This window comes from Parasphingopyxis sp. CP4 (genome assembly GCF_013378055.1).
Lineage (GTDB): Bacteria > Pseudomonadota > Alphaproteobacteria > Sphingomonadales > Sphingomonadaceae > Parasphingopyxis.
The window spans coordinates 736,089-793,759 of the sequence record NZ_CP051130.1 but is presented as its reverse complement, the minus strand read 5'-3'; the positions used below and the strand labels follow the sequence as shown (position 1 = coordinate 793,759).

Below are 57,671 nucleotides of genomic sequence, written 5' to 3'. Positions count from 1 at the left end.
CTGAAAGATATTCACCGGGTGCGTCGACATAATTATGCGGCATGGCCTGTACAGCATCGCCATAGGCTTCTCTGACCGCAGCCGCACTATCGCCCACTGTTAAGCCTTCGGACGTCCGCACTTCCGTGCCCTCGCCAAGCGAAATGCGCGCCAATCGCCCCTGTTCAATCATCACATAGAGACCAGCAGGTGTTTCAGCGGGTTCATATTCGTCGCAAAATTCAGGTTCTGGCCCACCCATGGCGTTGGGATCCGCTTTATCGCCGACCGCAGCAGTCACTTCATCGCGTGTCATGCCTATCAGCAACGGCCCCCAGCCTTCAGCTGTAACCGGCTGTTGGGATGCGTCATCGATGACCGGATCATCAGCAGCAACTGGTTCCTCAGGCGGCGCCTCCTCGGCGGGCGCACACCCTGCCAACACGCCAATTATTGCTACCGAAGTAATGAACCTGCGCATTGCCATCCCCTTTGCATTGCCTGCTTTTCGCAGAGCGCGACTAAGCTATCTACAGATGTGATTGCGAATGCAATCACCATCGATAGCCGCGCTATCCACGAGCCAAGCTTGGTTCGCTTGCCGTATCCCTGCGATTGGGCCTAGACGCGGTTCATGGCCGATGCCCCGCATCCTTTTAGGATCCATAATTTCCGCGCTTACTGGACATCGCGCCTGGCAATGACGCTTGGCCAATATGCGATGATGCTGATTATCGGATGGCAGGCCTATAACATCGCGCGCGACGGCGGGATGAGCGTCGGCGGCGCGGCAGGTCAGCTCGCCATTATCGGGTTGTTGCAGTTTGTACCGTTATTCCTGCTCACGCCTTTTGCCGGGCTAGCAGCCGATCGTTTTGATCGAAAAACAGTCGCCCGGGCGATGGTTGCGCTGCAGATTTTGTGTGCTGCCGCGCTCGGCTGGGCGACCTGGGCCGCAATCCTCAGCTTGCCGATCTTGTTTGGCGTGGCAATCCTATTGGGAATTGCGCGCGCTTTCGCAGGTCCGGCGCTCAGCGCTTTGGCCCCCAATCTTGTTCCCAAAGAAGTCCTGCCAAACGCAATCGCGCTTAGCTCAATCGCATGGCAATCGGGCATGATTATTGGTCCGGCAATTGGCGGATATCTATATGTCGTCGATCCGGCCGCACCCTATCTAGCCGTCGTTATCCTGCTCAGCATATCATTTGCCGCGCTCAGTCTAATCGGAACTGTGCCGCGACCCGCGATCAAGGGCACACAGCATCCGGTCGGCCAAGTGATCGACGGTCTGCGGTACGTCCGGCAGAACAAGATGGTTCTCGGGACGATTACATTGGATCTGTTTGCGGTTTTCCTCGCTGGCGCAACCGCGCTCTTCCCAGTCTATGCACGCGATATATTGGAAGTCGGCGCGACGGGGCTTAGTCAGTTGGCGGCAGCACCGGCCGTGGGCGCGGCCCTCACTGCACTCTGGTTCTCATTCAAACCGCTCAAGAATAATGTTGGGCCCAAGATGCTATGGGCAGTGGGGATATTTGGACTGGCGACTATCGTATTCGGACTTTCCACTTCTATGCCCTTGTCATTGGCGGCCCTGTTCGTCGTCGGCGCGGCGGACATGTTCTCCGTCTATATTCGCCAGTCATTGATTCAGTTGCATACGCCCGATGAAAAACGGGGCCGGGTTTCGTCGGTATCATTGCTGACCATTTCCGCCTCTAACGAGTTTGGCGACTTTTTCAGCGGCAGCCTCGCTTGGATTATCGGTCCGGTTGCCGCTGTGGTCGGTGGCGGTATCGGTGCGATTGCGACAGTGCTACTATGGACCGCATGGTTTCCGACGTTACGTAAGACCAAGACATTCGATGTTCCCGAAGAGCTTGATACGCCTGACGGACAGACATTGCAGGAGAATACGACATGAAGGCGGGTAATACTCTCGAAACAATCGGCAATACGCCGCACATCCGGATGCAGCGCCTGTTCGGAGATGCCGAAGTCTGGATCAAATCGGAACGCGCCAATCCGGGCGGATCGATCAAGGATCGCATCGCGCTCGCTATGATCGAAGACGCGGAACAATCCGGCGCCCTCAAACCGGGCGGGAAGATCATCGAGCCAACCTCCGGTAACACCGGGATCGGACTGGCAATGGTTGCAGCCGTAAAAGGCTATGATTTAGTACTGGTAATGCCGGAAAGCATGTCGATTGAACGCCGGCGCCTGATGCTGGCCTATGGTGCAGATTTTGATCTGACGCCGAAGGAAAAAGGCATGAAGGGCGCGATCGAGCGTGCCCAGGAGCTGGTCGCCGCTGATGACAATGCCTGGATGCCGCAACAGTTCGACAATCCGGCGAATGTTGCCGTCCATGTCAAAACCACAGCCGAAGAGATTCTCGCAGACTTTGCCGATTCTCCGGTCGATGTGATGATCACGGGCGTCGGTACTGGTGGCCATATTACCGGCTGTGCCGAAGTACTGAAACAGCATTGGCCGGAAATGAAGGCATTCGCAGTGGAACCCGTTGGATCGCCAGTAATCTCGGGCGGGCAACCCGGGCCCCATCCGATCCAGGGAATTGGTGCAGGCTTCATACCCAACAATCTTCATACCCAATCGATTGATGGCGCGATCCAGGTTGATCCGGACGACGCCAAGGCGATGGCAACGCGCGCGGCACGCGAAGAAGGCATGCTGGTCGGGATCAGTTCGGGTGCAACGCTCCAGGCCATCAAACAGAAGATCGAGGAAATCGGGACAGGCGCCCGCATCCTTGGTTTCAACTATGATACCGGCGAACGATACCTATCCGTCCCGGATTTCTTGCCGGAGCAGTAGAGCGATACCGCAATGTGCGTCCTAGCCTGCGCTTGGCAGGCCCATCCCGATTGGCAACTCGTCATGATCGGCAATCGTGATGAGTTGCATGCACGGTCCGCGGCGCCTTTGGCGCGCTGGGAACCGCCAAGTGACGTTATTGCCGGGCGCGACCTGGAAGCGGGTGGCACCTGGCTCGGCATTTCTGACAAGGGGCGTTTCGCGGTTGTCACCAACGTTGCCAATCCCGATGGGCCGCAGCCAGGAATGGCGTCGCGCGGCCAATTGGTCGCCGATCTGATCGATGGTTCGGGGATATTTGGTCAGCCCTCGGAAGCGCAACTCGATGCCTTCAATCCGTTCAACGTCATTGCCATTGGTGATGGCATCGCGAACCTACTGACCAATCGGCCGCAGCCAAAGATCAGCCCATTGAATCCGGGACTATATGGGCTGTCCAACAGCCTCGCCGAAGAGAATTGGCCGAAGACGGATCGGATAAAATCACAATTGCAAGTCTGGCTTGAGGCTGGATCCGGGGACCATAGTGCACTGCTCGATGGCCTTCGCGCTGATGACGAACCGCAGGTCGAACCAAGGCGCGCCCGCCATAGCCCGATTTTCATTCGCAATCCCATTTATGGAACGCGCTGTAGCACGGTGGTTGCAGTGGATAGACATGGTGAAGGTCAGATCATTGAGCGGCGCTACGATCCGGATGGCAACGCGCTAGGCGATACGCATATCGGATTTAATTGGCGCTAGTCTCTTCGGGATCCACAACTGCTTCGCCCATACCTGGTGGGAGCAAGTCCTCCGGCGGCGGTGGAAGGTCGGCATCTTCAAAACCCGGGTCTCCCGGAGCGGGTTCGTCGAACCCGGGTTCGAACTCATCCTTCTCGTCATCAATCGTAATGTCGAGCGGTTTGTCTTCAAATTCTGGGGCTTCCCGACGCGTTACGAGGTCCGCATCAGCCAATCGATCGATCATGTCGTCGGCACCGCTCATGCGATAGATGCGACCGCGTCCGTCAGATGCGGGTTGAGCGATATATTCAAGGCTTGCATTCAAACGGCGGCTATAATTGAATGCCGGTTCCGTCCCGCGGGGCAGCTCGAGCACCAACCGCCCTTCGCACCGCGCTTGTTCCAGTCCTTCATCAAAATCGAGCAGCCGGGGGTTTTCCATTCTGGCGACGGTGCCGGTTTCCAACCGACTGAGCAGCGCGCCATCATCTGAACTGGCAGTCCGTGCGCGCGCAAATATTCGCTGGCGGATCGAGTCCGTTGTCGTCTGGTCAGCGCATAGCCGCTCGCCCGGCGTCATTTCTGCCAGGTCGGTTTCGCCATCGTCATCGGATGCGATTTCCGGCGTTTCAATCTGATTGAGGCCGAGCTCCATCGTCCCGAAATAGCCAAGGACCGCTGCGCCGATAATGCCCAGAAAACCAAGAACGAGTTTAAGCCGCAGCGACAAACGCATTTCTCCTCAATCGAGCGATTGTCTTTAAGGCGAGACGCGCGGTTCCGTCCAGTCCAGCAAGATCTCTCTCCCTGCACCGAACAACACCGTGCCTCGCTTCGTCGATAATCTTCCGGCTTAGGCGGCGACAAATTGATCCGGCTCAAGCGCCATCAGACTGTCCGAGCCACCTTCAACCTTGGCGCGCAGCCCGGCAGCATCCGGCATAATCTTTTCAGCAAAGAAACGCGCCGTGACGAGCTTGGTCTCGTGGAACGCCTTGTCTTCTGCGCCTGCCTCAACTGCCGCGGCGCTCACCTTGGCCATACGTAGCCACATCAGGCCAAGCGTCACCACACCCATCAGCTGCATATAATTATACGCAGCGGCGCCGGCATTGTTGAGATTGGCAAAAGCATTCTGCATCAACCACATTGTTGCGCCGCGCAGTTCGCCATTGGCTTTTTCCAGTCCCGAGGCGACGGCATTGACGCTTTCATCTTCTGCCAGTTCGGCGACTTCTTCGCCCACCATGGCGAGGAAAGCCTGGATGGCGCGGCCACCGTCTTTGGCGAGTTTACGACCGACAAGATCCATCGCCTGGACACCGTTGGTTCCTTCATAGATCTGCGCGATACGTGCGTCGCGGACATATTGCTCCATGCCCCATTCGCGAATGTAGCCATGGCCGCCATAGACCTGTTGGGACTGAGTCGCGATCTGATAGCCGAGATCCGTGACATAGCCTTTGATCACCGGCGTCAGCAGCGAGATCATGTCATCTGCAACCTGCCGCTCTTCTTCGGTCTGTGCCTTGTGAGCGAGATCAACCTGCAGGCCGCCCCAGATACACAGTGCCCGCGCACCTTCGAGATAGGCTTTGGATTCCATCAGCATCCGCCGCACGTCCGGATGCACGAACAGCGTATCGGCTTTTTCTTCAGGCTCTGCCGGTCCAGTAAGCGCCCGGCCCTGACGGCGATCCTGCGCATAGGCAACGGCGTTCTGGAAGGCGACTTCGCCAATCGCGAGGCCCTGCGTTCCGACGCCAAGGCGCGCGGCATTCATCATGATGAACATGGCGGCGAGGCCCTTATTCTCTTCGCCAACCATCCAACCAGTCGCGCCATCATAGTTCATGACGCATGTCGAATTTCCGTGAATGCCCATCTTCTCTTCGAGCGAACCACAGGAGACCGCGTTGCGATCGCCGAGCGAACCATCATCATTGACGATGAACTTCGGCACGATGAACAGCGAAATGCCCTTCACGCTATCCGGTGCGTCCGGAGTCTTGGCGAGAACCAGATGAATGATATTTTCCGTCAGGTCATGTTCGCCCGACGAAATGAATATCTTGGTACCTGACACTTTGTAGCTACCATCTGCCTGGGGTTCTGCCTTGGTGCGAATAAGGCCAAGATCCGTGCCGCAATGCGGTTCGGTCAGGTTCATGGTGCCGCCCCATTCACCGGCGACCATCTTGGGAACATATTTTTCTTTCTGCTCCTGAGATCCTTTGGCCATGATCGATGCCGTCGCGCCCATGGTCAGGCCGTTATACATGGCAAAGGCCATGTTCGAGCTGATCATATATTCTTCGATCGCGGTGCCGATGACGTGCGGAAGGCCCTGGCCACCAAATTCCTCAGGACCGGTCAATGTTGTCCAACCGCCTTCAACCAGCTGGTTATAGGCTTCTTTAAAGCCTTCCGGCGTTGTCACAGACCCATCATCATGCCGGGTGCAGCCCTGCTCGTCGCCAACCTGGTTGAGCGGGAACAACACTTCACTGCAGAATTTTCCGCCTTCGGTGAGGATGGCATCGGCCATCTCCATCGTTGCGTTTTCGAAGCCCGGGAGATTGGAATAGCGATCCAGTCCAACGATATGATTGAGCACATACTGGCTGTCGCGAACGGGCGCGGTGTAAGTCGGCATAATGAATTCCTACAAAAAAGGCGTATTGTTTGTTTTAGCTCTCGACTTCGTCGAGCAGCTCGAGAAATCCTTCGAGCTCGGCAATTGAGGAATCGATGTCCTGACGCTGGCTTTGCAACGCATCAATTCGCTCACGACATTTCTCACGCGTCACCGCGCGTTGCTTTGTCCGGCCATCACCAAGATCGTAAAGATCAATCATCTCGCGGACATCAGCGAGGCTGAATCCGACGCGTTTAGCGCGCAAGATCCACGCAAGCCGTGCACGATCCCGTTTCGCATAAACGCGCGTCAGGCCGTGACGTTCCGGTGATATCAGACCTTCATCTTCATAGAAGCGAAGCGCCCGGGGCGTGACCCCGAATTCTTCGGACAGATCGGAGATGGAATAGGTTTCGCGATTTTTCTCATCGGGAGTATCGATACCCGCCTGTGGTAATGCTTTTGCCATATGCCCTCTTAGATAACGTTCACGTTAACGTCAAGCGATGACGCTACGTCAAGGTGGGTCATATTTCGGCTTTCACAAAATTTCTAGTCGATTGCCAACAGGCCGTCTGAAGTGACCCGCCGATAGAAACAACTCATTTCGCCGGTGTGGCATGCTGGGCCCGCTGCGTCCACGATCAGCCATACTGCATCCTGGTCACAGTCGATCCGGATATCTGCCACGCGCAGGATGTTCCCCGATGTCTCACCCTTTTTCCAAAGCGCCTGACGACTTCGTGACCAGAAATGCGCAATCTGGGTTTCAACAGTCAGATCGAGTGCCTCGCGGTTCATATGCGCGACCATCAGCACATCATTGGACGTCCAATCGCTCACTACAGCAGTGATCAATCCAGCGGCATCGAATTTGAGTTTGAGGGTTGAGCCGGTCTCTCGTGAATCGTCCATTTCTGGCGTCTTTCATTGTCCCAATTACGATTAATCGACATCGCCATATGACAAAGACAAGACAAACGCGATTCCTATGCCTATATGCTCGCCGGTGACACTCCCCTGCTCCGGAGCCGCCATGTTGACCACCGACCCATTTGATCACTCCGATGACGGAGACAAATTGCGCGAGGAATGCGGCGTCTTTGGTATCTGGGGTGCTGAGACAGCCTCTGCCGTCGTCGCACTGGGCCTTCACGCTCTCCAACATCGAGGTCAGGAAGCCGCTGGCATCACCAGCTATGACCGGCACTATTTCCATAGCCATCGTGCAGTCGGCCATATCGCCGGTAACTTCGATGAAGACCATATCATTCGGCAGTTGCCCGGTGACGCGGCATGCGGCCATGTCCGCTATTCAACCACCGGAGAAAGCGGCCTCAGAAACGTACAGCCGCTCTATGCCGAACTGTCCTCCGGTGGCTTCGCGGTTGCACATAACGGCAATATTTCCAACTCCTGGACCCTGAGAAAAGATCTTGTGCGGCACGGATCAATCTTCCAATCGACCTCCGATACCGAAACCATCATTCACTTGGTCGCAACATCGACCTTCAAGACGTTGCTCGATTGCTTCATCGACGCGCTGAAGCAGCTGGAAGGTGCCTATTCACTGGTCTGCATGACGCCGGAAGGCATGATTGGCTGTCGCGACCCGCTTGGTATCCGGCCGCTAGTAATGGGCAAGCTCGGTGATGCCATCATCTTCGCGTCCGAGAGCGTGGCGTTCGATGTCGTCGGCGCCGATTTCATTCGCGAAGTGGAACCCGGCGAACTGATCGTCGTGAATGACGAGGGTATCAAGACGCACCATCCGTTCGCCGAAGCCAAGGCGCGGCCTTGTATCTTCGAGCATGTCTATTTCTCGCGACCAGATTCAATCGTTGATGGCCAGTCGGTCTACACGGTGCGCAAGCAAATCGGTGCCGAACTCGCGATTGAGAATCCAGTTGAGGCGGATCTTGTGATCCCGGTACCCGATTCCGGCACGCCGGCGGCAATTGGCTATGCGCAACAGGCCGATATCCCGTTCGAGCTCGGTATCATTCGTTCGCATTATGTCGGCCGCACATTCATCCAGCCCGGGGACAAGGTTCGCCACCTCGGCGTGAAGCTCAAGCACAATGCCAATCGCGCGCTCATCAAGGGCCAGCGCGTGGTGCTGATCGATGATTCGATCGTACGCGGCACCACCAGCACCAAGATTGTAGACATGATGCGCGAAGCTGGCGCCTCTGAAGTCCATATGCGGATCGCCAGCCCGCCAACGCGCAATAGCTGTTTCTATGGCGTCGACACGCCGGAACGCGAAAAGCTGCTAGCGGCGCGCCATGATGTCGAAGGCATGCGCGAATATATCCGTGCAGACAGCCTGGCATTTATCTCGATCGACGGCCTTTACCGCGCGCTCGGCGAAGCCGGCCGCAATAATGAACAACCGCAACGGTGTGACGCCTGCTTCACCGGCGAATACCCAACACCGCTGACCGATCATGACGGCCTCGACAATGTAACTGAGCTTCCCCTTCTCGCCGAACGCGTCACCTGAGCACTCGGCCCCGCAGGACACACTCCCTGACATGACCCAAAGACTGACTGGAAAACTGGCTCTCGTGACCGGAGCAAGCCGCGGGATCGGTGCGGCAACGGCCAAGAAGCTCGCAGCAGAAGGCGCGCATGTCATTCTTGTTGCTCGCACGGCCGGTGGCCTTGAAGCGGTTGAGGATGCGATCCACGAAGCTGATGGAAATGCGACGATCGCACCGCTCGACCTGGTCGATGGCGATAGTATTCAGCGGCTTGCGACGGCAGTCAGCGAGCGCTGGGGCGCACTCGATATACTCGTTCTCAACGCCGCTATGCTCGGCTCGTTGACGCCGGTGGTCCAGATCGAGGCGAAAGAACTGTCCGCTGTCATGACGCTGAACTTTACGGCCCAACAGGCATTGATTGCGGCGTTCGATCCGATGCTCAAAAAGAGCGAGAATGGCCGAGTGATCGCCCTCACCTCCAGCGTCGGTGCGCGGCCGCGTGCCTATTGGGGGGCTTATGGCGCTTCCAAGGCCGCTCTCGACACTCTCATCACCGCCTATGGCGAGGAAGTGAAAAATCTCACAAAGATCCGGGTCGCGATCGTCGATCCCGGCGGAACGGCCACTGATATGCGGGCCCTCGCTTTTCCGGGAGAAGATCCGGCAACGCTCAAGTCACCCGAAGTCGTGGCGGAAGCCATTGCAGATCTTGTTACAGCTGAGTTCGAAACGGGCCATCGCATCACTGTCTGATCCCGACAGATTGTGTCCAATTCACAACGCCACCACATAATGTAAGGGTTATTCCCGGCACTCGAATTGACTCGCCCCCCCTTGGCATCAATTGTTGCCCAATCATTTTCTGAAGAAATGTATTTGCGTGCGCTTTTCACAGCTGCACCACATCGGGGGTCATATCATGCATCGTTCATCGAAACTTATTGCGTCTGCTGGAAGCATGGCGCTCGCCGCTGCTTTGGCAGTTCCGGCGGCCGCTCAGGTCACCAACCAACCGGCCGGCGCCGCAACCCAAACTGGCGTCGGTACGATCATCGTTACCGCGCAGCGCCGTGAAGAAGATATTCAGGATGTACCGATTTCCGTTACCGCAATTGACGAAGATTCACTGACCGCACTGAGCAGCAGCGGCCAGGATATTCGCGCCCTTTCTGGTCGGGTCCCTAGCTTGTTGGTGGAATCGTCTTTCGGTCGAACCTTTCCGCGCTTCTATATTCGTGGTTTGGGCAACACCGATTTTGATTTCAACGCGGCCCAACCTGTCAGCCTCGTTTATGACGATGTCGTCCTCGAGAATCCCATCCTCAAGGGTTTTCCGATTTTCGACATGCAGCAGGTCGAAGTATTGCGAGGCCCACAGGGCACGCTTTTTGGTCGCAACACGCCGGCCGGTATTGTGAAGTTCGATTCCGTCGAACCGCGCAGTGACGCTGATGGATATGCGCGTTTCACCTATGGCCGGTTCAACAATCTGACTGCCGAGGCAGCGGTTGGTGGACCGATTGGAGATCGGGTCAGGGTTCGGCTTTCTGGACTGTACCAGCGCCAGGATGATTATGTGGACAATGTGCTTCCCGGCGGCACGGCAAATAACGCCTTGGGCGGTTACGACGAATTCGCCGTGCGCCTTCAGGCTGCATTTGACGTCACCGAAGATTTCGAAATCCTGTTGGCGGGCCAATTGCGCGATCTCGACGGCACGGCACGTCTGTTCCGCGCCAATAATTTCACCCGCGGTACCGCTGGACTCAACGGTAATTTTGATCGCGACACCATCTCGGTCGATGGCCAGAACGAACAAGAAGTTGAAACAGAAAATATTTCTGCACGACTGACCTGGGATGTCGGTCCCGTTTCGATCATCTCGGTCACCAGTTATTGGCACGGCACATCTTCATCGGTCGGTGATGTGGATGGCGGTTTCGGCGCAAACTTTCTGCCGCCCAACCTGACCGGTCCGGGCAATATTCCTTTCACGGCAGAAACCCGGGATTCAATCCCTGACCTTGATCAGTTTACGCAAGAGCTGCGCATTGCCAGCAATGGCGGCGGACCGCTCAGCTACCAGTTCGGCATTTTCTACTTCGATGAATCACTCGATATTGTCAGTGAAAACTATTCAACCTTGGGCGATCCGCTCAATGCGGCAGGTGGCATAAATATCCTGGTCAGCCAGCGCCAAGAAAGCGAAGCCTTGGGAATATTCGGATCGCTGACCTATGACATCAGTGATCGGTTCAGTGTAACGGGCGGCCTTCGCTATAATGACGATCAGCGCGATTTTGTCGTGGTGCGGAGTCAGGACACCCAGTTCCCAGCATTCCTGCAAAACCCTCTTGGCACGGTCACTCGGAGTGTCAGCGATGATACTATCACCTGGGATGGCAGCCTCACCTATGAAGCGAGCGATGACGTCAATCTCTATGCGCGGATTGCACGCGGCTATCGCGCGCCCAGCATCCAGGGTCGTATTCTGTTTCCACCCGCTACGGCAACGCCGCTAGAAGACGGTGTTTCGGTGGCCAATTCGGAGACCATCACATCCTATGAAGCGGGGATCAAATCGACACTGTGGAATGGCCGGGCCCGATTGAATCTTTCCGGCTATATTTACGATCTCAATAATGCCCAGCTGACGGCGGTGGGCGGCAATGTGAATGCCAACCGGCTGATCAATGCTGATAATGTCCGCGGCTATGGCTTTGAGCTCGATGCGCAGGCCGCAATAACCGATAACTTCTTCGTTACAGCGGGCCTCAGCTACAACCACACGGAGATCCAGGATAATGGCCTGACAACGGCTGCGTGTGGCGGCGTGCGGGTTGATACCTTCCCGAACGTATCATTGTGCACGATCCTGGATCCGATCGTCACTCCGGCTGCACCATTCTCGGCCGCAATCGTCAATATTGATGGCAATCGCCTACCGCAGTCGCCGCGCTGGATTGCAAATTGGACGGCGCGCTATGAGATTCCTGTTGGCGATGGCGATGTCTATTTCTTCACCGACTGGGCTTATCGCTCACGGATCAACTTCTTCCTCTATGAGTCGATCGAGTTCCAGGATTCTAGTCAGCTCGAAGGCGGCATCCGTGTTGGTTATCAGACAGATAGCTACGAATTCGCAGCCTTTGTCCGGAACATCACCAATGACACATCAGCGGTGAGCGGTATCGATTTCAACAACCTCACGGCAATGGTCAATGAACCAAGAGTCTGGGGAATCGCGGCCGGGTTCAACTTCTAGGCAAGATACAGCGGCAGTTTCGGTAGCTGGCGGCCACCGGAATAGGCAACTGTAAGGAATTGACGCAAATCAATGCGCGCCGTTCGGCTGCCGCTAGCCTTCTCCTGTTGCGAAGACAGAGCGAGCTTCATTGTGCAGGCTAACGATCATCCCAATGTAGCAATTATTCAGCGGTTTAATCCGGCTGATCCTGCAGCTGCTGAAGAGGTGATGTCGCCAAATATCGTCTGGCACTATTACAATCCGCGCCTACCTGATGTGCATGGTGACTATGTCGGGATTGATGGAATTCGGAAGTTTTTCGAAAAGATCGTCCGACAATCAACGGGCACGTTCAAGGTGGAACCGGTCTCAATTACCCCGGTCGGTAACGAACTCGTTGTTGTGCAAACACGCAACACGATGACGTTGCAGGATCAGTCGATCGCCGTCGATGTCGTTGTCGTTTGGCGCATTGTCGACGGCCTCATCACCGAAGTTTGGGACATTCCATCCCTCCACACCATGGCTTCGACAGACTGAACTTACTGCCCCTGTCGAAGCCCGTACCGCCCTACTCCGCGCTCTCCGCATCAATCGCTGCCTGGACGGCCCGCCAAAAGGCGATCCGGGGTTCGCTGTAACGCGGGTTGCTGGCAAGCGGCCAGTTGCCGTTGCTGGCGATCACCAAGTTGCGGGCCGGGTCGATAAAGATACCCTGACCGAAAATGCCCTGCGCCGCGAACGCGCCATCATCAAAGGTCCACCATTGATAGCCATAACCGCGGCCTGGTATTCCAATATCCGCCTGGCGTGATCCGGCGGCCTCATACCAACCTTCGGGGACAATGCGTTCATCGCCGACCATTCCGCCTTCCATGACGAACAGGCCAAAGCGTGCATAATCGCGTACCGTCGCCGAAATACAGCAGCCGGCAATCTCGCCACCACCCGCATTGACGATCCATTCGCCATCGCGCGCCATGCCGATACGGGACCAGACCCGTTGAGAGAGATAATCCGCGAGCGGCATGCCGACAGCATTCGCAACGACGACACCGATCAGATTGGTCTCACCTGTGTTGTAGAGCCAGCGCGTGCCCGGTTCAGCTTCGCTTTCCAGGGTCCGCATATAGGTGACGACGGGATCGACACCTGGTTCTGGAGTGACAAGATTGAACAAGGACACATCGGATTGAGGGTCGGTATAATCTTCGTTCCAGCGAACGCCGGATGTCATCGTCAGGAGCTGGCGCACCGTGACGCCATCGTAACCGCTGCCCTCAAGCTGTGGGATATAGGCGGTCACGAGCGCATCGAGCGATTCGATATGACCATCGACAATCGCCGCACCAACCAAAGTCGATGTGAAGGATTTCGCGACCGAAAAGCTGGTCCAGCGTGTGTCGATATCAGCCCCCATGCGATATCGCTCCAGTCGCACTTCGCCATTATGGATGACGACCACGCCCGCGGCACGTTGATCCTCGAGATACTCATCGAGCGTCCATGTCTCGCCATCCATGGTCACGGAGACCTCGAGATCCGGGCCGCTTGGCAGGTCCCGGAAGGTCTCGCCATTGGCAATCGTCCGCACAGGAGCCAAGTCTTCCATCCGCGGAAAAGCGAAATCGCGCTGCGGATCGGTCCACATCAGAATATTGAGATCCGTCGGGATATCGCTTTCAGCCGCAGCGTCATCCTGCGCGGTGGCAGGCGCTGCAATGGCAGCCCCCATCATTGCCGTGGCTATTCCCAGCGCACGGACGCCTATCCCGAATCGCATCTTATTTTCCTTTAATCAGAGTAACTTGCGCTACATCAATACCACCCGCGCGAAAACCCCCCTCGCAATACATGAGATAGTAGCGCCAAAACTGGTGGAACGGCTCGTCAAAACCTTCCGGCAGGCTGTTGTCGGCCACCGCTGTGTCATATCGTTCCCGCCACTGGCGCAGTGTTTCAGCATAGTGAAGATTGTAGCCGGTGCGATCGGCCCAAGTCAGCCCAGCCTGTTTTCCAAGCTCTGCAAATCGTTTCTCTTCAATCAACATCCCGCCTGGGAAAACGTAGGTTTGAATGAAATCGGCGGTCGACGCATAGGCTTCAAACCCGTCTTCTTCGATCGAGATGAGCTGGATTGCTGCCTTGCCACCCGGTTTCAGCCGATCAGAAATCGCCTGCATGTAGGTCGCCCAATATTCCTGACCGACTGCTTCCACCATCTCGACACTGGCAACGGCATCAAATTCGCCCTCGACATCGCGATAGTCGATCAACTCGACACGGGCGCGATTCTCCAGGCCGGCATTGCGCATGCGCTGCTCAACGAAAGCCTTTTGCTCGGTAGACAGGGTTATGCCGGTAACATCGGCTCCATATTCCTTGGCTGCGATTTCCATCAGGCCGCCCCAGCCCGAGCCAATCTCGAGCAACCTATGGCCCGGTTTGAGATCGAGCCGGTCAAGAAGCATGCGCACCTTGCGGCGTTGCGCCTCTTCCAATGGTTCGGCGGGTGACAATGGATCGCCAAATACCGCGCTCGAATAGGTCATCGTTTCGTCGAGCCAGGCTTCGTAGAAATCATTGCCCAGATCATAATGTGCTTCGATATTCTTGCGGGCATTGCCGCGATCATTGCGGCGTTTCGTGTGCGCCAACAAATTGCGTATTCGGGCAGCACCCTTGGCGCGCGCGGCATTACCCAGCGTCTTTCTGTTGACCACAAACAGCTCAAACAGTTTTTCCGGCGCAGGACTGGTCCATTCGCCTTCGGCCCAACCGCGATACCAACCGATCGAACCTGATGTCATGAGCCGTATCAGTGGTCGCCAGCTTTTCAGCTCGATTTCAGCGGAAACGCCCGGTGCATGATCACCCAGCACACGTGTCTTGCCATCAGGCAATTTTGCCTCGAGCCTGCCCGAACCGAGCCCCGCATGAAGGCGATCCAGAAACTTGTGAAACCCGGGAGCGGACAGACGCGACAGCCAGCCCAAGCCGGTCGCGAAACCGCGATCGGCCCGCAGCAAATGTTGGCCCCGTGGTGATGGGCTGCTCGCCATAACCCCTCCTGCGCGCGCTTATGGCCCAAATTACACGGTTAGGGCAACGGCTTCGCCGCCATTGGTGCAGCTAATTTTTGACCGTTGCATATGCGTCCAAGGCGCGATGACGCGCTTCGCGATGGCCGATTATCTTTGCCGGATAGCTATCGGGTTTGCAGCCATGCTCTTCGGGGTCATGAATATAGGGATCATCCAACCCAGCCAGTTCAGGCACCCATTTACGGATATAATCTCCAGCATCGAATTTTTCGGATTGGCTAAGCGGCGCCATGATCCGGACAAACATGTTGGAGTCGACGCCGGTTCCAGACACCCATTGCCAGTTGGTCGCGTTCGAAGCGTAATCGGCATCGACCAGTGTATCCCAGAACCATTGTTCGCCCGCCCGCCAATCGATCAGCAGGTGCTTGATGAGAAAGCTCGCTGCAATCATCCGCACACGATTATGCATCCAGCCTGTCGCCCACAGCTCCCGCATCCCTGCATCGACTATCGGATAACCGGTCTGGCCACGGCACCAGAGATCGAAATCAGCCTTCACATCATCTGACGAAAGACCTCGCCAAGGGAAGGCTTCAAACTGCTGACGATAGCTTTCACTGCCATATGTCGGAAATTGGCGAATGACATTCTGCGCATAGTCCCGCCAGACTAGCTCCTTCTGGTACGTGGTCACATTGCGGCCAGAACAGGACACAGCATGCCAGACCTGCGCAGGCGAAATCTCACCGAAATGCAGATGTGGCGACAGGCGCGAAGAGCCTTTAATCGAAGGCAGGTTGCGGTCCGTGTCGTAGTCCTCGGCCTTGCTAATGAAGCGATCGACATTGGCATGGGCACCAGCTTCGCCTGGTTGCCAATAATCGCCAAATGCTTCGGCCCAATTGGGGTTTTTCGGAAGAAGCGCCCATTCATCCAGACGATCAGTGTCGGGCCAGTCTGGCGGCGCATCGATTGTATCCGGCGCCAACATTGGCAGCGCGGGCGGCATGTTTTCGCGCAAGGCTTTCCAAAATGGCGTGTAGATCTTGTAGGGATTTCCGCTGCCGGTCGTGATGGTACCGGGTGGAACGAGATAGTTGCCGTGATGCAGATGCAATGACACGGGATGCTCTAGCTTCGCCCTTACGTCGCGTTCGGCATTCAGCCACCAGGGCTCATAATGGTGCAGCGCGTGAATTTCAGTCGCGCCGGTTTGTGCCACCAGATCAGACAGAATCTGGGCGCTGTTGCCGCTCCTCAGGATCAGGCGAGAACCCATCTGTCGCAATCTCTGATCGAGATCAGCGAGCGAATGATGGAGCCACCACCGGGACGCCGCACCCATTTTGCGGTGTTTCGGCGTTTCGTCATCCAGAATGTAGACCGGGAGTACGGGACCACGTTCTGCCGCAGCTGTCAGCGCGGCTTGATCCGCGAGCCTGAGGTCACGACGAAACCAGACAATTGAAATGCTACTCATTCTTCCGGTGTTACATCAACCCGAAAGCGATCCCCAATACCGTCAAAGGTGAACCTTTGGTCCCGGAGCCAGATGCGCCCATCGACTTCTTCTACGAAAGGCATGCGCGCCCAGAACAGAAATGCGCGCGCATCGGCATCCTCGCTGGCAATAGACTCCCAATCAATCTCTGCCATGCCATCGGGCCGCGTATCGCCATTCAGCGAGACCCGATCATCGCCGCCAAACAGCGAGAAGTTTCCGCTGCCCATCTCCCCTTGCCCGCGCCAACGCATGTCGCGTGCCCAGAAGGCAATCGGGAGAGTATTGGCAACGACAAGTTCGGGATGCTCGCCGCGAGCTTCAGTCACCAACTCAGCGGTCATCTTCTCTGCGCGGTTCGAGATCAGGCCATTTGCGGCAATATAAACGAGGACGATTGCGCATGCGGAAATGGCGGGCGTCCGCCAATTTGCAGCTCCGCGCCTCTCCCGTCGTATCGACAACCAAAGCGCTATGCCCAGTGTCGCCCAGATCCAGACATCGATGATGAAAAGCGTGTCTCCATAGACCCATTGGCTGGAAAACGGTTCAAGTAAGCGAATGCCATAACTGTTGAGAAAATCGAGCGCTGGATGACTCAAGGTCCCGATATAGGCCAGCGCCAATAACCAGCCTTTGTGCAGGGGCAGTCGGCTTTCCGGCCGCTTCCCCCGTCGCGATTGCCAATTGTCGAACGCAATCATGATTCCGGTGAGCAATATCGGCAACAGCAGCATCGCGATCGGCCCATGGGTAATACCGCGGCGAAATCCGAGATGCTGATGCCCACCGACAAGCGTCGCAAATGCGTCAATATCGGGAATGTTGGCTGCGATAATCAGCGTCGCCATTCCCAGGCCGGTTTTTCTCTTGAGGCCAATCTGGCCGAGTACAGCACCGGCCAGACTGTGAGTCAGATTGTCCATTTGAGCTTAGAGCTCCGGACCGTCTTCCACCGTCCAGGTCTGGCCATGTTCGATCAGCGCCTGAAGATTGGCGTCCTTGCCTTTCGAAACTTCATCGCTCTGGGCAATCACGACCTCGTCAAAGGTCGGTCGCGGATCATCGTAGATCACGCCAAGCGCCATCGGAAACTCTCCGAACGGCATTTCGACAAGTAGATACGCCAGCGTGTGGTTCGTCTGGTCATGGACCATCACACCGGCAGATTCCCAATCTCCGTCAGTAACTTCAACGACTTTAGGCGTCATTGAGTCAGCGTTCAAAGTAATACCCTTGGTTCCATTTGCGAACAACAAGGGTTCGCCATGCTCCACCCAGATCTGGGTATCGGCCGCCGTTTTCTTGTTGGTGAAATCAGCAAAGACATCTTCATTATAGACGATGCAGTTCTGGAAAATCTCGACGAACGCAGTTCCCTTGTGCGCATAAGCCGCTTTGAATGCATCAGTGAGCTTCTTGTTCACATCGATACCGCGCGCAACAAAGCGTGCGCCCGAGCCCAACGCATAGGAGCACGGATTGACCGGACGATCGACCGATCCGAATGGTGTCGACGGACTGTTTGTGCCCGGACGCGATGTCGGCGAATATTGGCCTTTTGTCAGGCCGTAAATTTCATTGTTGAAGAGCAGAACCTGGCAATCAAGGTTCCGACGCAAGAGATGCAGCATATGGTTGCCGCCGATCGACAGGCCATCGCCATCACCCGTGACGAGCCATACATCCAGCTCCGGATTGGCGAGTTTTACGCCGGTGGCAACAGTCGGTGCGCGCCCATGGATCGTGTGAAAGCCATAGGTTTCCATATAATAGGGGAAACGCGACGAGCAGCCGATGCCCGAGACAAAAACCGTGTTGGCCGGATCAGCACCGAGATCGGGCATGGTTCGCTGGATCGCTTTGAGGATCGCATAGTCGCCACAGCCCGGGCACCAGCGCACTTCCTGATCGGTTTCCCAATCTTTGAGTGTCGTCTTGACGGGTGTCATATCGTTCATTGCAGCTTCCTTAGCTCCACAGCATGTAAATTATAGCAACAATCACCACCAGCATCCCCACCAGGGGGAGGACACTTTTCGGCTTGTCATCCATCAAGTTGATCCTGAATCGCAGCTTCAATCTCAGCAATCCGGAAAGGCTGACCCGAAACCTTGTTCAGCGGCTTCGCATCGACAAGAAACTGATCCCGCAGCACTGTTTTGAGCTGGCCCTTGTTCATTTCCGGCACGAGAATATGATCAAAGCTCTTCAACAGCTCCCCAAGATTGCTCGGCATCGGCCAGATATGACGCAAATGAATTTGCGCAACAGATTGGCCGTTTGCGCGCGCTTTTGCGACGGCCTGATGGATCGGGCCATAGGTCGAGCCCCAGCCAACCACTGCCAGCGTATCGCCGGCTGCACCCAGAGCGACATCTTGCTCGGGAATGTCGTCCGCCACGTTCATAACCTTCTGCGCGCGCAGATCAGTCATTTCCTGGTGGTTTTCCGGAGAATAGTCGATGTTCCCGCTGCCTGACGCCTTCTCGATACCACCGATCCGGTGCATCAGGCCCGGTGTTCCGGGCTTAACCCATGGCCGCGCCAGTTTTTCATCGCGCGCATAGGGATTGAAGCTCTCATCTTCACCCGGCGCATCTTCATGGAAAGTCACAGGAAACGGCTCAAAGTCACTGACATCTGGCATTTTCCAGGGCTCAGCGGCATTAGCGATATAGCCATCCGTAAGGAGCATCACCGGCGTCATATAACGCGTTGCGATACGACAGGCCTCAATCGCACATTCGAACGCATCGGACGGTGATCGCACGGCAATAACCGGCATCGGCGCATCGCCATTCCGGCCATAGACCGCTTGATACAGGTCGGATTGCTCGGTTTTGGTCGGAAGACCGGTCGATGGTCCGCCGCGCTGCGAATTGACGATAACCAGCGGTAATTCTGTCATAATTGCGAGGCCCATCGCCTCGCCCTTGAGCGCGATACCAGGCCCCGAAGAGGATGTGACGCCAAGCGAACCGGTATAGCTCGCTCCAATCGCAGCCCCGATCGCGGCAATTTCATCCTCAGCCTGGAAAGTTGTGACGCCAAACTGCTTGAGGCGGGAGAGATGATGCAGGATCGCCGAGGCCGGCGTGATCGGATAACCACCGAAAAACATGGGGAGATTGGCCAGTTTTGCACCAGCCACCAGACCAAGCGAAACTGCTTCGGCGCCGGTAACTGTCCGATACAGGCCCGGTTCGGCAGGCGCTTTCTCTACGTGACGCGGTTGGAATGCATATCCCAGCTCGGCCGTCTCACCATAGGCATGGCCTGCGTTCAGCGCCGCGATATTGGCATCGGCAATATCCGGCTTCTTCGCAAATTTGGCATTGAGCCAATCGATGATTGGCTGTCGCTTGCGATCAAACATCCAGAGCGTCAGTCCCAGCGTCCACATATTCTTGCAGCGCAGCGCTTCCTTGTTGCCCAGACCGAACGGCTTAACCGCTTCGACCGTCATTTCCGTCATATCGAGCGAGAGCAGTTGCCACTTGGCCAATGAGCCATCTTCGAGCGGATTCTCGGTATAGCCCGCCTTGGATAGGTTCCGATCACCAAAGGCGCCGCTATCGGCGATGATCAAGCCGCCTTCCCGCAAATCGCCCAAGTTGGTCTTCAACGCCGCCGGGTTCATGGCCACGAGTACGTCAGGCGCGTCACCGGCCGTCCGGATTGCACGGCTGCCAAAGTTAATCTGGAATGCCGAAACCCCAAATAACGTCCCTTGGGGAGCGCGAATCTCGGCCGGGAAATCCGGAAAAGTCGCCAGGTCATTCCCGGCAAGCGCAGTTGATAGCGTAAACTGTCCCCCGGTAAGCTGCATGCCGTCACCACTGTCTCCGGCGAACCGGACAACGACTGTAGCTGCATCTTCTGGGGGGTTGGAACTAATCGGTTTTGCCGCAGTGGCCATTATTTCATTCTCACTCTTATCCGTGAAACTACCTATGCACAGCTGGCCCCCGGAACAAAATAGAAAAAATCACTCGCGATTCAGCGATGCTTCGCGGCTTCATCCGCCAAAGTAAGAATGCTGCGCGCATGGCGCTGCGCAACTGCACCATGATCGTCGCCATATCCACCGCCTAACACACTGGCGAGCGGGATGTTTTGGGTGCGGGTTAGCGTTGCGACGTAGCGATCCCGGGCATCCATTCCAGCGTCAGTCAGGTTCAATCGCCCAAGCTTGTCGTCCCGATGCGGATCAACGCCTGCCTGGTACAAGACAATATCCGGGCGGAAGTCGTGCAGCACATCGGGCAGCATATCATTCAACCGGTCCAGATACGCAGTGTCGCTGGTTCCATCCGACAATGCGATATCTAGTGTCGAACGCGCCTTGCGGGTTGGGAAATTCTTCTCTGCATGGACCGATATGGTGAATATTTCGGGGCGCCCTGCCAGCAATACCGCCGTTCCATCGCCTTGATGGACATCGCAATCCAGAATGAGCACTCGATCCGCCTTGCCGTCCTCGACGAGCCGATTGGCAACGACCGCAAGATCATTCAGTACACAATAGCCAGCGCCAGTATCGGGCAAGGCATGATGGCTGCCTCCGGCGCCATTGGCCGAAAAACCGTGCTCCAAAGCCAACAGAGCCGCCAGCCAGGTACCGCCCTGAGCAAGTAGCGATCGATCGCGAATCTCTGGGGTGACCGGAAACCCGATCCGGCGCTCCTTGGCCTTGGGCACCGCTGCCGCCATGACTTCACTCACATATTCCGGGTCATGCACCGCCTCGATCCATTTTCGTGGCATCGGCTCCGGTTTGTGCATCGTCATGGCAATGCCCGATGCGTCCAACGCCTCTCGCACCAAACCATATTTGTTAAACCGAAATCCGCTCCCGGGCGGAGCCGGTGCAACATAGAATGGGTGATGGACGAAATGCAGCATGAGGATTGCATATAGGCGCTTGGCCACCACCGCACTATGACCGTGGGATCGATGACGAAAACCCTCGCTCCCCATGATCCCCGAGCCATCTGGTCAATAGCCATCCCGGCCATGGCGACCAACGTGGCCACCGCCCTTATCGGCATTGCCGATATCTGGATCATCGGCCAGCTTGGGGAAGCCGCCGCACAGGGCGCCGTCGAAATGGGCGCGCGCTTGCTGATGAGCTTGCTGGTCGTTTTCAACTTCCTGAAAACCGCTACCACCGGGCTGACAGCCCAGGCCGCAGGCCAAGGCAATGATACGGAGAAAATGGCGGCTCTCTTGCGCGCCTCGGTGATTGCCCTGGCAATCGGGTTGATCTTGCTCGCAACAAAGTCTCTGACGATCCCGTTGGGCCTCGATCTTTTGGCCGCAGAGGGCACCGTTCGAAACGGTGCGGCCGTCTATATCGATATCCGTTTCTGGGCGGCCCCGGCTTGGCTAATCAATGCCGCGATCGTCGGTTGGCTGATCGGGTTACGCCGCGTGCGTATCGTCCTGGTTATCGAAATAGCCATCAATCTTTTGAACGTCGGCCTCGGCGTTCTGTTTGTCCTGGTCTGGGATATGAGCGTTGCGGGCATCGCTTATGCGACGCTGATTTCCGAGTTCACCAAATTCGCTCTGCTCATATTGGCCGTCCTTCCGGCGGCAAAAGTGTCGGCGCTCATCGCCGCCGCGCGCGACCGGGATCTTTGGAATTCCGCCCGCATGGGATCATTGTTCCGTGTCAATCGAGACCTTTTCCTGCGCACCGTATTACTAACCATCGCGATTATGATGGTGACGCGGCAGGGCTCGATCCTCGGGACAGATATTCTCGCGGCAAATGCGATTCTGTTTCAGATGTTCATGCTCACAGCCCTGCTTCTCGACGGGTTTGAGAATGCGGCCCAAGTGTTGTGCGGTGAAGCCATCGGCGCAAAGGAGCGCGACAGTTTCGATAAGACCGTCCGCCGCATCATGTTGCGCGGCATCGGCACCGCCCTCATTCTAACGGGCGTGTTCGCCATTACTTCTGGTCCGATTGTCGCAAGCTTTTCAACCGATCCTGACGTCATCGAGACGGTCCTGCGCTACGATATCTGGCTTCTCGCACTACCGCTCGCTGGCGTCGCGTCTTTTGTGATGGATGGCGTGTTCGTCGGCGCGACCTGGACCCGAGCAATGCTCGGAACGATGGCCGCAGCCTTTGTCGCCTATGGCCTGATGCTCTGGCTAACCACACCCTATGGTAATCATGGCGTATGGCTGAGCTTCACAGTGTTTCTGGCGATCCGGGCAGTCGGACAGTTCGTCATGATCCCACGACTTGCCGCCCGCACTTTTCCGCCTATAGTTGCAAACAAACAGCCCTAAAATGGATCAATACTGGAGAGATGCCCGTGCCTTATGTTCGCCCCGATGTGCAGATGATGCTCGACCTTCTGGCCGCCCAGGAAGGCCCGAAGACCCATGAAACCGATCCCGCTACCGCGCGAGCGATGATGGATATGGTTTTCACCATGGCAGAACTTCCCGCAGGCGAACTCGGGATAAAGCGTGACTTCACAATTCCGGGTCCGGCAGGCGATATTCCTGCGCGTCTCTATGATCCGCGCGATAGCCGTGAGCCCGGGCCGGTGGTGGTTTTCTATCACGGCGGCGGCTTTGTAATTGGCAATATCGAAACCCATGACGGCCTCTGCGCTGAAACCGCACGGACGCTGGATTTGCCTGTGGTGTCGGTTGATTACCGATTGGCTCCGGAAGACCCCTTCCCTGCCGCCCCTGAAGACTGCATCGCGGCGGCACGCTGGATTGCGACAAGTCCTGACGAGCTTGGCCTCAGCGTTACCGGCTTGGTTCCGGCTGGTGACAGCGCTGGCGGCAACCTCGCCGCGGTAACCTCGCTTGCACTGCGCGATGAAGCAGCGGATGTTCCAGTCGTCGCCCAGTGGTTGATCTATCCGGCAACCGACATGGGTGCGGATAGCGGATCGATGGTCGATTTCGCTGAAGGCTTCTTACTTGAGTCTGCAACAATGGATTGGTTCAGTAATCATTATGCCGGCGATGCTGCCGATTGGCGTCTCAATCCGGTCCTCCAGGACACAGCCGGCCTACCGCCGACGGTTTTGGTGACGGCTGGCCTGGATCCGTTGCGCGATCAGGGGCGCGAATATGCCGGCAAGCTGATCGCTGGCGGCGTTCAAACCGTCTATCGCGAAGCGGCGGGCAACATTCACGGCTTTGCCAATCTGAGAAAGATGATCCCGTCGGCCCATGATGACGTTATGGCTTGCCTGCGTGCGCTGAACGCAATTCTCGACGAGCTCAAAGCCGAGAGCCAAACCGAGCAGGCCGCTGCCGCCGAATGAAGAATTTTCACGATCTGCCATACCGGCCCTGTGCTGGTGTGATGCTGCTCAATCCAAACCGGCAGGTATTTGTCGGCCAACGCTTGGATTCGTCCACCGAAGCCTGGCAGATGCCGCAAGGTGGTATCGATAAAGGCGAAGACGCCGAGACTGCGGCTTTTCGCGAACTGGAAGAAGAAACTGGGATTGCTCCAAGCAAGGCATCGCTGGTCGCGCGGGCCTCGCAAGAGCTGCAATATGACCTACCGGACGAACTTCTCGGCAAGATCTGGAAGGGCAAATATCGCGGTCAGCGTCAAAGCTGGTTTCTGATGCACTTCACCGGCAGCGACGCGGATGTGAATATCGAAACCTCGCACCAGGAATTCCGGGCATGGAAATGGGCTGACCCGGGGACTTTGCCGGAGCTGATCGTACCGTTTAAGCGCGATCTCTACAGGGCCTTGCTCGACGAGTTTTCAGACTATCTGAACGCCTAGCTGCCTTTAACCTTGCGGCGGAATGCATGGAGCAACGGCTCGGTGTATCCGCTCGGCTGCGAAACACCTTCGAAGACCAGCGCCCGGGCTGCCTGGAATGCGGCGTCGTCGAGATTGCCGATCATCGCGACATAAGCCTCATCGCCTTCATTCTGACCATCCACTTTGGCAGCCATCCGCTCGAGCGCAGCATCGACTTCCTCTGCGCTGCACACGCCATGCAAGAGCCAATTGGCCATATGCTGCGAGCTGATCCGCAAGGTCGCGCGATCTTCCATCAGGCCGACATCGTGAATGTCCGGGACCTTGGAACACCCAACACCCTGATCGATCCAGCGGACGACATAGCCCAGAATACCCTGAGCATTATTGTCCAGCTCTTCGCGAATTTCTTCCGCTGACCAATTCGTGCCGTCTGCCAGCGGAACCGTCAGCAGTTTCCCGAGCGCGGGAATAGGTTCAGCTGAAAGTGCTTCTTGCCGCTCGAACACGTTGACGCGATGATAGTGCAGCGCGTGAAGTGTTGCGCCCGTCGGGCTCGGCACCCAAGCGGTGTTCGCGCCACTTTTCGGATGGCCAATCTTGGCCTCCATCATATCCGCCATCAGATCGGGTGCCGGCCACATCCCCTTGCCGATCTGTGCGCGACCGGAGAAACCGGCTGCAAGGCCGATCTGCACATTGCGCGCTTCATAGGCGTCGATCCAATCCGCCTCTTTCATCGCTGCCTTGCGCATCATCGCGCCGGCCTGCATCGATGTATGGATTTCATCGCCGGTGCGATCGAGGAAACCGGTATTGATGAACACAATCCGGTCTTTCACAGCATGGATACAGGCAGCGAGATTGGCAGATGTGCGGCGTTCTTCATCCATCACGCCGACCTTGAGCGTATGCCGGTCCAATCCCAGCATATCTTCGATCGCATCGAACAGTCGGTTGGTGAACGCCGCTTCTTCCGGACCGTGCATTTTGGGTTTCACGATATAGACGGATCCGGCGCGGCTGTTCGAATGACGACCGAGCCCTTTCAGATCATGCATCGCGATCATGCTGGTCATGATGCCGTCGAGGATACCCTCCGGCGCCTCGCTGCCATCAGCCAAGAGGATAGCCGGATTGGTCATCAGGTGGCCGACATTGCGAACAAATAGCAGGCTGCGGCCAGGCAGGGAGACTGCCCCGCCATCTTGATCCGTGTAGCTGCGATCCGCGGCCAGTGACCGCTGCATCGTCTTGCCGCCCTTGCTAAAGGACGCTTCGAGATCGCCGCGCATCAGGCCGAGCCAATGCCGATAGGCTAATATCTTGTCCTCAGCATCCACAGCAGCGACCGAATCTTCGAGATCAACAATCGTTGTCAGTGCCGCTTCAACGATAACATCCGCAATCCCGGCTGCGTCGGTCTTGCCGATCGGATGGTCCCGATCGATCATTACTTCGAAATGCAGGCCATTGTGGCGGAACAGCATGGACTCGCCAGCCATGCCGACTAGTTGGCTCGGATCCTGGAGATCGGGCGTACCGCCCGCATAGTCCGCCCAGCTTCCGGCATTCAGTGGAAGGAACTCATCAAGAAGGTCACGGGCAGCCGTAATAACCTGCGCTCCCCGTTCAGCATCATAACCGCCTGGCTTCGCCGCACCCGGCAAAACATCCGTTCCGTACAGTGCGTCATACAGGCTGCCCCATCGTGCATTGGCGGCATTCAGCAGGAATCGATCGTTGAGCACCGGAACGACAAGCTGTGGCCCGGCAATGCGAGCGACCTCATCATCAACATTTTCTGTTGTGATAGAGAAGGCGTCGGGCTCTGGAACCAGATACCCAATCTCGGCAAGAAAGGCCTGATATTCAGCCTGTTCAATGGGCTGACCTTGCCGTGCCGTGTGCCAATCATCGATCTGCGCCTGAAGCGTTTCGCGCTTTTCGAGCAATGCACGATTGTCTGGCGCAAATTCGCCATAGATTTCGGCTGTTCCGCGCCAAAAATCTTCGGCGGACAGACCAAGACCGGTTAAGGCATCATTCTCAACAAATTCCGCAAGGCGCGCATCTACGCGCAATCCCGCGCGTTCGACATAATCAGACATGAATACTCCCAAATCGCACGGCGCAGAGCGCCTTTCATCAGCAAAAGGTGGGGAGGAGAAGCCGCCCTATGCCGTGTCGGCTTTTCGGATGCAAGGTGGTGACGCAAGCGCTGTCTCGGCCTAAGGCAGTGGCGATGACCGAGATGACAAAAGACGAACGCGGCACGCTCGAAAAAGCCGCCGATGGGCCAATGCTCGACCAGACCCAGCGCTGGGCGCAGATCAATAGCGGTTCGACCAATTTGGCTGGCTTGAAAACCGTCGCCGGTGAACTGGCCGATGCCTTCGCATCGCTTCCAGGTGAATTGGAGCTTGCTGATCCAGTGTCCGGTGAGATTGTGCAGCCAGACGGGACCGTCATCGAACGCGAAACCGGCAAGAATCTCCACCTCACCGTGCGCCCTGACGCGCCCGTACAAGTCCTGCTGACGGGGCATATGGACACCGTCTTTAGCGAGACGCACCCGTTTCAGACACTGACATGGCTTGATGATTCCACACTTAATGGACCTGGCGTGACAGACATGAAGGGCTGCATTGCCCTGATGCTCTCGGCGCTCAAAGCCGTTGAGGCTTCACCCCTTGCCTCACGGATCGGATATGAGGTGGTGATCAATTCGGATGAGGAAATTGGATCGCCGGGTTCCGCTGCATTGCTGGCCCAAGCCGCCAAAGGAAAACTCGCGGCGCTAACTTACGAACCCGCCCTTCCCGATGGCACTCTGGCCGGTGCGCGTGGCGGCAGCGGGAACTGGTCGATCATTGTCACCGGGAAAAGCGCCCATGCGGGCCGCAATCCTGAAGAAGGTCGCAGTGCGCTACTGGCAGCGGCCGAACTGGCGCTGAAGCTTGAAGCAGCCGTCGGACCCGGTCTCAAGGTCAATCCAGCCAAAATCGAGGGCGGCGGCGCGAACAATGTTGTGCCGGATCATGCTGTCCTCCGCCTCAACATGCGGCCTGAAACGCTTGAGGATCAGGACCGGGCACAACGCCTGCTCGACGAAGCCGTGGCCGATATCCAGACGCGCAGAGAAGTCGACATCCATGTCCATGGCGGTTTTGGACGACCGCCCAAGCCGATCGATCCGCAAGCTGAGAAATTGTTCGGACTGGTCAAGGAATGCGGCGCCGATCTCGGACTCGACATCGCATGGAAATCAACCGGTGGTGTCTGCGATGGCAATAACATCGCGGCCTGCGGAGTGCCCGTTGTCGACACGATGGGGGTCCGCGGCGGTGCGATCCATTCGTCCGATGAGTTTTTGATAGTTGATAGCCTTCCGGAACGGGCCCAGCTTTCTGCGCTGGTGCTTCTCCGGCTCGCCGAGAGGGGAAAATTATGAGTTTCGTTGTCCGCGCTGCACGGCGCGACGATCTGGATCAACTCTATGAGATGGCCAAGCTCACCGGCGGCGGATTCACAAATCTTCCGCCCGATCGCGCTGCGCTGTCAGAAAAACTTGCGCGATCCCAGGAGGCTTTCGAGAAAACCGAAGGCGAGTCGGCAAATGATCTCTTCCTGCTGGCGCTAGAGAATATCCATACCGGGCATGTCCGCGGTACCGCCCAGATATTTGCTGCAGTTGGCAAGCGATGGCCCTTCTACAGCTATCGCATCAGCACCTATTCTCAGCACAGCAAGGAACTCGATCGGACCTTCAACTCCAAGATCCTGTCTCTGACGACGGATTATGAGGGCGCTTCCGAAGTTGGTGGCTTGTTCCTCCACCCCAATGAACGCGCTGGCGGCTTGGGCAAGTTGCTTGCACGGAGTCGCTATCTCTTCATTGCCGAACACCGGAAGCGCTTCGGCGACAAGCTGATCGCCGAACTGCGCGGCGTTATCGACGAAGCTGGCGGATCTGCATTCTGGGATGCGCTCGCGGGCAAGTTTTTTGGTATGTCGTTCCAAGAGGCAGACGAATTCAACGCCAGCAACGGCAATCAGTTCATTGCTGATTTGATGCCCAAACATCCCATCTATCTCAACATGCTGCCCGAAGCTGCCCGATCGGTAATTGGCAAGCCGCACCCCTCAGGCCGAGCCGCGATGCGGATGCTTGAGAAAGAAGGTTTTCGCTACAATGGCTATGTCGATATCTTTGACGGTGGCCCGACTATGGAAGCCAATATCGACGATGTGAAAGCAATCGCAGATTCGCGCACCGGTTCGATCGCGAACATTGAGGGCGAAACTGGCACGCCCTCACTTGCGTCGACCGGTTCTCTGCAAGACTTTCGCTGTTGCTATGCCAATGTTGGCACGATCAGTGACAATGAAGTTGAAGTGGATGCCCAGGCCGCCGACGTGCTCCAGGCAACCGCTGGAACGTCGATTCGTTATGTCGAGCGATAACGGGACCAAAGATTATGGCGCTCACTGAGATCAATTTTGACGGCATTATCGGGCCGTCACACAATTATGCAGGGCTGAGCCTTGGCAATCTTGCCTCCTCGCGAAACGCAGGCAACATCGCCCAACCCCGAGCCGCAGCCCTGCAGGGACTGGAAAAGATGCGGGCCAATATCCGGCTCGGATTGGTGCAGGGTGCCTTTCTCCCCCAACGCAGGCCCGATACGAACTGGCTTGCATCATTGGGTACCGACCCGGGCTCTGCGGAACCTTCAATCTTGGCCAATGCCATGTCTGCATCATCCATGTGGGCGGCAAATGCGGCGACGGTCTCGCCCGCACCGGATACGGCTGACGGCCGGTGCCATCTGACGCCTGCAAACCTCATGACCATGCCGCATCGCAGCCATGAATGGCCGGAAACTCTTGCCCAGCTACGCACTGCCTTTTCAGACGAAACATATTTCAAAGTGCACCACCCTGTTCCGGCTCCTTTTGGAGACGAAGGCGCAGCCAATTTCATGCGCCTGTGTCCGGCGCATGGCGAACCAGGCATCGAGATATTTGTCTACGGCACCAGCGGTGGCCCCTTCCCTGCACGCCAGCATATTGAGGCATCAAAAACGGTAGCTAGGAAACATGGTCTCGGCGCCAACCAGGCCCTGTTCGTCGAACAGTCGCCCGAAGCAATTGCCGTCGGCGCATTCCATAATGATGTGGTTGCCGTGGCCAATGAGAACGTCCTTTTCTGTCATGAGCAGGCTTTTGCCGATCGCGATGGCTTCTTCAGAAATCTCCATGCCGCAATGCCGAGCGTAAGCATCGTCGAGGTGCCAACTGATCGGGTATCGCTAGACGATGCCATCAAGACCTATCTCTTCAATGCCCAGCTTGTGACCTTACCCAGCGGCGGCATGGGATTGATCCTGCCAACCGAATCGCAAGACAGCGAAGCGGTGTGGGGTTGGCTCGAAGAGATGGTCGCGGGCAATGGACCGATCCGCGAGTTGATCCCGGTCGACGTGCGGCAATCCATGGCCAATGGTGGCGGGCCGGCATGCCTTCGTCTTCGCGTTGTTGCCGACCCTGAAACGATCGATCGAAGATTTCTAATGAGCGAGACCAAGATCGATACTATCGCGGCGGTGGTTTCCCAGACATGGCCAGAGGAGATTGATGGATCGGCGCTCGCAGATGCCAATCTCCAAGCGCAAATCGCGACGGCAAGAGCCGCACTGTTTGAAGCGCTTGATCTGCTAGAATTGGTCTGACTTCACTGTCGGATTAACTTACAATTTACCATATTTGGTAACATGTGCATCGCGGAATTCTGGGATTGGCATGGCCTTTGCTTAATAAAATGGCATGTGGAAACGCGTTGCCAGGCTGTTTGTCATCAAGAACCGGTTTGAGGCCTATTTGATCATTTACGCCCTTGCTGTCGGTGCGACCGCGCGGGCTCAGCTCTACCTCATCGAATATGATGGCCTTGCCGGAATTGCGCTTGCGATTTGCTGTACCGGCGCGGTCTTCCTGGGTGGTGCGAAAATCCTCGATGCCACGCCGAAGAAATCGCCAAGCGCGCGGATCGCACGGCTCGTCGGTCGGTGGCAAATAAAGGGTTAGTGCCGAAGCTCCGCCATTAGCGAAAACAGGCCGACAATATTCGGTGCGGACTTATCCCCCCTATATTCTCGATAAAGCGTATCGACATTCACCGCGATCCGCTCAGAATCGATCCAGCTTTCATAATCACCCAAAGCAATATCATGGGCTGCATCGCGGACGGACAAGCCGGCCTCAAATCGTTCGCGCGCTTCTCGATCGATAAAGCGCAAATAGTCCTGCACCTTGCGGACATCGTCCTTACTCGCAATCGGTCCATGGCCAGGTACAATCGCCTCAACATCCATGGCTATGATTCGATCGCACGCAGCGATCCAATTGCTGACCGGCCCCGCCCACATGATCGGTGTGCCATCAATAAACAGGATATCGCCGGTATAGACGATCCGATCGTCCGGGACGTGCACCAACACATCGCCAGCGGTATGCGCCGGACCGACTTCAATCAGGGACACGGATTTATTGCCGACCTTGAGCGAGAGATCGCCGGAGAATGTCCGCGTCGGTGCACGTTCGGCCACATTGCCAAAGTCAAAATCCCCAAAAATGTCGAGCAGATATTTGCCCGAGGGGCCCAATCCCGGCGCCGCATCCATCATGGTCTTCAATGCGGCTGCGTCGACCTCGGCCATCTCTTTCGCGCTGGCCTCCGACGCAATGATCTCTGCATGGCGGCACAGGCCATTGCCGTGCGTGTGATCGCCATTTGCATGGGTGTTGACCAGCGTTCCAATATCATCGCCTGACAATCCAGTCGCATCGGTCATGGCTGAGAGCATCTCTGCCGTCAGTCGCGCATCAAACAAAGTGTCCACTAAGAGTGATTGATCACCATCCACAATCAGACCGGCGTTCGACCAACCCCAACCACCATCCGGCTGCAGCCAGGCCCAGTTGCCATGGCCCAGATCATGCAGACCGCGCGCGTAATTCCATGCATTTAGACTATTCATGGACCCACTCTCGCATGATCACGCGCGGGATCAAGCATGATCGCCAGATATTGTCTCGGAGCAGCCAAGGCTTTACGCCAATCCCTGATCTTCAGAAATAGGTGTAAAGGGCATATATGCGGCGCGGAATAATCTTGGCAGGTGGTGCCGGTACGCGCCTTCATCCGCTAACCCTTTCGGTTTCGAAGCAGCTCCTCCCGGTCTACGACAAGCCGATGATCTACTATCCGCTGTGCACGCTGATGCTGGCAGGAATCACAGAGATATTGGTGATTACCACTCCGGAGGATCAAGCACAGTTTGAAGCCCTGCTCGGTGACGGCACGCAATGGGGGATAACCCTGTCTTACGCGGTACAACCAGAACCCGGCGGCATTGCTCAAGCGTATCTCGTGGGTGAGGATTTCGTGGCCGGAGAGCCCTCTGCTCTTATCCTTGGCGATAACATCTTCTTTGGGAGTGGGTTGGAACAACTGCTGACCGCCGCCGCTGCGCAGACCGAGGGTGCCACGGTTTTCAGTTACCCTGTCCAAGACCCTACCGCCTATGGCGTTGTCGCATTCGACGAAAATGGTCGGGCTGTTTCTATTGATGAGAAGCCAAAATCTCCAAGATCGAATATGGCCGTGACCGGTCTGTATTTCTATGACGGCAAGGCAAGCGACTATGCGCATGGACTAACGCCATCGGCACGTGGCGAACTGGAAATCACTGACCTCAACAGATGCTATCTAGAGGATGGAGCCCTCACTGTTGCCAGATTGGGGCGGGGCTATGCCTGGCTCGATACGGGAACCCATGAAGCTCTAATGGACGCCAGCCAATTTGTTCGGATTGTTGAGGAACGCCAGGGCATGAAGATTGCTTGTCCGGAAGAAATTGCATGGCGGAAGGGCTTTATTTCAACGGCAGGCCTCCAAACTCTGGCCAATGAAATGGGCAAAAACAGATATGCCGGCTATCTCCTGCGTGTCGCAGAAGAGGACGGGAAGTGAAGTTTCTCCCGACAGAATTAGACGGTGTTCAACTAGTCGAGCTTGCGAAATTCGAAGATGAACGCGGCTCATTCATGGAAACTTGGCGGGAGGATCAGTTCTCAACTGCCGGAATAGCTGGCCCCTGGGTCCAGGATAATTTCAGCCGGTCGGCGCAGCATGTACTCCGGGGCATCCACTATCAGGTACGCCAGGCCCAAGGAAAACTGGTCCGCGTGTCCAGCGGCCGTATCTATGATGTCGCCGTCGATTTGCGGCAGGCTTCGTCCACATTTGGCCAATGGACAGGGCATGAACTTGACGCCGACCGGCCAGTAATGCTGTGGATTCCGCCGGGATTTGGACATGGCTTTCTGACCCTCTCTTCCACCGCCCATGTCGCATATAAATGCACAGCATATTATGCCGCCGAACATGATCGAACGATCATCTGGAACGATCCAGATATTGGCATCGAATGGCCGCTTCCCGACAATCAAAAGCCAACTGTTTCGGAGAAAGACGCAGCAGGATTACCGCTGGCCGAAGCAGATCTTTTCGAATGAAGATTATTCTGTTCGGCGCAGCAGGGCTGCTCGGCAGCGCGATCTCTCGAGCGGCATCTGGTGACCATGAGATAATCGCCTTTACTCATGCTGATCTCGATATCTGCGATAGCGCTGCAATTGACGATGCGATCCGCTCGAATGCTCCGCATGCCGTCATTAACTGCGCAGCTTATACGGCAGTCGATGCAGCCGAGACCGACCTTGAAATGGCGCATTCTACCAATGCCGAAGCGCCCGGGAAAATCTCTGAGATTTGCGCTCAGTCCGGCTGCACGTTCGTGCATATTTCAACTGACTATGTGTTTGGCGGTACGGCGGAACGCCCCTACCCCGCCAACGCGTCGGCCGATCCTATCAATGCCTATGGCCGTACAAAGCGCGACGGCGAGGTTGCGGCGCTCGCACATGGCAATCCATTGATCGTGCGCTCATCATGGCTTTACGGAGCCGAGCACGGCAATTTTCTCACGCGAATGCTGGAGTTGATGAGGGAGCAAGACGAGCTGAAGGTTGTGGACGACCAATTTGGCGTCCCGACCCACGCAAACAGCCTGGCCAATGCTATTTTGATTCTCATCGGCGAAACCGCACAGGGCATTCATCATTTTACTGATTCTGGTAAAACAAGCTGGTTTGGTTTTGCATCAGCAATCGAAACGAAGGCGCGCAAAATGGGGTTGATCGGTGGCTGCAAGATTACACCGATCGCGACACGAGATTATCCGACCGCAGCCGCACGGCCGCTATACAGCGTCCTCGACTGTTCACCGACTTGGGCGATTACCGGCACGCCCAAGGCTTGGGAAACGGAACTCGATAGCGCGCTGAAGATATGGGAAACCAAACAATGAGCGCTATTCTCATCACCGGAGGCGCGGGATTCATCGGCGCAAACTTTGTCCGCCGCTGGCGCGCTACCCATCCCCAGGACGAAGTTCTAGTCCTCGATGCTCTGACTTATGCTGGCCATCGCGAAAGCATTGAGGATGTGGCGGATGTCGAACTGATTGTCGGCGATATTGGTGATTTCAAGCTGGTCAGCAGCTTGCTCTTGGACCGAAATATCGACCGGATCGTCCATTTCGCTGCTGAGAGCCATGTCGATCGATCGATCCATGGGCCCGATATCTTTATCGCGACAAATGTGATGGGCACGCTCAACCTGCTTAAGTCCGCGAAGAAAGCCTGGCTGGACAGCGGCACGGGCCGACCGCACCGGTTCCACCACATTTCAACCGATGAGGTTTATGGAAGTCTCGCACCGGATGCGCCTGCCTTTCGAGAAGACACGCCTTATGCGCCGAATTCGCCTTACTCGGCATCAAAGGCTGGGTCGGACCACATCGTCCGCGCCTATCACAGTACCTATGGATTGGACGTAACCACGTCCAACTGCTCGAATAACTACGGTCCGTATCAACTTCCGGAAAAACTGATCCCGCTGTTTCTCACCAACGCACTGCACGGGAAAGGATTGCCGATTTACGGCGACGGCCAACACCGGAGGGATTGGTTGCATGTGAGCGACCATTGTCGCGCAATTGAGTCGATTATCGATCACGCGTCGGCCGGCGAAACTTATAATATTGGCGGCGGAGCGGAACTGGCCAATCTCGATCTCATCGACCGGCTGTGCACTGTAATGGATCGCGCATTTGCTGCTGATCCAAGTCTCGCTGAGGCATTTCCAGCGGCTGCGGCAGCAAAAGGGGATCCAACTGCATCGCTAAAGACGCATATCGAAGACCGGTTAGGCCACGATCGCCGATATGCCGTCGACGACAGCAAGTTAGTCAAAGATCTTGGCTTTGAACGTGCGTACACAATCGATGACGGGCTCGAACAAACCGTCCGCTGGTATCTCGATAACGCAGCGTGGTGGCGCGCTGTATCAGCGCAACAAAAAATGGATTGAGGAGAATGGCGCGCCCGGAAGGATTCGAACCTCCGACCCCCTGATTCGTAGTCAGGTACTCTATCCAGCTGAGCTACGGGCGCGCGGGAACGGGCGATGTAGTCGGACTGGGTGTCGGGCGCAACCCCGTTGCGGGCAAAAGCCGCACCGCCTAGAGGAAATTGATGAACTACAGCGCATTGTTCTTTCCGCCGATCCTGCTCCTTGCCGCTTGTGCAGGCCCGGAAGGAGAATCACCTTCGCTCGCTCCGCGTCCGATCGAGGGCATAATTGATCAGCCCATTCGCGGAATAGCCCCTGTTGCCTCGGCTGACGATCCGACCCTCGCCAGTCAGATTGCACAACTTGTGGATCAGGCAGAAACCGGCAATCAATCATTCACCGCCCAATATCCAGAGGCCGTGGCGGCGGTTGACCAGGCTGCCGGAAGTGCCTTGGAGAGCGAAGCATGGATCGAGGCACAGCTCGCTGTGAGCGCGCTTGATTCTCTGCGTTCGGAAACGGTGCGGGCATTAGGCGGTCTGGACAGCATCTTGGCCCAACAAACTGTCGCAGGAGAGCCTGCTGAAACTGAACGGTTGTTGGCAGCGCGTGAGCACGTAGCGGCACTGTACGCAGATCAAAACCGCCGCTACGACGCGTTAAACTCGCGGCTTAGGACTGATTGACAGCATCCGCATGTTTGGGCGCAAGCTCGGCATAATGCATGGTACCGAGATTGTTGATCGCTTGCTGCTGCTCGGTCAGGTCACGCATCTTTCTTGCAGGACTGCCGCCCCACATCTCGCCTGCCTTGATGATCTTGCCCGGGGTTAGCATCCCGCCGGCGGCGATCATCCCGCCGCTTTCGATCTCGCAGCCATCCATCACAATCGCACCCAAGCCGACAAAGCTTTTATCGTGCAATTTGGTGCCATGGATCATCGCCATATGGCCAATCAGCACGTCATTGCCGATGATCGTCGGTATGCCGGGATGATCCGGGCCATGGTCACCATCGCAATGGACAACCGTGCCGTCCTGAATGTTGGAACGTTCGCCCACCTCGATATAGTTCACATCAGCGCGCAGCACGCAATTGTACCAAATGCTGGCCCCCGCGCCGACACGCACGTCCCCGATCAACCGACTTCCCGGCGCGATAAATGCGCTCTCATGGATTTGTGGGCTTTTGCCATTGAACGGGATGAGGCTGACATCTTTCATTCTGGGCGATCCTTTACATAAACGACATGATGTTTGAGCGGGCTATCGTCATCCAGCCTGGGATGGTCGAAATCAAGCTCAGGGCGATGAGATAGGCCGATTTTTTCCATTACGCCTCGGCTTGGGTGATTAGTATCGGCGGTCAGTGAAACGATGCGTGGAACATCGCGCGCGTCCCACACCCAATTGAGACAGGCCGACGCAGCCTCGGACGCCAGGCCCTTGCGCCAGAATGATCGGGCAAGACGCCACCCTATCTCAAGGTCGCCTTCGATCGGGCAGGCAAAGTCAACGAGCATGAAGCCGGTGAAGCCAATGAATGCCCCGCTGGCCTTCTCCTCAAGTGCATGCAGGCCGAGCCCACACTGGCTGAAATGGCGATGAATCCGATCGACAAGAGCATCGCTCTCTTCGCGGCTCAGCACGCTCGGAAAATAGCGCATCACTTCGGGGTCGGCATTCATAGCCGCGAACGGCGCACAATCTTCGTCACGCCATTCGCGCAAGATCAACCGGTCCGTCTCCAGCCTCATGTCAGATCTTTGCGTGTCTGCGCCCAGTCTTTTGCGACAATCCGGTATACAATCTCTGGACCGACGACCGGCCCCCATTTTGCATCCCAATAGTCGAGATCGGGCCTCCGTGTCATACCGAGCCGCTTCATCAAGCCCCAAGAGGATGTGTTCCCATCGATCGTAAAGGCTGAGACAAACTCAGCATCTAGCTGGTCAAAGGCGAAGTCCATCGATGCAATCGCGGATTCCTTGGCAAAGCCTTGGCCCCATGCCTCCTGACGCAAGCGCCACCCGATTTCTGGAGACCCAAGATCTGGCGCGCCATCGCCGTCAACCCGCTTGAGCCCACAAAAGCCAAGGAACAAACCGTTATCCTTGCGTTCGAGTGCCCAGAAGCAATGACCGTTCTTCGATTGGCTGGCGATACACCGATCTATTCCAGCGTCGCTTTCTTCGCGCGTTTGCGGGCCGCCCATATGCTCCATAACGGCCGGCTGCGATGTCAGATGTGCGAACATCTCCGCCCGGTCCGCCTCACGCCAATTGCGCAAGAGCAGCCGTTCGGTCTCGATAACGACATCATCACATTCGTCAGGCATCTAGTTCCTCATTGTCAGGCCCGGCCTTGGTCAGTGAATAGCGGGCAATCCAGTAGAGTAACGCGCCTAGGACAACGAATAGTCCGAGCACCCGCCATGCCTCAAAGGTCGATTGGCTGGCCGCCCATAGGCACATGGCGGTGGCAACGGCAGGAACACCCCAATGTCGGACAAACGCCCAGATCGAAGCGAAAGTATCGAGCCCGGCGCGCTTCCGGATCACCGTCAGCGCGGCAATGCACAACAGATAGGAGAGCAAGCGCGCGAGCGAGGTGACGATCGCGAGCAGGACGAATGTGCCACTCAGCGCAACGACCAAGCCAAGCCCGCCATAAAAGAGGATCGATCGATCAGGCGTCCCGAAACGCGGCGAGATATGCGCAAACCACCGCGGCAACAGACCATCTTCGGCCAAGCCGAAAGTCATGCGCGGCGCAGAGACCACACCTGCCATCACATTGCCGGCGATCGAGAATACGGCTGCCAATCCAAGGACTATGGCGCCGGTCGGGCCGATATAATGTTCGGCCAATGCCACCAGCGGTGTTTCGGTGTCCGCAAGACTGCCTGCCGAGTTGGTGTAGACCCACTGGATCGCGAAGTAGAACAGGGTCGCCAGGATTATAGTCGTAATCATCGCCTTGGGCAGCGTTCTCTTCGCGTCCCGCATCTCGCCGGCCGGAACATTGGCACCTTCAAATCCGACAAAAGCGTACAGCGCGACAAGCGCAATGGATTCGACAGCCGTGAATTCCGGAAGCTGGAACTGCGGTGCGGGTGCGGCCTCAAACAGCCCCCAGATGACCAAGCCGATCAACGGCAACAGCTTTAATATCGTGAATCCTGACAATGCCTCCATCGCTCGCTTCACGCCGATCACGTTGATGGCCGTGAAAGTGACAAGCACGACGACCGATGCGATGGACGAAGCGACCGGATCATTGAGTACCGGCCAGAGTGCTCCCGCATAAGCGACCAGCACCATCGTATTGGCGCCCAGCGCCGCTACGCGAGAGAGGTAGAGCAGCCAGCCTGTCTGGAAGCCAACCACCGGCCCAAAAGCTGTCCCGGCATAAAGCTGCGCCCCGCCCGTGCGATCAAAATAGCGCGCGAGATCGGCAAAGCAGATGACAATCGATGTAAATAGAAATCCGAAGATCAGGATCAGCCAGGGCGCAAAACTGCCAACCGCTGCATCAAGACGACCGGGCAGCGCGAAAATACCCGCACCGATAATCCCGTTGAGTGCCAGAAAGGTAACGCCGACAACGCCGATATCGCGTCTCAGCTGCGCCGATTTTGGATCGCCCCCGTCAGAAACTATCCGTCTCCAGCCATCAGGCGCGCGGCATGCAGGGCATGATAGGTGAGCACGCCCGAAGCCCCTGCCCGTTTGAAAGCAAGCAGCGTTTCGAGCACCAGTGCGTCGCGATCACCGGCTCCAGCAGCAGCCGCAGCCTCAATCATCGCATACTCGCCAGATACTTGATACGCGAACACCGGAACCGCAAACTGCTTCTTCACACGGCGGACAATATCGAGATAGGCGAGCCCGGGCTTCACCATCACGCTATCGGCACCCTCTTCGATATCGAGAGCCACTTCCCGGAGCGCTTCATCGCTATTGGCCGGATCCATCTGATAGGTTTTCTTATCGCCCTTGAGCAGGCCGCCACTGCCCACAGCATCGCGGAATGGACCGTAGAACGCGCTCGCATATTTTGCCGAATAGGCCATGATCTGGACGTTGCTATAGGCTTCATCCTCAAGGGCTGAGCGAATGGCGGCAACGCGGCCGTCCATCATATCCGACGGGGCAATGATATCGGCCCCTGCCCGCGCCTGGTTCAATGCCTGTTCGACCAGGATCGATACCGTGTCGTCATTGAGCACATAGCCGCTATCGCCAATCAGGCCGTCCTGGCCGTGCGATGTATAGGGATCGAGGGCAACGTCGGTCAGAATTCCGATATCATCGCCCAGTGCATCCTTGATCGCGCCGATCGCGCGGCACATGAGATTGTCCGGATTGAGCGCTTCTGCGCCATCATCCGATCGCAAGTCCGGCTGTGTGTTTGGAAACAGGGCGATGCAGGGAATGCCCACGTCACGGGCCTCGGCAGCGCGGGCAGCGATCTGTTCCACTGGCCAGCGCGAAACCCCCGGCATTGTCGCAATCGGCTGCTCTGCATCGCCATCGGTGACGAATAGCGGCCAGATGAGATCGGACGGATGGAGCCGGTTTTCACGCACCATCGCGCGCGACCATGAGGTCGCCCGGGTACGGCGCATGCGCGTGGCGGGATAGGCTGCAGCGGTCATAAGATCAGTTTTAGCGGGGATATTTGCTGCGGGCTACAATTTCGTCATTGCGAGCGCAGCGACGCAATCCAGAGCATTGAGCGCTTGCAATTGCGGCTCTGAATTGCCGCGTCGCCTTCGGCTCCTCGCAATGACGGATTATCCCAACCGCTGCAAAGCCGCCCTGAGCCGATCTGCCTCGGCGGTCTTTTCTGCATGGTCAGCCCGCGCCTTTTCAACCGCTTCGGGCTTTGCCTTCTCGACAAATTGCGGGTTGGACAAACGTTTATCGAGCGATAGCGCTTCTTTTTCCGTCGCTTCCAGCGCCTTGCCGAGGCGCGCCTTTTCCGCATCGAGATCAATTACGCCTTCAAGCGGCAGGACATAGGTCGCTTCATCAACCGGTATCTGCGCCGCGCTGCCTTCGGGTGCGGGATCACGGCTGACATTTTCGATACGCCCAACCCTGCCAAGCGCAGCTGATTGGCGATCGAGCCGCGCCAAGGTCGCATCCGACGCATCACGAATATGGACCGTCAGCTTGGCACCCGGCGGGATGTTCAGTTCAGACCGGGCCGTCCGCGTCTCACTGATCAACTTGATCAACCAGGCTATCTCCTCAGCGGCATCCGCATCCAATTCGGCCCGCGGATCTGGCCATTTCGCGACAATGATATCGTAGCTGCGATCACCCATGGCATGCCACAGTTCTTCGGTGATGAACGGCATGAACGGGTGGAGCATCACCAAAATCTGATCGAGCACCCAACCGGCGACTTCCCGGCATTCCTCAGCATCCTCACCATCCATCTGCGGCTTGATCAGCTCGAGATACCAGTCACAGAAACGATCCCAGACAAAATGGTAGACCGCATCGGCTGCGCCATCGAAGCGCAGATCGTCAAACGCCTTGTTCAATGCAGCCAGCGTCTGGACTGTTTCCGAGATGATCCAGCGATTGACCGGTAGGTTGGCTGGCGGCGCCTTGAGCGTTGTGCTCGCTCCGATACCGTTGGCCTGGCAGAAGCGCGCGGCGTTCCAGAGCTTGGTTGCAAAGTTGCGATAGCCTTCTACCCGCTTTTCATCCATCTTGATGTCACGGCCCTGGCTTTCCATCGCCGCCATGAAGAAGCGCAGCGCATCGGCACCATATTGATCGATCAGCCCAAGAGGATCGACCGTATTGCCCTTGGACTTGGACATCTTTTGCCCGTCCGCGGCGCGTACCAGGCCATGCAGATACAGCGTGTGGAACGGCACTTCGCCCATGAAATGCATGCCCTGCATCATCATTCGCGCATCCCAGAAGAACAGGATATCGAAGCCGGAGATCAGCACGCTATTGGGATAGTGGCGTTCAAGATCCTTGTTCTCGTCCGGCCAACCCATGGTGGCGAACGGCCAAAGACCGGAGGAGAACCAGGTGTCGAGCACGTCACCATCGCGGATCAGCGCAACATCGTCTCCGGCCAAGGCCTGCGCTGCTTCCTCATCGGCGGCGACATAGCATTCGCCATCATCGCCATACCAAGCCGGGATCCGGTGACCCCACCACAATTGGCGCGAGACGCACCAGGGCTGGATATTTTCCATCCAGTTGAAGAAAGTCTTTTCCCAGCTCTTCGGTACGATATCGATGGTGCCATCGCGCACCGCCTTGATCGGGCCTTCCGCCAGTTTCTCGGCATCAACATACCATTGGTCGGTCAGCCAGGGCTCAATGACCACGTTCGAGCGATCACCATAGGGCGTCACGATCACGCGATCCTCGACCTGCTCCAGCAAGCCTTCGCCATCGATCATCTCGACGACCTTTTTGCGTGCGTCGAAGCGATCCATGCCGACCAGTTCGTCGGGGATCAGGCCATCCGACGTCTGGCACACCGCGGCATCGGCATCGAGCATGTTGAGCATCTCGGCAGCTTTGAAGCCCGCGCGCTTCCCGACTTCGAAATCATTGAAATCATGTCCCGGCGTGATCTTCACCGCACCCGAACCCAGCTCAGGATCGGCATGTTCGTCGGTGATGATCGGAACGAGACGCCCGGTAATCGGCAATTTCACGTTCTTGCCGACCATATCGGCATAACGCTCGTCACTGGGATGGACGGCCACCGCCATATCGGCGAGCATCGTTTCCGGACGGGTGGTCGCGACGCTGATAGCGCCGCTGCCATCTTCCAGTGGATAGCTGAAATGCCAGAAATGCCCGCTGGTATCGGTGTTTTCGACCTCAAGATCCGAAATAGCCGTCTTGAGACCCGGATCCCAGTTTACGAGCCGCTTGTCGCGATAGATCAGGCCGTCATTGTAGAGATCGACGAAAACCTTGGTGACGGCCTTTGAAAAGCCCTCATCCATGGTGAAGCGCTCATTCGACCAATCCATCGAACAGCCAAGACGGCGCAGCTGGTCTGTTATCGTACCGCCGCTTTCCTCTTTCCACTCCCAGACCTTCTCGACGAATTGCTCGCGCGTGAAATCAGTCCGCTTCTGCTGCTTTTCGTTCAACTGCCGTTCGACAACCATCTGCGTCGCAATGCCGGCATGATCGGTTCCAACAACCCAGAGTGAATCTTTGCCAAGCAGGCGCTGATGCCGGATCAGGATATCCTGCAGCGTGTTATCCAGCGCATGGCCGATATGCAGAGATCCCGTCACATTGGGTGGAGGGTTCACAATGGTGAAAGGCTCACAATCGTCGCGCTCGGGGCGGAACAATCCTTCCTCTTCCCAATGGGAATACCAACGGCCCTCGATAGCCGCAGGATCAAAATGTTTGGGTAGCTCGCTCATAGCGATCAGCCGTTAGCAAGGCCTGCCGCGCCGCGCCACAGTTTTGGTCCGTGAAGCGCAGCAATCACCTAGCCGGCATCCCGGTCCGCATAGACGGTATCAATATCCTGCCAGGCCTGTCGCCGCATATTAGCCTTGATCTCAACGAAAGCCGGTTGCGCTGCCATTTCCTGTGCACGTGCAACGGCCCGGTCCACAATCTCATCCGCCGGTACGAGTTCATCGGCCAGCTCAGCCTCGATCGATTCCTTTGCGCCATACAGGACCGAAGTCAGCGCTAGCCGCCGGTGCCAGACCGGGCTCAGCCCATATTCCATGATGATTTGCGGGATCTGCGGAAATGGCAGGCCCGCTTTCGCTTCCGGCAGACCAATTTTCAACTCTTTGTCCGCAATCAGCGTCCAATCAGCGGCGATCGCCACAATCCCGCCTGCCCCGATGGCATGACCGGTCACCGCAGCGACAACCGGGCACGGTAAGCGCATCAGGGCCGCGCAGAAATCGTTGATCCCCCAGAATAGCCGGCGACGCATTTCGAGATCGGCATCGGCCGCCTGTTTGATATCGACACCGGCGGTAAACACGCCATTGGCGCCGGTCAGGACCATTCCGGCCTCAGGTGGCGCATCTGCGGTTGCAGCAAGCAGTGCTGCCCCCTCTTCGAGCGTTTCCGCACTCAAAGCGTTTAACGGCGCTCGATCCAGCGTGACGACCAATGTGCCATCACGGTTTTCTGTATGAAATACGCTCATTCTGCGGTCTCCGCATCTTCTCGCGTCCAACGCCCTACCCAGGAATAGACCGCGCGATGCCATTGCAGACTGTTGCGCGGTGAATTGATCCAGTGATTTTCATCGGGGAAGATGAGCAATTGCGATTCAACACCCCGTCGCTGGAGCGCGGTATAGGCGGACAGGCTCTGGCTGTAGGGAATGCGGAAATCCAGCTCGCCATGGATCACAAGCATCGGTGTCTGCCAATTCTCGACATGATGGACCGGATTCCAGCGTTCATAGGCTTCTTCACGGTCATAATAAGGCCCGCTGAAATCCCATTCCGGGAACCACAGCTCCTCGGTGCCATAATAGAAGGGGCGAAGATCGAAGATACCGGCATGATTGACGAGGCAATCAAAGCGATCAGGCCAATTGCCGGCGATCCAGTTCATCATATAGCCGCCATAGGACGCGCCGAGCGCGCAGATCCGATCGCCATCCATCCAGGGATTGTTTTCCAGAACGGCCTCCAGGCCAAGCTGCAAATCTTCCAGCGGTTTTCCGCCCCAGTCATTGTTGATGCTGTCGGTGAATTCTTGTCCAGACCCTGTGCTGCCATGGAAATCCACGGTCACCACGGCATAGCCTTGGGCCGCCATGGCGGCGGGATTCCAGCGATACGACCAGCTATTGCCAAACGATCCTTGCGGGCCTCCATGTACGAAATAGGCGACCGGGACACGATCACCGTCGGAAACACCGGCAGGCCGGAAAATCTGCCCACGAACTGTATCGCCTTCTGCGCCTTCAAAGGTAAATTCTTCGCGGGTCGGCATATCCAGCTCTGCGAAGTAGGTGCCATTGACGTTGGTCAGCTGCTCCATCGTGCCGTCAGCGGCAATGCGATGAATATCGGACGGTGTGAGTGCACTCGCCAGGGTTACGAGTATGGATCCATCTTGCTGGGGCGCGACCGATCCGATGCTGCCAGCGCCGGAAATTCGCTCGATCCTGCCCTCGGAGAGGATATACCGGAAGATTGCGGTATCCAGACCTTCCTGGGTAACCAGATAAACGGCCTGCAGATCGGCTGACCATGCGATTCCACCGATACTGCGATCCCAGTTTTGTGTGAGCGCGCGGGTTTCTCCCGTAATGAGATCGCGCAAATGCAATACCAGTCGATCGCTCTCATAACCGGGCCGTTCCATCGCAACATAAGCCAGATACCGCCCATCAGGCGATGGCGTCGGCAAGGAATCATAGGCCTGATTGGCGTCGGTTAGATTTTCGGGCGGTGTCGAGCCATCTGCCGCCACCCGATAGATATCGAGATCAGTTGAAGTCGCCTCGCTTGCACCGCCTTCGCGCAACGCAAAGAATATCGACGCGCCGGTCGGATGCCAGGCAATCTGCTCGCTGCCGCCAAATGGTCGGGTTGGCGTGTGGCCATTGAGGGAATGAGAGAGCACAACACCGTCGCCGCTCGCTACACCATCGGTCAGCGCGAACGTCACTAGACGGGATTGGGCGTCGTTATTCCAGCTACCCCAATGCCGCACCATCAGTGCATCGTATGAACGGCCGGTGCCAGCGTCTGCCGCTTCTTCTTCGTCCGGACAGCTTGCGGTTTCGCAGCCGATTGCTTCGTCGAACCAGATCGCGATCCGATCAGCGCCCGGCCCAATGCTGAATCCGGCAACATCCGCCTCAACATCGGTGGCCTGGATCGGATCGCCTTCGCCCAGCGGCGCGCGCCACACCTGGCTCGATCCGCTTTCATCGGAGAGGTAAAAAATCTGCTCGCCGTCAGCTGAGAATACAGGACCACTTTCGTTGACGTCAGCGGTTGCACGCCATCGTTCGGCAACAGAACCCGGCTCCCGAAGATCAAGCAACCACAGATCGGTTGGGCGGGAATTCGCCTCAAGATCTGGTTCGGCCAGCGAGAAGACCAGCATTCCGCCATCCGCGGATACACTGGACCCACCGAGCCGATTGAACTGAACCAGGTCTTCCGGCGTGAAATTGCGCGCCATTGCAGGATGAGCAACAGCAAGAGCGGTTGCGGCGAGACCGAATTGTAGGATGTTTCTCATGGCATCGCTTGATAGCGCGCCATTTCTGGTGCGCAAGCCGCGTTAGTCTTGTCCTGCAGCGATCCTTGCTATCTCGCGTGCGACCATTTCCTCAACGATTGCCGGAAGGTTATCGTCGAGCCATTCCTTCAGCATCGGCCGCAGCATCTCGCGAACCAATCCTTCCAGCGGATGGGCATCGTCTTCGGCCTCATGAGTATCCGCAGGCTTGGCTATTGCCGCAAGAGCCGCAAGCGCCGCTTTGCTGGCTCGAACGGTCTCGTCCGAAGCAATTGCCTCTTTGGCGCTCTCCGTATCGACATGAGTCGGAGCGGCTTCTTCGGCCACGGACTCATCTGGCGTTTCAGCCTGAACCGTTTCCGTCAGCTCGAGAACATCATCTGCGACAGGTGGTTCGCTGGTCTCAATTACCGGCCGTTTGCGCTGTGAACGCGCATCAGGCGCAGCAACGGGAGCCTCGCCATCTTCAGCGATGATCTTTTTGATGGAAGCTAGAATCTCTTCCATCGTCGGTTCATGGTTAACGTCGCCCATTTGCGCGACATGCCTCAATTTTCTGGATTTGTCACGACGCGTTCTGGATTATCCACAGTGCGTGTCGATTGAGTCACAGGGCGTGGATCGTCGTTCCAATCGAAGAATTGGTCATCGACGCGCTCATAATTGACGCTTGGATCATAAAGAACACCGCCATCAAGCCCCAAATCCTGGGCTTCTGCCTGTCCCATCGCCGCCAACAGGTTGAACCCGGCGACATAGGCGTTGCGGCGGGCCGTAACGAGATCGACCTGACTGTTCAGCAGTTCTTGTTCAGCGTTAAGAATGTCCAATATCGTCCTTAAACCAACCGAATTTTCTGCGCGAACACCTTCCAACGCCAACTCATTGGCCTCAACGGCGGTTTGTGTGGCGTCAATCACCTGCAATGTCGCGCGATACCGCGAAAAAGCTGCACGAACATCGGCGACAACAGCCCGTTCGGTCGCGATAACGGTTTCCATCGCTTGCGTGCGCAAAGCCTGGGTTTGACGGACACGCGCCGCTGGCTGACCACCCTGATAGATTGGCAAGGTCGCCCGTAAACCAACAGTGGCGGTCGTTTCTTCCTGGACAAACTGGTTCCCAAGGGGGCCACCAAGCGTATCGAGGTAATTGGTGTAATTCCCGCGGGCGAAGGCTTCTAGCCTCGGGAGACGCGCGCCGCGCGCTGCCGCGATATCACGGCGCGCTGCTTCGGCGCTTTGCTGCGCGGATATCAGATCCGGATTGTTGACGATTGCGACGTCTTCTGCCGCGTCAGGAGTTGCTGGCAGATCTGGAAGTGGCGGTGGCGGCTCAAGATCTTGCGGCCAGTCGCCAACCAAACGGAGATAATTCTCTTCTGCGGCCGCGAGTTCCGCTTGGGCAGAATCGAGATTAGCCCGAGCCGTAGAAAGCCGCGCTTCTGCCTGGGCGACGTCCGTCCGGGTCAGATCGCCAATTTCAAACCGATCGCTGGTTGCTTGCAAATTGGTGTCGAGCACACGAACCTGATTGGTATTGAGCTCAACAATGTTGCGGTTGCTGATAACGTCGAGATAGGCGCCAACGACCTGGGTGAAGAGATTGGCCTCGGTCGACCGCAAATCTGCCTGGCCAGCTTCGACTCGATCGCGCGCCGCGCGGATCCGGTTGCGCACCGTACCCCCTTGATAGATGGGTAGCGTCGCATCGGCCTGTCCACCAGTTATCCTGGATGGCGCCGTAAAGCTGTTCGGCGAAGTCCGGACATTCTCATTGTAGAAACCGGACACGGAAACCGATGGGCGGCCATCCGCTAGTGTCAGCGGCACATTTTCGTCATTCGCCCGCTGGCCAGCCCGTGCTGCATTGAGGGTCGGATTGGTCTGGTACGCCTCCAGCAGTGCACCGCGCAGCGTTTCGGCCGAAACCGGCACTGTGGCCAATGCCGCCGCAGCTGCACCGATGGAAATTAATGTCGCTCTGGCTCGCATGCTCATCATCCTAAAATACGAATTCCCGCGGGCGTTCAAACCCGGGTAGCTGCGTCGCCTGGGCATCCAAATATGCTGATGTTCCAAAGGCATCGCCAAGTTTGCGGCCGAATACGAGCCGCGTTACGCCATCTTCAATCAGGCCCGATGTGAGGCGTCCACCATCGGCAAGCTGATCCACCAGCGCCTGGGGAATATGTTCGACCGCACCATCAACCAGAATTGCGTCATAGGGACCGCCCTGCGTCCATCCATCGGTCAATGCACCCTGGACACATTCGACATTGGGATAGTCGGACAATGCCGTCTTACCATGGGTGACCAGAGCGTCATCTTCCTCAAGGGCAACGACAGATTTTGCGATCCGCGAGCACAAAGCACTCGTATAACCGCCAGCGGATCCAACCACGAGAACATGGTCATCCGGTGAAAGGCCAAGCTCGGTAATCAGTCGCCCGGTCGCGAGTGGAAGATTCATGCGGCGTCCATCGACGAGCGGCAGCAACATCTCGGCATAGGCCAGCGAAGCCTTGTCGGACGGCACGAAATTTTCGCGCGGAATTTCGGACATAATCTTCACGACACGACGGTCATCGACCGCACTGGTCCTGAGCTGGCTTTCTACCATTGCCAGGCGCATCGCTTCGAAATCATGGCTCATAATGAGTTGGCCTTGTTATTCGTCGGTATTTCTTTAGCTGTCTTATATAAGCAATACAGCTGCGTCAACGCTGCCTTCTATCGATATTGTGCGTTTAGGCCAAGCATACTCTCCACCCCTTTCGACAAAAGCACGGTTGCGCTTGACAGATTGCTGCTGCTTGCCCATTTGCGCGCCCTCCAAACGTTTCCGCGGGGCCCGATGGCGGAGTGGTGACGCAGCGGATTGCAAATCCGTGTACGCCGGTTCGATTCCGGCTCGGGCCTCCAAACTGTTTTTCCTTGAGTTTCTGGAACAAAAAGGCGCAATGTCAGCGCACTTGTCGCGCAATCTGCGACATACCCAGGGGAAAATCATGCGCTACAATGTCATTGTCCAGCTGTTTGGCGGCATTCTAGCGATCATCGCGATCGTGATTGCGCAAAGCCCCGCCTATTCGCAATCCGGTGAGCGTGTCGCGTTGGTAATCGGTAACAGCAATTATTCACCCGAAAGTCGTTGGGAACCATTGCCCAATGCGGCGCGCGATGCCGCATACATTGCGGATCTACTTGCACATCCGGCGCGCGGCGATGCTCAGTTCGATGTCACATTGGTAACCGATGGCACATTGGATGAGATAATCGATGCGTTGACAGCATTTGGCGAACGGGCGGCGCTTGCTGATGTAGCCATCGTCTATTTTGCCGGGCACGGCATCGAATATGGGCTGCAGAACTATATTGTTCCGGTTGATGCGCCGGCATCGCTGAGTCCGGACACAATCAACGCCTATTATATCAATATGGACGCAATCGTCGGCGCTGCGGAAACACAAGGTTTCAGCATCTTTTTCCTCGACGCATGTCGGTCTGCTGTCCAGACTCGCAGATTTGCAGAATTGCCCGAAGGCAGCCGAGCGTCATTCTTTGGAGCAGTCGACGCGCCAAATTCTGTCGTATTCTATGCCACTGCAATGGGTGACGAAGCCTATGATGCGGTGCCCGACGATCATCCGCTGAGCCCGTTTGCAACGGCTGTCGGACGTGGGATCAGCTTTCCTGGGCTCGATTTGCCCTATGTCTTTACCCATGTCCGCGAACATGTCGCTAATGTGACCGCACATTTCGACAAACCGCAATTTCCACAATTTGCCGGATCATGGTCGCGGCCATTCTACTTTCTGCCCCCCGGATCGTCTCCCCTGCCCGCTATCGACATTGCAAGTCAGGACGTCGAACCGGCTCCCCCGCCGCAGCGGCTAGACATCCCTCTCGAAACACTCAGCACCGTCGACGAGCCGATCTTGGTGGTGCGCCTGCTGGAGCAATATAGCGTCGAGGATCTGACAGAGATGGCCGAGAGCGGAGATCCGCTCGCGTTGTACCTGGTCGGTTATATGTACGCCAATGGCGTCGCTGTAGAGGAAGACCTTACCGAAGCGCGCCGGTGGCTAGAGCTCGCGGCGGAGACCGATCATCCGGCAGGATTATTGGAGCTCGGCTATTTTCTGTCGCGCCATGGGACGGCTGATGAATATCCGCGCGCCTTGTCGTTGATGCGGTCTGCAAGTGATCTGGGCTATGCCAAGGCGAAATCACATCTTGCCGCCGTGCTTTTGGTCGGGACTTTGGGGGTAACCGATGTTGCCGAAGCCACGCGCCTATATCACGAAGCGGCCGAGCTCGGCCACGCTTGGGCACATTATGCGCTAACTCTCCGTCGCGATCGTCCCGACGTGCAAATTGCTGCTCTCGAAGCGCTGGCAAATGCGGACAATGACGAAGGCCATAACTGGCTGTGCGAGATTTCGCAGGCTGGCTTCGAAATTGAGCAGGCGTTCGAACATTGCCTGCAGGCCGCGCGCGTCGGCTATTCGATTCCGCGTGCCTATACTGCGATTATGTACGCAACCGGAGACGGTATCGCTGCATCGCAGTCTCGAGCACGCTATTGGGCGCAGCTCGCCGTGGATGCTGCTGATCTTACCCCGATCCTCAAGACCCGCATGGAAGCAATCCTAGCCGAAGGGTAACGCTCAGCACTGATTGTAACACAGCATCTGGCGTCGCAGCGCGCATCCGCTATATGCGGCGCGCCCATGATCAATTTCAGCACCATCAAGGTCCGCCTCGGCGGGACCATCATATTGGACGGCGCCACTGCTGCGTTGCCGCCGGGGGCGAAGGTCGGCCTGATCGGTCGCAATGGCGCGGGCAAATCAACATTGATGCGCGCGTTGACCGGCCAGATCGAATGCGATGATGGCACGATCGATATGCCGAAAGACATGCGGATCGGCTATCTCGCGCAGGAAGCACCGGCTGGCCAGCAATCGCCGCTCCAAACGGTTCTCGCGGCGAATTCCGAACGAACCGATCTTCTTGCCGAAGCAGACCGCGCAACCGACCCGCAACGGATTAGCGATATTCATGAGCGGCTCAATGCGATGGATGCGCACGCCGAGCCGGCGCGTGCTGCGCGCATTCTTGGCGGTCTTGGCTTCAATGAAGAGATGCAGGCCCAACCGCTGGAAAGTTTCTCGGGTGGTTGGCGGATGCGTGTCGCATTGGCAGCGCTCTTGTTCACCGCACCCGACATGCTGATGCTCGACGAGCCGTCCAACCATCTCGACCTTGAGGCGACACTGTGGCTCGAGAATTTCCTGCGCGACTATCGCGGTACGATGCTGGTGATCAGCCATGAACGCGACCTGCTCAATAATGTGGTCGACCACATTCTCCATCTGAAAGCTGGGCGGACGAAGCTCTACCCCGGTGGCTATGATGCGTTTGAAAAACAGGCGGCTGAACAGGCTGCACAAGCTGCATCGGTTCGTGCCAAGCAGGTCGCCGAGCGCGAAAAACTGCAGAAATTCGTGGATCGTTGGCGTGCCAAAGCGCACGCCGCAAAACAGGCGCAAAGCCGCATGAAAGCGCTGGCGCGCATGGCACCGGTCGAAGCGGCTGTTGAAGATCCGACATTGGTATTCGGCTTCCCCAGCCCCGGCGAAATGAAGCCACCTATGATTGTGCTCGACGATGCGGCGGTCGGCTATGAGGAAGGTACGCCAGTGCTCTCGCGCGTGTCGCTCCGGATCGATCCGGAGGACCGCCTCGCCTTTCTTGGCCGCAATGGTAACGGCAAGACGACCCTCGCGCGGCTGATCGCCCGGCAGCTGTCACCGATGGACGGTGAGATCGCGATCCATGGCAAAACCCGGGTGGGCTATTTCACCCAATATCAGGTCGAAGAGCTGGACGGCGATGATACGCCACTCGATCACATGACCCGTGTCATGCCCGATGCAAAACCCGGCGCGGTACGAGCGCAGCTTGGGCGGTTCGGATTTACGGGCGACAAGGCCACTATCGAAGTCCGCAAGCTATCCGGCGGTGAACGCGCCCGGCTGGCACTGGCTCTGATCACGCGAGATGCACCGCACTTGCTGATCCTGGATGAACCGACAAACCATCTTGATGTCGATGCACGAGAGGCGTTGATTCAGGCACTGGCTAACTATTCCGGCGCGGTTGTGATCGTCAGTCATGACCGCCATATGCTGGAACTTACCGCTGATCGCCTCATCCTCATCGAAGATGGCACAGCCCAAGAATTTGACGGCTCGATCGACGACTATACGGATCTGGTGCTGCGCAAGAATGAGCCGGCAGCCGAGGCCAAAGCCGGATCACGGAAAAATGCCAAACAGGCGCGGCGCGATGCCGCGGAAGCGCGCAAACAAAGCCAGGCCCTGCGCAAGCGCGCCAAGGATGCGGAAGCGTTGATCGCAAAGTTCGAAACCGAACGATCAGTCATCGATCAGGCCATGTTTGCCCCAGATGAGGCCAAGGGCGAACTTGCGTCCGCAACGATGACCGAGTTGATGATGAAACGCGCTCAGCTCGACGAGAAAATCGCTGAGCAGGAAGAGCTTTGGACCCAAGCGTCCGAAGCGCTCGAAAACACAGCTTCCTGACCGCTAGGCCCGGAGCGCCAATACCGCAAAGCTGGCGAGCCAATGTTCGCCCATATAATCGCCTTCAACGTGCGATAGCGCGACATTGAGATGGCGTTCGGCAATTTGCTTCACCTGTTCTGCCACCAGTTCCGGGACGGCGTCTGAAATCGCCCGCCAGCACCAGGCGCGTGCCAGATTGAATCCATCGAGATGCGCAATCTTGCCATCGCTGCGGTCGCTTGGCTGTGCGGGTGTGAACAAGCTCACCGGTTCGCCAATATCGATCCGCGGCAAGAATGCAGCAAACCATTCGGCGAAATCATCCTTGCCGAGCACGATCCGCATACACAGCGCCTCGATCATTGCGGATGAGAGAAATTCATCTCCTCCGGGCTCCCAGGCCTGGCAGTCCCGATCCATGCCATAATAGTAACCCGCCCGGTCGCGGATCAGACCGAGCAGATCAGTGTCATGCGTCTCCGCCCAGCCATGAGCGAGGACCAGCGCAAAGGCGGTGTTATAGTGGGTGCCCGTTCGGATTGGATATCCCTGTTTCGGCAGGAAAAGTTTGAACCGCGCCCCAAATTCACGGGCCAGGGGCTCAAGATTTGCGCCCCAATCGCGGTCGGTGTGGAGAGCAGCTTCCTGGTGCAATGCCAACAGCCAGGCCCATCCATAAGGCCGTTCAAAACCGCCCGAATATTCGCGTTCCAGATAGGCCAGCTCGGCTCCGACTTTCTCCTCGGTCAACATGCGATCGGCGAGAGTTTCGATCTCCCTTGCAAACGCCGTATCGGGATAGAGCCGCCGCAATGTCAGCAGCATCCAATAGCCATGAACGCAGCTGTGCCAATCGAAGCTGCCATAGAAGATGGGATGCAGCGCCTTGGGCTCCTGCGCATCCTCGGGGCCGTTGAGAACATGATCCAGCTTGTGCGGATATTGTTGCGTTACATGGCCCAAGGCGATGCCCGCGAACTTGGCGGCAAGCTCTTCGGTGAGGCTGGAGGTGTTTTCGATATCCATCAGAATGCCAGAAAGTAGATGAGAAGAATGTTGCAGGCCAGCAGCGGAATGGCCGTCGCCACCTGCATCCGGATAACACCATATTGGCTCTTGAGCTCGAGCAAAGCCGCCGGGACAATGTTAAAGTTCGCCGCCATCGGCGTCATCAATGTCCCACAGAAGCCGGCCAGCATGCCGATGGCTCCGATAATCGCCGGATTGCCACCATATTCGATTACCAGAAACGGAATGCCAATCGCTGCCGCCATGACAGGAAATGCAGCGAATGCGTTGCCCATGATCATCGTGAAGAGCGCCATGCCCAGGCAGAAGATCAGCACGGCCACAAAGACATTGCCGTCCGGTATCACCCCGCCAGCAATCCCGCCGATGACATCGCCCACACCAGCCAGGGCAAACACGGCACCTAGCGCCGCCAGCATTTGCGGAAGCACGGCGGCCCAACCAATGGAGTCCATCAGCCGCCGCCCCTCTTCAATCGGTGCCAGCAAAGGCGGACGAAGCCAGGCGACGCAGACAATTAGCGCGATCAAAACACCAAGGCCGAGCAGTATCAGCGTGACCCATCGAGTCTCAAACACTCCTGAATCGCCGATCGGTGTGTAGTTGTAGAGGATCGTGCCAGCGAAGGCTGTGATCGGAATGATAAGTGCTGGAAGAAACAAGCGGTTGCCGAATTTTTCGGACAGGCCGAGGCGTTCTTCGAGGCTCGTCGTCGGTGGATCGCTGCGTCCGAGCCATCCAATCCCGGCGATACCCACCAGCACCAACACCAAAATCCCGTTCGCGAAATCACTCAGCATACCACCAAAGAAGAAGCTGATCGCGAGCAGGCCCCAAAAGGCTGCATTTCCGAACCGTTTGCCATTGGCTTGATCAAGCGCGCTGAGCAGTGAGAACAGCGAGAATGCGATTCCGGCAAGAATGTAGAGCCAGTCCAGAGTAATCATTGGCCTGCCCTCCCGCTTGATCGGCCAAGCCGTTTATCGAACCAGAGGAGACGCGAGCCATGGATGATGAAGGCGCAAATTGCCGTCGGGATTGCCCAGACCGATAATTGCAGCGGCGTCAGCTCATATCCATAGCTTTGGAAGACACCCTGGATCAGCAGGATCGAGGCAATTGCTACGAAAATATCCTCGCCGAAAAAGAGGCCGATATTGTCGGTCGCAGCAGACATGCCGAGCACCTGTTCGCGTTCATCCTCTTCAAGCTCGCCATGGGTTTTTTCGGCGGCGGCTTCCGCCATAGGCGCAACCAAAGGGCGGACGGTTTGTGCATGACCGGCTACCGAGGTCAGGCCTAGCGCGGCCGTAATCTGGCGGAAAAGCAGATAGAGAAGCAGGAGTCGCCCCATCGTTGCGCTGCGTATCTGTTCGATAAGGCTGCGCGCCCGTTGCTGCAGGCCATAGCGTTCCAAGAGCCCGATCACCGGCAGGACGATCCAGACTACGCTGATGTAGCGATTGTCATTGAAGGCCGCGCCAAAGGCCGAGATCACTGCCACGAAATCAAGCCCGCCGAGAAGCCCTGTAGCCAGCGCGGCAAGCGTCACCACCAATAACGGGTTCAACCGCAAGGCAAATCCGACAATCACAATCAGGACGCCGGACAGCACCAGATACTCACTCATTCGCTTCCCCCAAATCCGCCTCCCCCGGGCGTTTCGACTATGTAGACATCGCCCGGTTCCAGCGCGCTCGACGCTGTGGCTGGCAGTTCTTCGCGACTACCATCCTTGCGTTCGATTATGTTGTGACCGGGCGCTGCATCCCCACCACCGGCTATTCCCTTGGGCGGGATTTTGCGGCGGTTGGCGAGCATATTGGCATGCATTGCTTCAAGGAAGCGCACGCGCCTCACGGTGCCGTCTCCGCCATTGTGACGCCCCTGCCCGCCGGATCCGCGTCGAATGGAATAGCTTTCAAGCAATACGGGTAATCGCGTTTCCAATATTTCCGGATCGGTCAGTCGACTGTTCGTCATATGGGTTTGCACCGCGCTGGTGCCGTCATGATCTGGTCCGGCGCCCGAACCGCCCGAGATCGTCTCATAATATTGATGCCGCTCATTGCCGAAGGTGAAGTTGTTCATCGTCCCAGCAGACGGCGCAAGACGGCCCGTCGCTGCAAACAGCGCGTCCGTTACAACCTGGCTGGTTTCGACATTGCCCGCGACAACGGCCGCCGGATATTGTGGATTCAGCATCGATCCTTCGGGCACAACCAGTTCGATCGGCCGCAAACACCCGTCATTCATCGGGATTGCATCATCGATCAATGTGCGCACGACATAGAGCGTTGCGGCACGAGTAATCGAATAGGGCGCGTTGAAATTGTTGGGTTGCTGTTCGCTCGTGCCGGTAAAATCGATCTTTGCTGACCGATTGCCGCGATCGACCGAGATCGCGACCGCGACCTCTGCGCCATTGTCCAGGCCATAGGTGAAGGCGCCATCGTCGAGCTTTGCGATCAACCGGCGCACGGCTTCTTCGGCATTGGCCAGCACATGATCCATATAGGCAGCGACGACATCACGGCCGTAATCCCTCGCAATCCGCACAAGCTCTTCAGCACCGCGCGTACACGCCGCGAGCTGGGCTTTCAAATCGGAAATATTACGATCTGGATTACGCGCCGGATGCGCGCCAGCGCCCAATATCTCGCGCATCTCCGATTCAAGGAACTGGCCCTTGTCGACCATCAGCACATTGTCGAGCAACACGCCTTCATCGTCGATCGTTCGGCTATCCGATGGCATGGATCCGGGCGCTATCCCGCCCACATCGGCATGATGGCCACGGGCGGCGACAAAAGCTGCGGGTGTATCTTCGCTCGGATGGAAGACCGGCACGATCACAGTAATGTCCGGTAGATGCGTGCCGCCACGATAGGGTGCGTTCAGGACATAGGCATCACCGGGGTGAATTCCACGTCCATCAATGGCATCGCCCCGCGCCTCAATGATTGTGCGAATACTGTCGCCCATCGATCCGAGATGCACCGGAATATGCGGGGCATTGGCGATCAGCGCGCCGGTTGGATCGAACAGCGCACAGGAAAAATCGAGCCGTTCCTTGATGTTCACTGAGCTCGCCGTGCTTTGCAGCGCAACCCCCATTTCCTCGGCGATCGCCATGAAGAGGTTGTTGAATATTTCCAGCATTACCGGGTCGACTGTCGTCCCGATCGCATGATGTTCGGCGCGCGGCGTGGCGCGGGTGAGGATCAGGTTGCCGAACGCATCCGCTTCCGACTGCCATCCCGGCTCGACATAGGTCGTTGCCGTTGCTTCGACGATCATGGCGGGACCAGTGATCACAGTCCCAGGCGCAATTGCGCTGCGTTGCACAGCAGTTCCGCCACCAGCCTCACCAGCACTATCACCGCTTTCTGGAGCGGTAACCGCATCTGCAAATCCGCCGGCGCCGCGCCCGACTGCTTCAGCAATTAGCGTTTCGACAATCACATCCGCGTCGCTGTCGGCATAGCCAAATTGCGATCGGTGCAATGCTTCGAAACTGGCGCGCATCGCCTCAGGGTCAGCGCACGCAATCTCGATAACACTGTCGCTGCCGTCGTAGCGTAGAGCGACGCGTTGATCCGTTTCGATCACGTCAGCCGCCACCCCCTGATCGCAAACCGCCTGCTCCGCTTCTGATACAAGATCAGCGATTTCCGACGCAAAATCTACGCCCAGAGCATTTCCGAAAGTCACCTCCCGAAGGACCGTTATGTCGGCAAGGCCAATGCCATAGGCCGACAATATCCCCGCTAAGGGATGCACCTGTATCCGATCGATGCCCAACGCATCGGCAACAGCACAGGCATGCTGCCCCCCTGCTCCGCCGAAACAGGCAAGCATGTAGCGGGTCACATCATGACCGCGGGCGATCGAGATCTTCTTGATTGCATTGGCCATATTATCGACCGCAATCCGCAAGAAACCGGCCGCGATCTCTTTCGGTTTCATCCGGTTGCCGGTTGCCTTTTCGATCTTCGCCGAAAGCTCCGCGAGCCGCTGATCGACAATGTTCCTATCGATCGGCTGATCGCCATTCGGTCCGAAGACATGCGGAAAATGGTCGGGGTCGATTTTGCCCAAAGCAACATTGCAATCAGTGACCGTCAACGGCCCACCGCGCCGATAACAGGCCGGCCCGGGAACCGCGCCGGCACTGTCCGGGCCAACGCGGAAGCGGCTACCGTCGAAATGGCATATCGATCCGCCACCGGCCGCGACGGTATTGATCTGCAGCATCGGCGCGCGAATACGAACGCCTGCAACAACAGTTTCCAACGTCCGCTCATATTCGCCGGCATAATGCGAGACGTCGGTCGAGGTGCCACCCATGTCGAATCCGATTATATGGTCATAGCCCGCCTGCTCGGCCGTCTTCGCCATTCCGACAATGCCACCGGCGGGGCCGGACAGTATCGCATCCTTCCCGCGAAGCGCTTTGGCATCCGCAAGTCCGCCGTTTGATTGCATGAATTGCAGACGGACATCATCCCCAATTCCATCCACAACCTTGTTCACATACCGGCGCAGCACCGGAGAAAGATAGGCATCAACTACTGTCGTATCGCCGCGACCGATAAGTTTGACGAGCGGGGCCACCTCATGACTCACCGAGACCTGTGAAAAACCGATCTCCCGCGCCATTTCGGCGAGTATCCCCTCATGATCCTGATACTGCCAACCATGCATCAGCAGAATGGCGATCGCGCGAAAACCGTCGGCATAAGCGGCTTCGAACGCTCGCCGCGCCGCCTTAACATTGAGCGGGCGCTCGATCATGCCATCCACGCGCACGCGTTCATCGACTTCGATCACATGATCGTAGAGCTGGCTGGGAAGCTTGATGTGCCGCGCGAAAATCTCCGGGCGCGCCTGATAGCCGATCCGCAATGCGTCTCCAAAGCCGCTCGTTACCGCTAGTGCAACGCGCTCACCTTTGCGCTCAAGTAATGCATTGGTTGCAACGGTCGTGCCCATTTTGACACTGGCAATCGATCCTTCGCCATATCGCGTCCGCAACCGCTGGATGGCTGCAACGGCTGCGTCCTCATATTGTT

50 protein-coding genes and 2 tRNA genes (2 of these 52 cut by a window edge) are annotated in these 57,671 nt (G+C 57.1%); 22 read left to right on the top strand and 30 right to left on the bottom strand.

What is annotated here, in order from left to right; all coding sequences use genetic code 11:
• Positions 1–460 carry the 5' portion of a hypothetical protein gene (locus HFP51_RS03735; protein ID WP_176874431.1) on the bottom strand. The gene continues 143 nt to the left of window position 1, outside the view, so the window shows 460 of its 603 coding nt (coding positions 1–460); it begins with the start codon at positions 458–460; its stop codon lies off the left edge, out of view.
• A 153-nt stretch (positions 461–613) separates the two neighbouring features.
• On the opposite strand from HFP51_RS03735, the gene HFP51_RS03730 reads away from it, so the two are divergent.
• From HFP51_RS03730 to HFP51_RS03720, 3 genes are read left to right on the top strand one after another with little or no spacing between them, the layout of a single operon-like run.
• Complete coding sequence (locus HFP51_RS03730) at positions 614–1,903, top strand: MFS transporter (RefSeq protein WP_176874430.1); 1,290 nt, start codon at positions 614–616, stop codon at positions 1,901–1,903.
• Complete coding sequence (cysK, locus tag HFP51_RS03725; protein ID WP_176874429.1) at positions 1,900–2,820, top strand: cysteine synthase A; 921 nt, start codon at positions 1,900–1,902, stop codon at positions 2,818–2,820. The genes HFP51_RS03730 and cysK overlap by 4 nt, the downstream gene beginning before the upstream one ends.
• 12 nt (positions 2,821–2,832) lie before the next feature.
• Complete coding sequence (locus HFP51_RS03720; RefSeq protein WP_176874428.1) at positions 2,833–3,564, top strand: NRDE family protein; 732 nt, start codon at positions 2,833–2,835, stop codon at positions 3,562–3,564.
• On the opposite strand, the gene HFP51_RS03715 is transcribed toward HFP51_RS03720, so the two are convergent.
• From HFP51_RS03715 to hisI, 4 genes are all read right to left on the bottom strand, one after another.
• Positions 3,551–4,282: a hypothetical protein gene (locus HFP51_RS03715; protein ID WP_176874427.1), complete on the bottom strand. Its 732-nt coding sequence runs from the start codon at positions 4,280–4,282 to the stop codon at positions 3,551–3,553. The genes HFP51_RS03720 and HFP51_RS03715 overlap by 14 nt on opposite strands.
• Positions 4,283–4,399: 117 nt before the next feature.
• Positions 4,400–6,202 (bottom strand): acyl-CoA dehydrogenase C-terminal domain-containing protein, encoded by a 1,803-nt coding sequence (locus HFP51_RS03710; RefSeq protein ID WP_176874426.1) that lies wholly within the window; start codon positions 6,200–6,202, stop codon positions 4,400–4,402.
• Positions 6,203–6,236: 34 nt separating this feature from the next.
• Positions 6,237–6,653: a MerR family DNA-binding transcriptional regulator gene (locus HFP51_RS03705; protein ID WP_176874425.1), complete on the bottom strand. Its 417-nt coding sequence runs from the start codon at positions 6,651–6,653 to the stop codon at positions 6,237–6,239.
• Between the two features lie 83 nt (positions 6,654–6,736).
• Entirely contained in the window at positions 6,737–7,099 is a 363-nt protein-coding gene (gene hisI, locus HFP51_RS03700) for a phosphoribosyl-AMP cyclohydrolase (RefSeq protein ID WP_176874424.1), read from the bottom strand.
• Between the two features lie 121 nt (positions 7,100–7,220).
• Between hisI and purF the strand changes: the two genes are divergently transcribed.
• From purF to HFP51_RS03680, 4 genes are all read left to right on the top strand, one after another.
• On the top strand, positions 7,221–8,690 hold the full coding sequence (purF, locus tag HFP51_RS03695; protein ID WP_176874423.1) for an amidophosphoribosyltransferase: 1,470 nt from the start codon (positions 7,221–7,223) through the stop codon (positions 8,688–8,690).
• 31 nt (positions 8,691–8,721) lie between these two features.
• Positions 8,722–9,426, top strand: coding sequence for an SDR family NAD(P)-dependent oxidoreductase (locus HFP51_RS03690; RefSeq protein WP_176874422.1), 705 nt, complete (start codon positions 8,722–8,724; stop codon positions 9,424–9,426).
• 166 nt (positions 9,427–9,592) lie between these two features.
• Positions 9,593–11,938 carry a TonB-dependent receptor gene (locus HFP51_RS03685; protein WP_176874421.1) on the top strand — a complete coding sequence of 782 codons (2,346 nt, stop codon included), beginning with the start codon at positions 9,593–9,595 and terminating at the stop codon, positions 11,936–11,938.
• Between the two features lie 72 nt (positions 11,939–12,010).
• A complete protein-coding gene (locus HFP51_RS03680; RefSeq protein ID WP_176874420.1) occupies positions 12,011–12,460 on the top strand; it encodes a nuclear transport factor 2 family protein in 450 nt (149 codons plus the stop codon).
• Positions 12,461–12,491: 31 nt separating this feature from the next.
• Here the strand turns inward: HFP51_RS03680 and HFP51_RS03675 are convergent, their stop codons facing one another.
• From HFP51_RS03675 to HFP51_RS03645, 7 genes are all read right to left on the bottom strand, one after another.
• A complete protein-coding gene (locus HFP51_RS03675; protein ID WP_176874419.1) occupies positions 12,492–13,703 on the bottom strand; it encodes a serine hydrolase in 1,212 nt (403 codons plus the stop codon).
• Position 13,704: 1 nt separating this feature from the next.
• Entirely contained in the window at positions 13,705–14,982 is a 1,278-nt protein-coding gene (locus HFP51_RS03670; RefSeq protein WP_176874418.1) for a cyclopropane-fatty-acyl-phospholipid synthase family protein, read from the bottom strand.
• Positions 14,983–15,052: 70 nt separating this feature from the next.
• Positions 15,053–16,447 (bottom strand): deoxyribodipyrimidine photo-lyase, encoded by a 1,395-nt coding sequence (locus HFP51_RS03665; RefSeq protein WP_176874417.1) that lies wholly within the window; start codon positions 16,445–16,447, stop codon positions 15,053–15,055.
• Complete coding sequence (locus tag HFP51_RS03660) at positions 16,444–17,394, bottom strand: metal-dependent hydrolase (protein ID WP_176874416.1); 951 nt, start codon at positions 17,392–17,394, stop codon at positions 16,444–16,446. The genes HFP51_RS03665 and HFP51_RS03660 overlap by 4 nt, the downstream gene beginning before the upstream one ends.
• A gap of 6 nt (positions 17,395–17,400) precedes the next feature.
• Entirely contained in the window at positions 17,401–18,429 is a 1,029-nt protein-coding gene (locus tag HFP51_RS03655; protein ID WP_176874415.1) for a 2-oxoacid:ferredoxin oxidoreductase subunit beta, read from the bottom strand.
• An 86-nt stretch (positions 18,430–18,515) separates the two neighbouring features.
• Positions 18,516–20,390 (bottom strand): 2-oxoacid:acceptor oxidoreductase subunit alpha, encoded by a 1,875-nt coding sequence (locus HFP51_RS03650; protein WP_176874414.1) that lies wholly within the window; start codon positions 20,388–20,390, stop codon positions 18,516–18,518.
• 80 nt (positions 20,391–20,470) lie between these two features.
• Positions 20,471–21,376 carry a histone deacetylase gene (locus tag HFP51_RS03645; protein ID WP_176876524.1) on the bottom strand — a complete coding sequence of 302 codons (906 nt, stop codon included), beginning with the start codon at positions 21,374–21,376 and terminating at the stop codon, positions 20,471–20,473.
• A 51-nt stretch (positions 21,377–21,427) separates the two neighbouring features.
• Here HFP51_RS03645 and HFP51_RS03640 point away from each other — a divergent pair, with 51 nt between their 5' ends.
• From HFP51_RS03640 to HFP51_RS03630, 3 genes are read left to right on the top strand one after another with little or no spacing between them, the layout of a single operon-like run.
• Complete coding sequence (locus tag HFP51_RS03640; protein ID WP_255454828.1) at positions 21,428–22,777, top strand: MATE family efflux transporter; 1,350 nt, start codon at positions 21,428–21,430, stop codon at positions 22,775–22,777.
• Between the two features lie 20 nt (positions 22,778–22,797).
• Positions 22,798–23,778, top strand: coding sequence for an alpha/beta hydrolase (locus HFP51_RS03635; protein ID WP_176874413.1), 981 nt, complete (start codon positions 22,798–22,800; stop codon positions 23,776–23,778).
• Entirely contained in the window at positions 23,775–24,257 is a 483-nt protein-coding gene (locus tag HFP51_RS03630; protein WP_176874412.1) for an RNA pyrophosphohydrolase, read from the top strand. Before HFP51_RS03635 ends, HFP51_RS03630 begins: the two co-directional genes overlap by 4 nt.
• Here HFP51_RS03630 and HFP51_RS03625 read toward each other — a convergent pair.
• Positions 24,254–26,350, bottom strand: coding sequence for a malate synthase G (locus HFP51_RS03625; RefSeq protein WP_176874411.1), 2,097 nt, complete (start codon positions 26,348–26,350; stop codon positions 24,254–24,256). The genes HFP51_RS03630 and HFP51_RS03625 overlap by 4 nt on opposite strands.
• A 134-nt stretch (positions 26,351–26,484) precedes the next feature.
• Between HFP51_RS03625 and HFP51_RS03620 the strand changes: the two genes are divergently transcribed.
• The 4 genes from HFP51_RS03620 to HFP51_RS03605 all read left to right on the top strand — a co-directional run bounded on the left by HFP51_RS03620 (position 26,485) and on the right by HFP51_RS03605 (position 30,329).
• Entirely contained in the window at positions 26,485–27,693 is a 1,209-nt protein-coding gene (locus tag HFP51_RS03620) for a hydrolase (RefSeq protein WP_176874410.1), read from the top strand.
• Positions 27,690–28,706 carry an arginine N-succinyltransferase gene (locus tag HFP51_RS03615; RefSeq protein ID WP_176874409.1) on the top strand — a complete coding sequence of 339 codons (1,017 nt, stop codon included), beginning with the start codon at positions 27,690–27,692 and terminating at the stop codon, positions 28,704–28,706. Before HFP51_RS03620 ends, HFP51_RS03615 begins: the two co-directional genes overlap by 4 nt.
• 14 nt (positions 28,707–28,720) lie before the next feature.
• Positions 28,721–29,974: an N-succinylarginine dihydrolase gene (locus HFP51_RS03610; protein WP_176874408.1), complete on the top strand. Its 1,254-nt coding sequence runs from the start codon at positions 28,721–28,723 to the stop codon at positions 29,972–29,974.
• A 94-nt stretch (positions 29,975–30,068) separates the two neighbouring features.
• Positions 30,069–30,329: a hypothetical protein gene (locus tag HFP51_RS03605; RefSeq protein WP_255454824.1), complete on the top strand. Its 261-nt coding sequence runs from the start codon at positions 30,069–30,071 to the stop codon at positions 30,327–30,329.
• Here the strand turns inward: HFP51_RS03605 and HFP51_RS03600 are convergent.
• Positions 30,326–31,282 carry an MBL fold metallo-hydrolase gene (locus tag HFP51_RS03600; protein ID WP_218135325.1) on the bottom strand — a complete coding sequence of 319 codons (957 nt, stop codon included), beginning with the start codon at positions 31,280–31,282 and terminating at the stop codon, positions 30,326–30,328. The genes HFP51_RS03605 and HFP51_RS03600 overlap by 4 nt on opposite strands.
• A 116-nt stretch (positions 31,283–31,398) precedes the next feature.
• Between HFP51_RS03600 and rfbA the strand changes: the two genes are divergently transcribed.
• From rfbA to rfbB, 4 genes are read left to right on the top strand one after another with little or no spacing between them, the layout of a single operon-like run.
• Positions 31,399–32,277 carry a glucose-1-phosphate thymidylyltransferase RfbA gene (rfbA, locus tag HFP51_RS03595; protein ID WP_176874407.1) on the top strand — a complete coding sequence of 293 codons (879 nt, stop codon included), beginning with the start codon at positions 31,399–31,401 and terminating at the stop codon, positions 32,275–32,277.
• The gene (gene rfbC, locus HFP51_RS03590) at positions 32,274–32,822 is read left to right on the top strand and encodes a dTDP-4-dehydrorhamnose 3,5-epimerase (protein WP_176874406.1); all 549 of its coding nucleotides are present in this window, start codon (positions 32,274–32,276) and stop codon (positions 32,820–32,822) included. Before rfbA ends, rfbC begins: the two co-directional genes overlap by 4 nt.
• A complete protein-coding gene (gene rfbD, locus HFP51_RS03585) occupies positions 32,819–33,676 on the top strand; it encodes a dTDP-4-dehydrorhamnose reductase (RefSeq protein ID WP_176874405.1) in 858 nt (285 codons plus the stop codon). Before rfbC ends, rfbD begins: the two co-directional genes overlap by 4 nt.
• Positions 33,673–34,740, top strand: coding sequence for a dTDP-glucose 4,6-dehydratase (gene rfbB, locus HFP51_RS03580; RefSeq protein ID WP_176874404.1), 1,068 nt, complete (start codon positions 33,673–33,675; stop codon positions 34,738–34,740). The genes rfbD and rfbB overlap by 4 nt, the downstream gene beginning before the upstream one ends.
• A 6-nt stretch (positions 34,741–34,746) precedes the next feature.
• On the opposite strand, the gene HFP51_RS03575 is transcribed toward rfbB, so the two are convergent.
• A tRNA-Arg gene (locus tag HFP51_RS03575) sits at positions 34,747–34,823 on the bottom strand.
• A gap of 81 nt (positions 34,824–34,904) precedes the next feature.
• Between HFP51_RS03575 and HFP51_RS03570 the strand changes: the two genes are divergently transcribed.
• Complete coding sequence (locus HFP51_RS03570; protein WP_176874403.1) at positions 34,905–35,408, top strand: hypothetical protein; 504 nt, start codon at positions 34,905–34,907, stop codon at positions 35,406–35,408.
• Here the strand turns inward: HFP51_RS03570 and HFP51_RS03565 are convergent.
• From HFP51_RS03565 to HFP51_RS03515, 11 genes are all read right to left on the bottom strand, one after another.
• Positions 35,395–35,946, bottom strand: coding sequence for a gamma carbonic anhydrase family protein (locus HFP51_RS03565; RefSeq protein ID WP_176874402.1), 552 nt, complete (start codon positions 35,944–35,946; stop codon positions 35,395–35,397). The genes HFP51_RS03570 and HFP51_RS03565 overlap by 14 nt on opposite strands.
• A complete protein-coding gene (locus tag HFP51_RS03560; protein WP_176874401.1) occupies positions 35,943–36,479 on the bottom strand; it encodes a GNAT family N-acetyltransferase in 537 nt (178 codons plus the stop codon). Before HFP51_RS03560 ends, HFP51_RS03565 begins: the two co-directional genes overlap by 4 nt.
• Positions 36,476–37,060, bottom strand: coding sequence for a GNAT family N-acetyltransferase (locus HFP51_RS03555; RefSeq protein ID WP_176874400.1), 585 nt, complete (start codon positions 37,058–37,060; stop codon positions 36,476–36,478). The genes HFP51_RS03560 and HFP51_RS03555 overlap by 4 nt, the downstream gene beginning before the upstream one ends.
• On the bottom strand, positions 37,053–38,282 hold the full coding sequence (locus tag HFP51_RS03550; protein WP_370462965.1) for an APC family permease: 1,230 nt from the start codon (positions 38,280–38,282) through the stop codon (positions 37,053–37,055). The genes HFP51_RS03555 and HFP51_RS03550 overlap by 8 nt, the downstream gene beginning before the upstream one ends.
• 98 nt (positions 38,283–38,380) lie before the next feature.
• Entirely contained in the window at positions 38,381–39,382 is a 1,002-nt protein-coding gene (hemB, locus tag HFP51_RS03545; RefSeq protein WP_176874399.1) for a porphobilinogen synthase, read from the bottom strand.
• Positions 39,383–39,520: 138 nt separating this feature from the next.
• Entirely contained in the window at positions 39,521–42,157 is a 2,637-nt protein-coding gene (locus tag HFP51_RS03540; protein WP_176874398.1) for a valine--tRNA ligase, read from the bottom strand.
• Between the two features lie 68 nt (positions 42,158–42,225).
• Complete coding sequence (locus tag HFP51_RS03535) at positions 42,226–42,909, bottom strand: enoyl-CoA hydratase/isomerase family protein (protein ID WP_176874397.1); 684 nt, start codon at positions 42,907–42,909, stop codon at positions 42,226–42,228.
• Entirely contained in the window at positions 42,906–44,972 is a 2,067-nt protein-coding gene (locus tag HFP51_RS03530; RefSeq protein ID WP_176874396.1) for a S9 family peptidase, read from the bottom strand. Before HFP51_RS03530 ends, HFP51_RS03535 begins: the two co-directional genes overlap by 4 nt.
• Before the next feature lie 42 nt (positions 44,973–45,014).
• Positions 45,015–45,506: a DUF2497 domain-containing protein gene (locus tag HFP51_RS03525; protein WP_176874395.1), complete on the bottom strand. Its 492-nt coding sequence runs from the start codon at positions 45,504–45,506 to the stop codon at positions 45,015–45,017.
• 14 nt (positions 45,507–45,520) lie between these two features.
• Positions 45,521–46,975 (bottom strand): TolC family outer membrane protein, encoded by a 1,455-nt coding sequence (locus tag HFP51_RS03520; protein ID WP_370462933.1) that lies wholly within the window; start codon positions 46,973–46,975, stop codon positions 45,521–45,523.
• 1 nt (position 46,976) lies between these two features.
• The gene (locus tag HFP51_RS03515) at positions 46,977–47,627 is read right to left on the bottom strand and encodes a protein-L-isoaspartate O-methyltransferase (RefSeq protein WP_176874393.1); all 651 of its coding nucleotides are present in this window, start codon (positions 47,625–47,627) and stop codon (positions 46,977–46,979) included.
• A gap of 195 nt (positions 47,628–47,822) precedes the next feature.
• On the opposite strand from HFP51_RS03515, the gene HFP51_RS03510 reads away from it, so the two are divergent.
• The 3 genes from HFP51_RS03510 (at position 47,823) to HFP51_RS03500 (ending at position 51,585) form a co-directional block, all read left to right on the top strand.
• Positions 47,823–47,896: transfer RNA gene (locus HFP51_RS03510), tRNA-Cys, on the top strand.
• Positions 47,897–47,982: 86 nt separating this feature from the next.
• Positions 47,983–49,641, top strand: a complete 1,659-nt coding sequence (locus HFP51_RS03505) for a caspase family protein (protein ID WP_176874392.1) — start codon at positions 47,983–47,985, stop codon at positions 49,639–49,641.
• A gap of 66 nt (positions 49,642–49,707) precedes the next feature.
• Positions 49,708–51,585: an ABC-F family ATP-binding cassette domain-containing protein gene (locus HFP51_RS03500; protein WP_176874391.1), complete on the top strand. Its 1,878-nt coding sequence runs from the start codon at positions 49,708–49,710 to the stop codon at positions 51,583–51,585.
• Between the two features lie 3 nt (positions 51,586–51,588).
• On the opposite strand, the gene HFP51_RS03495 is transcribed toward HFP51_RS03500, so the two are convergent.
• The 4 genes in view from HFP51_RS03495 to HFP51_RS03480 are tightly spaced (each overlapping or abutting the next) and all read right to left on the bottom strand, a layout consistent with a single transcriptional unit that may run on beyond the window.
• Positions 51,589–52,593: a DUF2891 domain-containing protein gene (locus tag HFP51_RS03495; RefSeq protein WP_176874390.1), complete on the bottom strand. Its 1,005-nt coding sequence runs from the start codon at positions 52,591–52,593 to the stop codon at positions 51,589–51,591.
• Positions 52,593–53,543, bottom strand: a complete 951-nt coding sequence (locus tag HFP51_RS03490) for a DUF979 domain-containing protein (RefSeq protein WP_176874389.1) — start codon at positions 53,541–53,543, stop codon at positions 52,593–52,595. Before HFP51_RS03490 ends, HFP51_RS03495 begins: the two co-directional genes overlap by 1 nt.
• Positions 53,540–54,226: a DUF969 domain-containing protein gene (locus tag HFP51_RS03485; protein WP_176874388.1), complete on the bottom strand. Its 687-nt coding sequence runs from the start codon at positions 54,224–54,226 to the stop codon at positions 53,540–53,542. Before HFP51_RS03485 ends, HFP51_RS03490 begins: the two co-directional genes overlap by 4 nt.
• Positions 54,223–57,671: the 3' portion of a hydantoinase B/oxoprolinase family protein gene (locus HFP51_RS03480; RefSeq protein ID WP_176874387.1), read on the bottom strand. It continues 112 nt past the right edge of the window; the window shows 3,449 of its 3,561 coding nt (coding positions 113–3,561); its start codon lies beyond the right edge, outside the window; it ends in the stop codon at positions 54,223–54,225. The genes HFP51_RS03485 and HFP51_RS03480 overlap by 4 nt, the downstream gene beginning before the upstream one ends.

Bases quoted from the DNA above. Each gene is read 5' to 3' on its own strand.
- HFP51_RS03730 (WP_176874430.1), top strand. From the start codon at position 614: ATGGCCGATGCCCCGCATCCTTTTAGGATCCATAATTTCCGCGCTTAC.
- cysK (WP_176874429.1), top strand. From the start codon at position 1,900: ATGAAGGCGGGTAATACTCTCGAAACAATCGGCAATACGCCGCACATC.
- HFP51_RS03720 (WP_176874428.1), top strand. From the start codon at position 2,833: ATGTGCGTCCTAGCCTGCGCTTGGCAGGCCCATCCCGATTGGCAACTC.
- HFP51_RS03715 (WP_176874427.1), bottom strand. From the start codon at position 4,282: ATGCGTTTGTCGCTGCGGCTTAAACTCGTTCTTGGTTTTCTGGGCATT.
- HFP51_RS03710 (WP_176874426.1), bottom strand. From the start codon at position 6,202: ATGCCGACTTACACCGCGCCCGTTCGCGACAGCCAGTATGTGCTCAAT.
- HFP51_RS03705 (WP_176874425.1), bottom strand. From the start codon at position 6,653: ATGGCAAAAGCATTACCACAGGCGGGTATCGATACTCCCGATGAGAAA.
- hisI (WP_176874424.1), bottom strand. From the start codon at position 7,099: ATGGACGATTCACGAGAGACCGGCTCAACCCTCAAACTCAAATTCGAT.
- purF (WP_176874423.1), top strand. From the start codon at position 7,221: ATGTTGACCACCGACCCATTTGATCACTCCGATGACGGAGACAAATTG.
- HFP51_RS03690 (WP_176874422.1), top strand. From the start codon at position 8,722: ATGACCCAAAGACTGACTGGAAAACTGGCTCTCGTGACCGGAGCAAGC.
- HFP51_RS03685 (WP_176874421.1), top strand. From the start codon at position 9,593: ATGCATCGTTCATCGAAACTTATTGCGTCTGCTGGAAGCATGGCGCTC.
- HFP51_RS03680 (WP_176874420.1), top strand. From the start codon at position 12,011: ATGCGCGCCGTTCGGCTGCCGCTAGCCTTCTCCTGTTGCGAAGACAGA.
- HFP51_RS03675 (WP_176874419.1), bottom strand. From the start codon at position 13,703: ATGCGATTCGGGATAGGCGTCCGTGCGCTGGGAATAGCCACGGCAATG.
- HFP51_RS03670 (WP_176874418.1), bottom strand. From the start codon at position 14,982: ATGGCGAGCAGCCCATCACCACGGGGCCAACATTTGCTGCGGGCCGAT.
- HFP51_RS03665 (WP_176874417.1), bottom strand. From the start codon at position 16,447: ATGAGTAGCATTTCAATTGTCTGGTTTCGTCGTGACCTCAGGCTCGCG.
- HFP51_RS03660 (WP_176874416.1), bottom strand. From the start codon at position 17,394: ATGGACAATCTGACTCACAGTCTGGCCGGTGCTGTACTCGGCCAGATT.
- HFP51_RS03655 (WP_176874415.1), bottom strand. From the start codon at position 18,429: ATGAACGATATGACACCCGTCAAGACGACACTCAAAGATTGGGAAACC.
- HFP51_RS03650 (WP_176874414.1), bottom strand. From the start codon at position 20,390: ATGGCCACTGCGGCAAAACCGATTAGTTCCAACCCCCCAGAAGATGCA.
- HFP51_RS03645 (WP_176876524.1), bottom strand. From the start codon at position 21,376: ATGCTGCATTTCGTCCATCACCCATTCTATGTTGCACCGGCTCCGCCC.
- HFP51_RS03640 (WP_255454828.1), top strand. From the start codon at position 21,428: ATGACGAAAACCCTCGCTCCCCATGATCCCCGAGCCATCTGGTCAATA.
- HFP51_RS03635 (WP_176874413.1), top strand. From the start codon at position 22,798: ATGCCCGTGCCTTATGTTCGCCCCGATGTGCAGATGATGCTCGACCTT.
- HFP51_RS03630 (WP_176874412.1), top strand. From the start codon at position 23,775: ATGAAGAATTTTCACGATCTGCCATACCGGCCCTGTGCTGGTGTGATG.
- HFP51_RS03625 (WP_176874411.1), bottom strand. From the start codon at position 26,350: ATGTCTGATTATGTCGAACGCGCGGGATTGCGCGTAGATGCGCGCCTT.
- HFP51_RS03620 (WP_176874410.1), top strand. From the start codon at position 26,485: ATGACCGAGATGACAAAAGACGAACGCGGCACGCTCGAAAAAGCCGCC.
- HFP51_RS03615 (WP_176874409.1), top strand. From the start codon at position 27,690: ATGAGTTTCGTTGTCCGCGCTGCACGGCGCGACGATCTGGATCAACTC.
- HFP51_RS03610 (WP_176874408.1), top strand. From the start codon at position 28,721: ATGGCGCTCACTGAGATCAATTTTGACGGCATTATCGGGCCGTCACAC.
- HFP51_RS03605 (WP_255454824.1), top strand. From the start codon at position 30,069: ATGTGGAAACGCGTTGCCAGGCTGTTTGTCATCAAGAACCGGTTTGAG.
- HFP51_RS03600 (WP_218135325.1), bottom strand. From the start codon at position 31,282: ATGAATAGTCTAAATGCATGGAATTACGCGCGCGGTCTGCATGATCTG.
- rfbA (WP_176874407.1), top strand. From the start codon at position 31,399: ATGCGGCGCGGAATAATCTTGGCAGGTGGTGCCGGTACGCGCCTTCAT.
- rfbD (WP_176874405.1), top strand. From the start codon at position 32,819: ATGAAGATTATTCTGTTCGGCGCAGCAGGGCTGCTCGGCAGCGCGATC.
- rfbB (WP_176874404.1), top strand. From the start codon at position 33,673: ATGAGCGCTATTCTCATCACCGGAGGCGCGGGATTCATCGGCGCAAAC.
- HFP51_RS03570 (WP_176874403.1), top strand. From the start codon at position 34,905: ATGAACTACAGCGCATTGTTCTTTCCGCCGATCCTGCTCCTTGCCGCT.
- HFP51_RS03565 (WP_176874402.1), bottom strand. From the start codon at position 35,946: ATGAAAGATGTCAGCCTCATCCCGTTCAATGGCAAAAGCCCACAAATC.
- HFP51_RS03560 (WP_176874401.1), bottom strand. From the start codon at position 36,479: ATGAGGCTGGAGACGGACCGGTTGATCTTGCGCGAATGGCGTGACGAA.
- HFP51_RS03555 (WP_176874400.1), bottom strand. From the start codon at position 37,060: ATGCCTGACGAATGTGATGATGTCGTTATCGAGACCGAACGGCTGCTC.
- hemB (WP_176874399.1), bottom strand. From the start codon at position 39,382: ATGACCGCTGCAGCCTATCCCGCCACGCGCATGCGCCGTACCCGGGCG.
- HFP51_RS03540 (WP_176874398.1), bottom strand. From the start codon at position 42,157: ATGAGCGAGCTACCCAAACATTTTGATCCTGCGGCTATCGAGGGCCGT.
- HFP51_RS03535 (WP_176874397.1), bottom strand. From the start codon at position 42,909: ATGAGCGTATTTCATACAGAAAACCGTGATGGCACATTGGTCGTCACG.
- HFP51_RS03530 (WP_176874396.1), bottom strand. From the start codon at position 44,972: ATGAGAAACATCCTACAATTCGGTCTCGCCGCAACCGCTCTTGCTGTT.
- HFP51_RS03525 (WP_176874395.1), bottom strand. From the start codon at position 45,506: ATGGGCGACGTTAACCATGAACCGACGATGGAAGAGATTCTAGCTTCC.
- HFP51_RS03520 (WP_370462933.1), bottom strand. From the start codon at position 46,975: ATGATGAGCATGCGAGCCAGAGCGACATTAATTTCCATCGGTGCAGCT.
- HFP51_RS03515 (WP_176874393.1), bottom strand. From the start codon at position 47,627: ATGAGCCATGATTTCGAAGCGATGCGCCTGGCAATGGTAGAAAGCCAG.
- HFP51_RS03505 (WP_176874392.1), top strand. From the start codon at position 47,983: ATGCGCTACAATGTCATTGTCCAGCTGTTTGGCGGCATTCTAGCGATC.
- HFP51_RS03500 (WP_176874391.1), top strand. From the start codon at position 49,708: ATGATCAATTTCAGCACCATCAAGGTCCGCCTCGGCGGGACCATCATA.
- HFP51_RS03495 (WP_176874390.1), bottom strand. From the start codon at position 52,593: ATGGATATCGAAAACACCTCCAGCCTCACCGAAGAGCTTGCCGCCAAG.
- HFP51_RS03490 (WP_176874389.1), bottom strand. From the start codon at position 53,543: ATGATTACTCTGGACTGGCTCTACATTCTTGCCGGAATCGCATTCTCG.
- HFP51_RS03485 (WP_176874388.1), bottom strand. From the start codon at position 54,226: ATGAGTGAGTATCTGGTGCTGTCCGGCGTCCTGATTGTGATTGTCGGA.